Genomic DNA, 57,671 nt, shown 5'->3' on the forward strand with positions numbered 1-57,671 from the left:
TCCAGCTTTTTGCCTGATAGTCCGTTTCTCCGTAGAGCCTGAGTCGCTCAGGCTCTGGCATGTTGTTCAGTTTTGCCAGCCCGGTTTTAACGTCGAGAGCTTTCCGCGCTTCATCCAGCAACTCTTTGGCTTTAGGTCGCAAGGCCGTCTTGTGTCCTGCGCCTTTTCCCAGCACGTAGTCGGAGTGAGGGTCATCCTGAACAACCTGCATTAACTCTGGTTGGGCAAAGTGGCTATCCCCACGAACCAGTAAATGGGTTTTCGGCCATCTTGTACGGATCAGCTTAATGAGGCGCTGGAGAATAGCTGCATTCTCTCGGCCTGTGGGTGTTTTTCCAGGACGCAGGATCGAAGTGATCAGCTTGCCGCTGAGCCCCTCAAAGATCATTAAGGGCAAGTAACAGTAGTCTTGATATTTGGCGTTGAACAGGTTCATCTGCTGGCCGCCATGGGTGATAGCAGGCGTATGATCCAGGTCGATAATGATGGCTAATGGCGGGTATTCATAACTGCTGATGAAGTGATCAGCCAGTGCTTTGGTCATATTATAAATATCCCGTTTGGTCATGGACTGACCAAGCCTTGTATACGTTGGAGCGGAAGCCAGATGGTTATCATCGTCCAGTGGGTTTCTTCCATTGGCAAGCTTAAAGATTGGGTCTTTACGCAGATGGTTGCTGTCGTTTGCATCTTCATAACCACAGGCCATTTGCAAAACTCTTTGGGCAATGAGTTCTTGCAGGGTGTGGTCGATGTAGGATTGATGACGTTTATCGTCAATGCCGTCAGTCAGCCTGGATATGATACCGCTGTGAAGCATTGTTTCACGTAGCATCAGGGCGCCAAAATCAGAGGATAATTCTCCGCCATTGAAGTCTGCCCGGATAGTTTTTCCGTTGGAGGGGTGAAAACGAAGCTGTTCTTGTGTAAATTTGTTCATGGCAAGTTCCGGTTTGCTTCTTCCGAAGCATTTTTTTGGTCGACCCAATTATATCAAGTGATTGGGCGGAACTTGCCTCTTTTTATGAAATATCCGGGTTAATTTATCTAATGCACAACAAGCCTGTTCAATTTATTCAAGCTTAGCGGACTAGCCCGCCCGGCGGGCACACAACCCAGAGTAACTCTTAGCTGCCAACCTCAATTCTTCGTCCTACGATAAGGAAGGAGGCATATCCGAGCCAGAGACCGAACGCACACTGGTGCTCTTGCCCGAAGTTTAGCGTGGTCGGGAGGCTGGCGACCGCATCACTGATGACGCCTGGCGATCTCGTTCAGAAGACTGCATATGATCGACAGCCCCATACCCGGATATGCCTTCGTTCAGTAGTGTAGGAACGCAGTCATGAAACACAACCCAAATCCGGCTAAAGTTCAAAAGCGGATATCTGGCCATCTAAAAACCGTGAACCTCTATGCTGCAGGCATTGATATTGGTTCAGAGTTCCACTTTGTTGCTGTCCCTAAAGAGCTCGATGAACAGTCGGTTCGGTCTTTTGCCTGCTTTACCTCTGATCTCGAAATGATGACTCAATGGCTCGTGAAAATCGGAATTACGACCGTGGTCATGGAGTCTACCGGAATCTATTGGATTCCCGCTTTCGAAATGCTTGAAGAGCACGGCCTTGACGTCAAACTGGTGAATGCTCGTCATGTTAAAAACGTCCCTGGTCGTAAAAGTGATGTGCAGGACTGTCAGTGGTTACAACAACTGCATACTCATGGCCTGCTTGAGGGAGCTTTTCGCCCTGAAGATCAGGTGTGTGCCTTGCGTGCCTATATGCGTCAGCGTGAAACCCTGATCCGTTACCGGGCGTCGCACATACAGCACATGCAGAAAGCTTTACGGCAAATGAACCTGTTGTTGGACAATGTCGTTGCGGATATCACTGGCAAAACGGGGATGGGTATCATTCTCTCCATTCTCGCGGGAGAGCGTGACCCAGAGGTACTGGCCAAACACCGGGACTCTCATTGTAAAAAATCAGAGAAAGTCATTGCTAAGTCACTGCATGGGCATTACCGGGTGGAACACCTATTTGCCTTAAAGCAGTCTGTTGAGCTTTATGATTTTTACGAAAAGCAAATTGAAGCTTGTGACAAGGCATTGGAAGACCAGTTGAACCAGTTTGATGATAAGTCCGAGAGTATCTCTCTGCCTGCAAAACGCAAATCAGCCAGCGCCCCTGCTTTTGATGTAAGAACTCACCTTTACCGGGTGACAGGGGTAGATCTGACATCGATTGAGGGAATAGAGGAAAATACCGCCCTGAAGGTAGTTTCTGAAATTGGTACAGACATGAGTCGCTGGCCGACAGTGAAGCACTTTTGTTCCTGGCTGGGACTGAGCCCGGGAAACAAGATATCAGGAGGCAAAGTGTTGAGCAGCAAGACCAAAAGAATCCCTAACCGGGCCGCTTCTGCTCTGCGTATGGCTGCACTGACTCTGGTGAGTTCGAAAAGTGCGCTGGGAGCCTATTATCGTCGAATGAGAAGTAAGCTGGGGGCACCAAAAGCGATTACAGCGACTGCACATAAACTTGCCCGGCTGATTTACAGCATGCTGAAAAACGGCTCAGAGTACGTAGATAGAGGTCAGGATTACTACGAGGAGCAATACCGTGACCGAGTCATTAAAAACATGAGAAAGCGCGCTGAAGACATGGGTTACAAACTGGTCGAAATTGAAACAGCCTCACCATCTTGACTCTATGCAAATAACTAGTCCCGAAGGAGTTACTCAGAAGTTCCGGTTTGCTTCTTCCGAAGCATTTTTTTGGTCGACCCAATTATATCAAGTGATTGGGCGGAACTTGCCTCTTTTTATGAAATATCCGGGTTAATTTATCTAATGCACAACAAGCCTGTTCAATTTATTCAAGCTTAGCGGACTAGCCCGCCCGGCGGGCACACAACCCAGAGTAACTCTTAGCTGCCAACCTCAATTCTTCGTCCTACGATAAGGAAGGAGGCATATCCGAGCCAGAGACCGAACGCACACTGGTGCTCTTGCCCGAAGTTTAGCGTGGTCGGGAGGCTGGCGACCGCATCACTGATGACGCCTGGCGATCTCGTTCAGAAGACTGCATATGATCGACAGCCCCATACCCGGATATGCCTTCGTTCAGTAGTGTAGGAACGCAGTCATGAAACACAACCCAAATCCGGCTAAAGTTCAAAAGCGGATATCTGGCCATCTAAAAACCGTGAACCTCTATGCTGCAGGCATTGATATTGGTTCAGAGTTCCACTTTGTTGCTGTCCCTAAAGAGCTCGATGAACAGTCGGTTCGGTCTTTTGCCTGCTTTACCTCTGATCTCGAAATGATGACTCAATGGCTCGTGAAAATCGGAATTACGACCGTGGTCATGGAGTCTACCGGAATCTATTGGATTCCCGCTTTCGAAATGCTTGAAGAGCACGGCCTTGACGTCAAACTGGTGAATGCTCGTCATGTTAAAAACGTCCCTGGTCGTAAAAGTGATGTGCAGGACTGTCAGTGGTTACAACAACTGCATACTCATGGCCTGCTTGAGGGAGCTTTTCGCCCTGAAGATCAGGTGTGTGCCTTGCGTGCCTATATGCGTCAGCGTGAAACCCTGATCCGTTACCGGGCGTCGCACATACAGCACATGCAGAAAGCTTTACGGCAAATGAACCTGTTGTTGGACAATGTCGTTGCGGATATCACTGGCAAAACGGGGATGGGTATCATTCTCTCCATTCTCGCGGGAGAGCGTGACCCAGAGGTACTGGCCAAACACCGGGACTCTCATTGTAAAAAATCAGAGAAAGTCATTGCTAAGTCACTGCATGGGCATTACCGGGTGGAACACCTATTTGCCTTAAAGCAGTCTGTTGAGCTTTATGATTTTTACGAAAAGCAAATTGAAGCTTGTGACAAGGCATTGGAAGACCAGTTGAACCAGTTTGATGATAAGTCCGAGAGTATCTCTCTGCCTGCAAAACGCAAATCAGCCAGCGCCCCTGCTTTTGATGTAAGAACTCACCTTTACCGGGTGACAGGGGTAGATCTGACATCGATTGAGGGAATAGAGGAAAATACCGCCCTGAAGGTAGTTTCTGAAATTGGTACAGACATGAGTCGCTGGCCGACAGTGAAGCACTTTTGTTCCTGGCTGGGACTGAGCCCGGGAAACAAGATATCAGGAGGCAAAGTGTTGAGCAGCAAGACCAAAAGAATCCCTAACCGGGCCGCTTCTGCTCTGCGTATGGCTGCACTGACTCTGGTGAGTTCGAAAAGTGCGCTGGGAGCCTATTATCGTCGAATGAGAAGTAAGCTGGGGGCACCAAAAGCGATTACAGCGACTGCACATAAACTTGCCCGGCTGATTTACAGCATGCTGAAAAACGGCTCAGAGTACGTAGATAGAGGTCAGGATTACTACGAGGAGCAATACCGTGACCGAGTCATTAAAAACATGAGAAAGCGCGCTGAAGACATGGGTTACAAACTGGTCGAAATTGAAACAGCCTCACCATCTTGACTCTATGCAAATAACTAGTCCCGAAGGAGTTACTCAGAAGAAAGTTAATTGAGCTCCGGCATAGCCGGCGGCTTACCTGTGTTAATTATTCCGCAGTTTCGAATTCGTGGCTGCAGGAACCGATATGAGCAAAAATTAGAACTGAAATTGCCAGATTAAAACGAACGTTTGGATAGTTTATTGGCAAAAGCGGCATAATTGAATTCAAAACAAATGACTTAACGGGTTCAGACAGGTATGAGTTGTGAGCCCGACGGGGTTGGCTACGCCGACGCTAAATATTTTAACCGTCATTCACCACCCTATTCAGGAATAAATTTCTTGGTACGTTGAGCCCAAAATAAAAATGATCGTCGATTGCCTCTCCGATATTCCAACCATGTGTTTCTCCGTCCCGTTAACCGACAGCACATGAATCCCATCAAAGCACAGGAAAACCCATCTGCCCGTTGGGTTCTGGGCTGGTTTCTTCTTCATGTCCGGGAACGTTCGGCTCTGCCTTTTCAGTTCATAGCGGATTCGATGCTGAATTGCAGCATAGACCATAAGGCAGAGTGTCATCACCATTAACAGGGCCTCAATACGCTCAGGTTTTTTGAGATACAGTGAAGACACCAGAAAATCAGGGCTCTTCAGGAAGCGAAAACCTCTCTCAACCTGCTGCTGGGATTTATACGTCCTCAGTAGTTCGCCAGCGTCAAGCCGGGCTGTATCTGTATCGTTGGTTGCCAGAACAAAACAACCCAACGATGCTTCTGCATCACGACGAGTCTGTACAGCAACCGCGCAGGAGCCTGTCACATAATATTCATAGTGGTCGGGAACTGTCCCATCAGCAGGACGGCCTTTGGTTTTATAGCAGGGACTCTCGATGATCTCAGGTTCAGCCTGGCAGTATACGGACTGTTTTTGCCATAGCTTGAAAGCTTCCATGGCATCCGATTCGCAACAGAATGGCTTCTTGCCCAATTTCTCAAGTTCCTTGAATTCCTTCAGGGACTTTTTCTGCATACGCCTTGTCAGTGTCTTCTGTTCTGTTTTCTGGCTTTGATTATTTCGAAACAGTACCCAACGTTGTACGACACCTGCATAGTCAGACAGAGTTTCTACAGATTCGTAATGCTCAAACCCTTCAACCTCAACCATTGAGCGCAATGGCGCACTTTGAACCAGTTCTTTGGCTGCACCAATGTTGAGAGGAACTCTGGAGATAAACAACTGATCCTGCTGACTCAGTTCCTGAACGGTTTCAGCCACATACAATGCGGCATCACCGATGAAGTAACGGGCATTAAGTGCCGCTTTGAAGCTCTTTATATGCTCAGAAACCACTTGTTTGAAACTGGTCTTGTCCGTCACATTACCGCTGGCTGCTTTCATAAACATCGGAATGCCTGCCCGGTTTTCGGTCAGCAGGAGCAATATGGCCTGGTTCAGATCAGGACGATGATCTCGGCTGTAGCCCTTGCAAAGCCTGATGCAATTGAGGTCTTCGTCACTGACTTCCTCCTCGCTGTTATAACGGCCATCGACGTGAAATCCTGTGCCATCAAGGTTGAGTGCATCACATGGCAATTTGAGATGCGTAGCCACCTTGATAGCCAGCTCAAAATAGACTTTACTGACACCCAGTTCAAACAGTTCATCCAGTGTTCTTCCAAGAACTTTGTCGTTTATGTGCTCGGGCTCAATCCCCTCTCTGATCAGTTTATCGAGGGGTTTATTGGAGAAGAACTGAGGGAACATGTGGAGAGACTGCCCCGTAAAGCCGAGGCCATTGATAATCATCGCGACAACGGCCTCACCGTGGGAGATGTTCCATTCGTCAGATACTTTGGGCGCGCGCCTGTCGATATGGTCGGCAATGCCCAGCTCTTTGCACATTCCAGCCACTAGACCGAGATGATCCATGACCTGAGAGCGGTATTGAATAGGAGGCATAACAAGGCTTCTTGATATTTGCTTATCTGATAATAGATAGCAGGTATTAGGAAAATGTCATGCTGGGTGGTGAATGTCGGTTTTAACGAACGTTTGTTTTAAGTCCGCTTCTGAGTAACTCCTTCGGGACTAGTTATTTGCATAGAGTCAAGATGGTGAGGCTGTTTCAATTTCGACCAGTTTGTAACCCATGTCTTCAGCGCGCTTTCTCATGTTTTTAATGACTCGGTCACGGTATTGCTCCTCGTAGTAATCCTGACCTCTATCTACGTACTCTGAGCCGTTTTTCAGCATGCTGTAAATCAGCCGGGCAAGTTTATGTGCAGTCGCTGTAATCGCTTTTGGTGCCCCCAGCTTACTTCTCATTCGACGATAATAGGCTCCCAGCGCACTTTTCGAACTCACCAGAGTCAGTGCAGCCATACGCAGAGCAGAAGCGGCCCGGTTAGGGATTCTTTTGGTCTTGCTGCTCAACACTTTGCCTCCTGATATCTTGTTTCCCGGGCTCAGTCCCAGCCAGGAACAAAAGTGCTTCACTGTCGGCCAGCGACTCATGTCTGTACCAATTTCAGAAACTACCTTCAGGGCGGTATTTTCCTCTATTCCCTCAATCGATGTCAGATCTACCCCTGTCACCCGGTAAAGGTGAGTTCTTACATCAAAAGCAGGGGCGCTGGCTGATTTGCGTTTTGCAGGCAGAGAGATACTCTCGGACTTATCATCAAACTGGTTCAACTGGTCTTCCAATGCCTTGTCACAAGCTTCAATTTGCTTTTCGTAAAAATCATAAAGCTCAACAGACTGCTTTAAGGCAAATAGGTGTTCCACCCGGTAATGCCCATGCAGTGACTTAGCAATGACTTTCTCTGATTTTTTACAATGAGAGTCCCGGTGTTTGGCCAGTACCTCTGGGTCACGCTCTCCCGCGAGAATGGAGAGAATGATACCCATCCCCGTTTTGCCAGTGATATCCGCAACGACATTGTCCAACAACAGGTTCATTTGCCGTAAAGCTTTCTGCATGTGCTGTATGTGCGACGCCCGGTAACGGATCAGGGTTTCACGCTGACGCATATAGGCACGCAAGGCACACACCTGATCTTCAGGGCGAAAAGCTCCCTCAAGCAGGCCATGAGTATGCAGTTGTTGTAACCACTGACAGTCCTGCACATCACTTTTACGACCAGGGACGTTTTTAACATGACGAGCATTCACCAGTTTGACGTCAAGGCCGTGCTCTTCAAGCATTTCGAAAGCGGGAATCCAATAGATTCCGGTAGACTCCATGACCACGGTCGTAATTCCGATTTTCACGAGCCATTGAGTCATCATTTCGAGATCAGAGGTAAAGCAGGCAAAAGACCGAACCGACTGTTCATCGAGCTCTTTAGGGACAGCAACAAAGTGGAACTCTGAACCAATATCAATGCCTGCAGCATAGAGGTTCACGGTTTTTAGATGGCCAGATATCCGCTTTTGAACTTTAGCCGGATTTGGGTTGTGTTTCATGACTGCGTTCCTACACTACTGAACGAAGGCATATCCGGGTATGGGGCTGTCGATCATATGCAGTCTTCTGAACGAGATCGCCAGGCGTCATCAGTGATGCGGTCGCCAGCCTCCCGACCACGCTAAACTTCGGGCAAGAGCACCAGTGTGCGTTCGGTCTCTGGCTCGGATATGCCTCCTTCCTTATCGTAGGACGAAGAATTGAGGTTGGCAGCTAAGAGTTACTCTGGGTTGTGTGCCCGCCGGGCGGGCTAGTCCGCTAAACCTGAGTTAAATTTACTCGTAACAAATTAATCCATGCAGCTGAGCCAACTTCACCTTAGGTATATAGATGATACGGGCATATAAATAACAGAAGGGATGAAACCAATTGGGTAGGTGAACAAAGCTCAAACGACTGAAGTTTTTTACTTACAATAACATTCTCTTATAAAGCAAATAAGGAATACTTATTATTTTTCTGCCGAGGCTACGCCGTAGTATTTCGCACATCAGCACTAGGAGCCTGACCGAGAATAGGATTTATCTGATATAATAGCGTTCAAAACGCAGCCCTGATGAAGCCTGATGTCGCCACCACCAAAATTCAAGGATAGCCCTGTTGAGTTCGACCAGCACCTGCTGTTTCCAACCAACATCTTTGATCTTCTTCCCAAAGATCATGACTGCTACATCTATGAGACCATCTTCCAGAACATTGATACCTCGGAAGTTGAAAAGCAGTACCATCACCTTGGACAGCATGCCTACCCACCCAAGCTGATCGTAGGTATCCTGATCTACGCCTACAGTCATGGTGTATTCAGCTCCCGTGAAATAGAAAAACGGTGTCGGCAGGACTTGGCATTCATGTACATCTCTCAGATGAATTGCCCAAACTTTCGGGTCCTGGGGGACTTCCGCAAAAACAACCTGTCGTTTTTTCATGACTGTTTCAAACAGTCCGTCAAGCTGGCGATGGAGCTGAAACTGGCATCGCTTGGGCATATCAGCCTGGATGGTTCGAAATTCAAAGCCAACAGTTCAAAGCATAAGGCCATGAGCTACGGCCGGCTTAAAGCCAAAGAGGCAGAACTCAGCGCTGAGGTTGATGAACTGATCAAAAAAGCCAGCCAGTGCGATCAGGAAGAAGACGACGCCTACAAAGAAACCAATGGCTACAGTATTCCTGAAGACCTCCAGTTTAAAGAAGAACGGCTGAAGAAAATTAAGGCTGCCAAAAAAGCACTGGAAGAGCGTGAGAAAGCCCTCAATCCGGACGAGCCAATAGACGACAAGAAACAGATTAGCTTTGCAGACCATGATGCCCGGGTGATGAGCAAGAAAGGGTACTGCGAATACAGCTACAATGCCCAAATTAATGTAGATGCGGATCACCAGATCATTGTTGGCCAACACATCAGCCAGCGCGCCAACGACGTACAGGAAGTAGAACCTGCTCTTCAGGCTTTGTCAGAATCTACCGATGGCGCAGCTGTGGATAAATGGAGTATGGACAACGGCTATTTTTCAGGGCCAAATCTGCACACCTTGGATAAACACGGAATAGACGGTTATATCGCTACTGATAAGGAAGAAAAACCGGCTGTCACGAACCTTGAAAATACTGATCGAAAATTTGTCAAAGCGGATTTTACATACAATATTGAAGCTGACGTCTTCATCTGTCCGGCTGGGGAAAAATTGGTTACCAATCCAGCCAGTAAAGCTAAGAGGAAAGGCTACCGGGCAAACAAGGAAGTATGCCGAGAGTGCGCTTACCGCTCCAGATGCAGTGGCTCCAAGAAAAGTGCAGGCAAGGTAATTCGCACAGACAAGTTTGAAACTGCACGACAAGCCATGAATAAAAAAATGGAAACAAGCGAAGCGAAAGCGGTATACGAACGTCGCAAAGTAATAGCGGAACCGCCGTTTGGTCAGATAAAAAACTCTGGATTCAGGAGTTTCAGTCTGCGCGGGAAAGAGAAAGTGGAAGCAGAGTTTTCACTGGTATGCACAGTGCATAATTTCAAAAAAATTGTGAAGAAAGCTTTAACGGGGTCACTCCGTCTTGAGGATTTAAAAAAGGTTGAAAAAGCGGCATAAAGGTAAAGAAAAGCTGTAAATTGGCAAAAATGAGCAAATCAACCTCAAAAAGTGGTTGTTTTTTGCTCATTTTGAATTTTGCGAAACCTTTAGGAGGACTGCCTAAGCTATTCTCGGTCAGGCTCCTAGGAGCCTGACCGAGAATAGACTGCCCATTTGTTATGGGTGCTATTTTTTGATGCTTCTGTAAATCATTTCAGGCCTGATTTGCTAAATTACTTAAAACAAAGATTGTCGAGGTTTTATCATGCACGCCGCTAGCTTGGCTATACCTGTTCTGATTTTATCTGGTCTGCTACTCATTGCCACAAGCTCTGCCATTTTGCTAAAGCGATTGAGATTCCCTTATACGATTGGCCTCGTTGTTATAGGTATGGTTTTGGGCATTGCCGCTCAGTATGCCGACCAGCTGGAATTGGCATTAAAGGTGGATCTTTCTCACGACCTGATAATGTATGTATTGCTACCTATCCTGATTTTTGATGCGGCTATCAACATAAAGCCACCTAGTCTGTTTCGTGAGATGGGCGTCATTCTTAATCTGGCCGTTATCGGCGTTGTCCTTTCTATGCTGGTTGTAGGTGCTCTTCTGAATTGGCTTACTCCATTAAGTCTGGCTTCGGCCATGCTGTTTGGTGCCTTGATTTCCGCAACAGACCCGGTCGCCGTCATAGCCCTTTTCAAAGAAGTGGGCGCACCAGAAAGGCTATCCATGCTAATGGACTCCGAGAGCCTCTTTAACGATGCGTCTGCCATCGTTATTTTCGGCATTGTGCTAGCAGTGGTCCAAAGTGGAAGTGGCGTAAGTGCAGGTGTTTTGCTGGAAGGTATTGGAGCATTCATAAAAGTCTTCTTTGGAGGAATTCTGGTTGGCTCAGCGATGGGAGTAGCTATGCGCTGGCTTATGAAATTAAGCAAAGGTGTACCCTTTGCACAAATAGCCTTCACTACAATTCTCGCCTATGGCAGCTTTATCATCGCAGATCATGTACTCGGAGTATCTGGAGTCATGTCGACGATTGCAGCTGGCATCATTACCCGCTCATCCTCAAGCACCGTACTGTCTGAAGAGGTGCGAGGCTTCTTAAGGCCTTACTGGGAATTATTGTCTTTTATTGTCAACAGTCTGATTTTTCTGCTGCTTGGATTAAAAGAAAATCTACTGTTCCGGAACTTTGACTACCTTCTGACTAATTACCACTTTTTCCTGGTCGCTATCTTTGCTGTTCTGGCGGGACGCCTGGCTGCTGTTTACCTGCTGCTGCCAGCTTCCAACCGGCTAGCATTCTGCCGCTCTGTTGATGGCAAAAGCATGGCTGTTATGTTCTGGGGCGGATTGCGCGGAGTTGTTCCTGTTGCTCTGATGCTTCTTATACCAGACACGCTTCCTGACAAAGAGCTGATTATTGATCTGACTCTTGTGGTGATTCTGTTTTCTCTGCTTATTCAAGGAACGACGGTAAACTGGCTAATGAAAAAACTGAACGTTTGCCAGCAATACCATATTCGCAGGGCAGCTATGAAAAAGCTGGGAGCGTGAAAGTCTCTACCTCTTAACTGAAAGAGCGCTCCCTGCGAACCAGCAGGAAGAGGATGTCAATAACAACTGCATATTCTAAAAATAAAAATTGCCAGTGGATAACGACATTATTCACTGGCAACACGTTTACTTAACTGTATCGTTTGCGTCTTCGTGCAAACCGATACCCTAGTGCAATCAATGTAATCAATGCAGGTACAGCAAGTATATTGATCAGTTTCAGCTGGGTTCCCAGTTTCTCAATATCCTTGCTGAGCTGATGTTGAACATCACGAAGCTGCTTGCGAATTTTTAGCTTCTCCTGCACAAAACGTTCAACTTCAGCCTGCTGTTCAGGACTCAGCACCAGAACATCTTCTCCATCTTTAGTAGCTTGCAACTGTCGCAGTTTGGCATCAGTTTCGGCCAATTGCTGTTTCAGTTCTTCTTCTTTCTGGTAGAAGCTTTCCTCTGCCTGACGCTCCAGCTCACTGACCTTATCAAAAGGACGGGAGAACTGACCACGGCTACGAATACTGATCAGATCGGCATTCCCCATCAGGTTATCCACCATATTGATCAGCAGGTCGCCATTATTGGCGAAAGGCTGCACAATGTCCTGACCAAAAAAGTTGTTCTTCTGAACCCAGAGCCGATCTGTTAACAGGTCAGTATCCGCCACCACAATAACATTAACGGGCTGCATGGACTCTGCAATGTGGGCTGGCAACTCTTTTACTGGTTTTGTTTCGTCCTCGTTTACCTTCGCCTCTGCTGCCAACTCTTCCTCTTCTTCCTCCTCAGCTTTTAAACCGTCTTCGCCGGTTTCTGCTTTTTCAGGCTCTGGCGGTCTTCCATCTGGAAAAGCGGTTTTGACCATTCCGGTTACTCTGACAGCCATCGGGTATTCAGTACCAGTAGCCTTAAAATCTTTGTATAAAGAGGAAGGATCAAACAGCATGGCAAACAGCGATGCATCCATCAGCATGGCATTTTTAGTGGAGTGAAGCAGTACTTCGATATCGGTAGGAGCATCCTCCAGTTGGATCACTGCGCCTGAAGTAGCCACATTGACACTGTTTAGCATGGAAGTGATGACATCATCACTGTTAAAGCTTTGCTCATTAAGCCCAAGAATGCCCAGATGCCGGACAGGTCGACCGGATGGCGAGCCCACGGAGAGTGCCAGTGTTCCATCAGCAAGCACTTTGCTCTTGTCCATCTCAATACCCCAGGCTTTGAACAGGATTGGCAAAGAGGAAGATTTATCCCCGCCCATACCCATCATCATCCCTCCCATCATGCCACCACCGGCCTGATCGGATTCTGCGTTGGGGTCAACAAAAATGAGGGCATGACCGCCACCCACGACGTATTGGTCGATGGCATAACGAGTGCGGTCTGTCAGCTCTTTGGGATGGATAACCACCAGCAGGTTGATGTCTTCAGGGATAACGTCAAAAGCGGTTCCCAGATCATCAACATCATACATCTGCCTGAGCTGGGAAATACTCATCCACGGCCCGGAAGGCTGGCGACTCATCATATCGTAACCACCGTTAACCTGGAGAGTACTCACCAGGCCGATTTTCGGTCGGGATTTCTGTACCACTGAATAAACCAGCTTGCTGATGTCGTACTCAAGAAAGCGTTCTTTATCCGGGTGCAGGAAGCCGATCACTTCACGTTTACTGTCGTCTTCATCATTAGTGATGACCAGTCCCATATAGGCTTCTTTACCGGGACCACCCAGCGGCACAGCCTGAAGGCCATATTCCGCAGCTTTGTCTTCATTTTCTGAGAAAGGCTCAGGGTCAATCACTTCGAGCCGGAGTTTGCCATTGGATGCCAGCACATACTCTTCCAGCAGTTCGGTTACCCGTCTGGCATAGTTGCGCAGGAAAGGCAGCTCCCGGGTCTGGCCTTCTGAATAGAAGAATTGAAGGGTGGCCTTGCCATCCAGTTTGTCCAGCAGGTTTTTTGTACCGTCAGAGAGGGTATATAACCGGTCTTGAGTAAGGTCGACACGTGCGCCTTTAAACAGCTGACTGACGCCAATGGTCAGCAGCAGGGTGACCAGGGCCAGCACCAGTAAGCCGGCCTTTGAAAACAGTCGTTTTGTCAGGGTCGGTGACATGGACAGCTCCTTAGTCTGCTTTTTTCATATCAATGGTAATGGCTGTTGCAATCAGCCATGCCAACATCATAACGACAAAATACAACACGTCGCGCAAATCCAGAACGCCTTTGCTGATTGCATCAAAATGTGTCAGGAAGCTCAGTGCAGCAATGCCATCCACCAGCCATTGGGGAGCCCAGCCCCTGAAAGCATCAAGGACAAGAGGAAACCCGGCCAGTACAAACAGAAAGCAGACGACAACTGTCATAATAAAAGCGATCACCTGGTTATGGGTCATCGCTGACAGACAGGAACCTATCGCCAGAAATGTACCAGCCATCAGCCAGCTACCAATGTAACCGGCCAGTATCACGCCATTATCAGGCTGCCCAAGGTAGTTCACCGTTAGCCAGATCGGAAAGGTAAGCAGCAGGGCGATGCCACTGAATACCCAGGCTGCAAGAAACTTGCCCAGCACCGCCTGTTTAAGGCTGATGGGCAAAGTCAGCAACAGCTCCAGCGTGCCGGTTTTACGTTCTTCAGCCCACAATCTCATGCTGATGGCTGGTATCAGGAACAGGTAAAGCCAGGGATGAAAGTTAAAAAATGCACTAAGGTCAGCCTGACGCATTTCATAAAAACGTCCCAGATAAAAGGTAAAGGCTCCGGTGAGCATTAGAAAGATGACAATGAACACATAAGCCAGAGGGGTCGCAAAGTAACTCCCCAACTCGCGTTTGAAGATTATGCCGGTGCCTTTCATTCCACCACCTCCGCACTGTCGCCTGTGGTTGTCAGCTCCCTGAACACATCATCCAGACGCCCACTTTCAACATAGAGTTCCTTAACCTCCCAGCCTTTGCTGGTTATCAGGTCGGTCAACGCCTTGAAGACTGAACGGTCATCCGCAGGAATCAGGGTGTAACGACCGGGCATGGAGTCGGATGTTTCTACTGCCTTAACTCCGGGAAGCCCTTGCATAGCCGGCAGAAGACTGTCATCCGTATGCAGCTCAACTGTGACAGCCCGGTGATAGCGGGAACGGGCTTCCAGCTCTGCCGGTGTCGCGTCAGCCAGAACCCGGCCATTGGCAATAATCATTGCCCGGGTACAGACGGCAGTCACTTCTTCCAGAATATGTGTAGAAATGATGACAATTTTTTCCTTCGACAGACTGCGGATTAATTCCCTTACCTGATGCTTTTGGTTTGGATCCAAACCATCCGTTGGTTCATCAAGAATCAACACCTGTGGGTCGTGGATAATCGCCTGGGCTATGCCCACCCGGCGCTTGAAGCCTTTTGACAGGTTATCCACCGGCCGATGCAGGACAGATTGCAGGGCCAGTTGCCTGACGACCTTGCTAACCCGACTTCTGAGGTCATCGCCGGAAAATCCCCGTACCTCTGCAATAAAGGCCAGATACTGGCTGACAGTCATGTCGCCATAGGCGGGTGCACCTTCTGGCAGGTAGCCAATAATGCGCTTGGCCTGCAAAGGGGCCTGCTCAATATCGTGGCCGAAAACAGACACAGTGCCTGCTGATGGTTTAATAAATCCTGTCAGCATTTTCATGGTTGTGGATTTACCGGCACCGTTAGGCCCCAGAAAGCCAAGCACTTCTCCCTGACCTACGGAAAAAGTAATGCCATCAACCGCACAAAAATCGCCAAAGGACTTTTTCAGGTTGTCGATCTTGATCATCGTCGCCCCATCCAGTCTCCAGTTGCTTTGTTAAAACTCTTTAACGCTCCTGCGAATGCAACCTGTCACCAGTATCTGCACATAAAAATACAATTGCCCAGTATCGTTGGACAATCGTATTGAGCTTCACGGAAGTGACTTTTATGATCCTGCTGTGATCCTGCATTTGTGGTTATACATTCGAAATTCAACAGGCTGCTGCTCCGGAATAAGCAATTCCCAAAATTAAGCAGCCTGTTATTATTCTTATTATTTACCGTCAAGGAATATAGAAGCTCCCTGATTAATTTCAAATATTGAGAAGTGCCAGCCTCCATCTACCTGGCCTATTTAGCAGTGACCTGGTTAGCAACGACCTGGTTAACAACTACCTGGTTAACTACTACTTGGCACTTATATCCAATGTTTTACCGGAATCGCCCAGCACTTTCAAAAACGAACGATGAAATGCCTTGATATCCTGTCGAAACGCCCGCATTTCATTGTCTGTGGCGGGCAGAGGCGGCATCAAACCATTTAAAATCACTGCGAATACCAGCGGCCTGCCATTGTCTGGAAAAACGTATCCGGCCATGCTGCGGACACCGCTCATATAGCCTGTTTTAAACCATTGTTCCTTACGCTTGCGCTGATTCAGCCACGGACTCTCCTCGCCCCACTGCTTCCAGCCCAGCATCAGAATATCCACCAGCGTCGCAGCACTGATAAAATTGTATCGGGACAGACCTGAACCATCGACAAGCCGGCTGCTCCCAAAGCCCACACCTTTATTACCCAGCAGTGTCCGTGCCGACTCAATTCCCGTCTCATAAGAACCGGCCTTACCGGATGTCTGACGCCCAACGGTTTTCAGAATGCTGTCCGAGTACAGATTATCGGAATCTTCCAGAACCGGACGTAACAGTTCTGGCAGGGGTTGAGAATGATGTTCCGCAAGGGTGTAGGGCATGTTCAGTTCAGGCCGTCCGGCAATAATCCGCCCTTTGAGAGTGATGCCGTGCTGTTCCAGCAACCCATACATGAAGCGTTCAACGGCACGCTCGACATTGCTGACCGAGAAAGCCATTCGCAAGGGTCTGGATTCAGGTGCAATACACCCCTGCAATTCATACTCATAATCTGCTGACGGGCGAACCTTCTGGGTACAGCGTTCTTCATCCGGTGATTTCTGAGTCACGACCCGATTATCCACTTCTAGATTCCATTCGGGTCTGTCGTATTCCATGATCGCCGGATCACCTTCCTTCTTACCCGGTCTTAACCAACCATAGAAACAGTTACGGTCAAGAATCATTGCCGCTGCCGGAGCCGCAAAACAGATATTCAAATCATCCCAGCTCACACCACCTGCACGATCATACCCTGAATACACTGCACCATCGAGCCAGAGGTCTCCGGCAATGGTGTCAATCTTTTTCTCTTTCAGCTGAACCACTAAATCATTCAGGTGTTCCCGTTTAAGCGATGGGTCGCCACTGAACGACAACATGACCGCACCGTTCACCACCCCTTTTCTGGTGGCTTTGTTTTCTGATATAACGTGTGTGCTATAACGGAACCCCTGTCCTAAAGCATCATAAGCCAGGGTTGCGGTGAGTAGTTTTAAGGTGCTGGCAGGAATCAGGTTAAGATGAGCCCCCTGCTCAAAAAGAACGTTGCCTTTTATCGGGTCCCTGACCTGTATTGAATAAACGCTGCCCTCGGGTAATTCGGACACCAGATTTTCAAGTCTGGTAACCACTGCATCTGCGGCCACCGTTGTATAGGCACATAATAAACCGAGAAAAGTTAAAAGCCTGATCATACGTCTCACCTGTCACCTCCAATCCCTGATACGTCTCAATCACAAAGCACTGCAAACCAAAATGACTACAGAGCTTGGGGTGCTGCATTTTCATACTAAAAAGTACAAGTGTTCCATTTGATGCACCCACAATGATTACTTTATCGGTATCTACTGCAAAAGTCGGTAGTTTTTTTCGGCGAGCCGTAACATCTATCGTTAAAAAGCATTATCCTATTCACACATGATATTGGACGAGTCGACTGGTAACTCGTGCAACGCCTGCAATGTGGACGTTTTTCCCACAAAGGTGTTCGTCATTATTTGGAATCATAGAAAGGTAAGTGGCAGGCTTTAGTGAAAAAACTCAAATTATCAACCAATCAACTTATTGCAAAACAGCCAGTCAAGGAGCTCGGCTTTAAATCAACCGACGAGTTAGAGAACTATGTTGGCATTCTGGGACAAGAGCGTGCTACCAGCGCTATCCAGTTCGGGGTTGCCATGCATCGAACCGGCTATAACATTTATGTTATGGGCGAATCAGGTACAGGACGAATGTCCTATTTGCGTAAATACCTGGAAACTGAAGCCAAGCGTCAGAGTCCACCCGACGACTGGGCTTACATTAATAATTTTGATAACACCCGCGAACCCAAAGCCCTGCAACTACCGGCAGGTCATGGCAACAAACTGCAAAAAGATTTTGACGAGTTCGTCGACAGCCTTCTGCTGACATTCCCGGCAGCCTTTGAGAACCCTACCTATCAGCAGCGGAAAAGTCTGATCGAGAGAGAGTTTAACAGACGCTACGACCAGACTATCGATGTAATTGAGCAGGAAGCTCTGAAACTTGATATTGCCCTCTACAGAGAACAGGGCTCCCTCAGTTTTACCCCGATGCAGAAAGGCAAAGCCATGGACGAAACAGAATTCGCCCAGCTGCCGGATAAAAAGCGCACCAAATTTAACAACGACATCGGTGAGCTGGAAACCATGCTCAATGAGTCATTGGTCGAGTTACCACAATGGAAGCGGGAGTCGAACGAAAAACTGCAGAAGCTGAACCAGAACACCATTGACCAGGCGCTGGAACCGCTGTTGAAACCACTGCGCAAAGAGTACAACAACCAGAAAAACGTTCTGGAATACTTTGAGGCCGTGAAACAGCATCTTCACCGTTCCATTATTGACCTGCTGGCAGACGACAGGGCAATGGAATCCAAAGAAGACTCTACCAAACGGGCGGCGCTGATCGAGCTGTATGCTCCAAACCTTGTGGTGGCACAGGAAGAAAACGGTGCAGCCCCGGTTATTTACGAATCGCACCCAAGCTATAAAAACCTGTTTGGTCGCATTGAATACGCCAGCGAAATGGGCGCTCTGGTCACCAACTACCGTCAGATTTGCCCGGGGTCACTGCATCAGGCTAATGGCGGCTACCTGTTGCTGGATGCCAACAAACTGCTGGAAGAACCTTTTGTCTGGGAAGCCCTGAAACGGGCGCTCAAAGAACAACAGCTGAAAATCGAGTCACCCTATGCCGAACTGGGAATGCTGAATACCATTACCCTGAATCCGGAAGTCATCCCCCTGAATGTTAAAATCATTCTGGTCGGCTCAAGGGACATTTATTATGTTCTGCAGCAGCTCGACCCTGATTTCCATGAAATGTTCAGGGTTCTGGTCGACTTCGACGACCGTATTGTCCGCGATCAGGACTCTGTTCAGGCGTTCTCCCAGCTGTTAAAAAACCGCGCCGACGATGAAGGTTATCCCCCCCTGACTGCTTCCGCAGTGTCTCGCATGGTTGAACAGAGTTCCCGTATGGCTGAGCATCAGCGCGAGATGTCAGCCAAAATCGGTGACCTGTTTGACCTGCTGGCAGAATCCGATTTTATTCGTCGTATGGGACGGGGTCGCAAAATCAATCACGAACACGTTGATCGTGCTATTGCTGCCAAGGCTGAACGTACCGGCAGGGTCAGCAAGCAGATTCTGGACGAAATGCTGGAAGGCAGTATTCTGATCGATTCAGAAGGGGAGAAAGTCGGAAAGATCAACGGTCTTACCGTACTCTCCATTGGCGACACCAGCTTTGGCTCGCCGGCTCGAATCACGGCTGCCGTTTACCCGGGCTCTCAGGGTGTCGTAGACATTGAACGGGAAGTTCAGTTGGGTCAGGCCATTCACTCCAAGGGGGTTATGATTATCTCTGGCTACCTGGGTAACAAGTACGCACAGAAATTCCCTCTGGCCATTTCTGCCAGTCTGGCGATGGAGCAATCTTATGGTTATATCGATGGCGACAGCGCTTCGCTGGCAGAGCTGTGCTGTCTGATTTCCGCTCTGACTGACACGCCCATTAAACAGAGCTTTGCCGTGACCGGCTCCATGAACCAGTACGGCGAGGTACAGGCTATTGGTGGCGCGAACGAGAAGATTGAAGGTTTCTTTGATCTCTGTGCTGCCCGCGGACTGACAGGTGACCAGGGGGTTATCATCCCGGCAGCCAACGTCCGTAACCTGATGCTGCATCAAAAAGTGGTCGATGCTGTGCGGGCAAAACAATTCAGTGTTTATGCCGTCAACCATGCTGAAGAAGCCCTGGAGCTACTGACCGGCTGCAAGCCAGGAAGCCTGAATAGCAAAGGTGAATACACCAAAGGGTCTTTGAATTTCAAAGTGGTAAACCGTCTGAAAGAAATTTCAGAACTTTCTAAAGAAGGTAACTGACGAATTTCTGCGGTACTTAACGACTTGTGAAAGAGACGTTAAGTACCTCTTTGCATCGATTTAGTGAGTGCAAAATTTATCACCACGGACCGGATTTAAAAAAACACTCCACTCATCCATTTATTGCCTAAGATACCTATCTAGTCATTCAGTCAGCGTCAGCTCTCAATGAATTCTGACTGCTGTAAAACCAACTTAAAAAATTGAAATGAATGGATAAGGAAACTATGAATTCAGCGTATTATAAATTACTTAGGGCATATTTATTCTTCTTACTCGCGCTACCTGTAATAACCCTCGCTCACACCTCAGAGGTGTCTCTGTGCATTTCAGATGACAGCAGTAAAGTACACCTCATTACAGATTCTTATGAAATTGCGAAGTGGCCGTCGATTTTTGATTTTCAGGGTGATTTGAAACTAGCCACCAAAATGCCTGAAAGTGAGCGTCATGAATTGCTTCTGAAACTTCCCGACACGATGCCTTCCAATATTAAAGAGTGCTGGAACATTAACGCGGCAGCCCTTACTGACCATTACCCCAGGTTTCAACATCTTATTGCCAACAACACCATTCAACACGGTAATGACTCCAGCATTCGGGTATTTACTCGCGAGCTGAAACATTATGATACCAACCCGGGCAGCCGTCTTGCTATGAGACGAGGATACATTGTGGGGTTTGTCTCACTTGCGCTGATCAATCACCTGCTTCCACAACATGCTTATATTGGCTGGCTGGCTCTGGCGGCTTGTTTTATTTTCCCGGATCATGCAGATCAAGCCTTTGATAAAATTCACAGACTTGCCACTACTCCAGCGATAGATCAGGGACAGCTTAACTGGAACTGGGGGCAAGGAAGATCCCTTAGTGGTTCTGACACGAAACCAGACATAAATTACGGTTCCTCTTCATCAACAGTCTTCCCCGGTCAGAAAGGAGCTAAAGAACAATCAAGTGTTGTCCGTAAAGGGAAGAATGTTTATGGATTTGGTCCGTTGCACTGATGGGTAAAGCCAGACAGGAAAAGACAGGAGCTTTGCCTGCGGCATAGCTCCTGTACTATAGCCCTTTAAGAGTCGTTAATTCTTCCCACGGTTATAGACAACACTGGCAAACAGTAACGTAATCGGAATCGTCATAATCAATCCAATACTCCCGGCCAGACCATGAATCATGGCAAGAGAGATGGCCGGAATATTCATAAACTGAATAACGGGCATCTGGAATCCCCAAACCATCATAATGGTGGTCAGAGAGCTTCCGACAAATGCCAGAATCAGTGTATTGGTCATTGTCCCCATAATGTCACGACCAATATTAATGGTTGCAATCAGTCGTTCACTTTCTGGCTGTTCCGGACTGACTTCCCGCAACTCATGGTAAGAAGAGACCATGGAAATAGCCACATCCATAACAGCCCCAAGGGCAGAGACCATAATGGCAACAAACAAAAGCCAGCGAACCTGAAGCTGGTTGTTACTGCCCAGATAAATCAGGTCTTCACCTTTATCCAGATACAAACCATTCAGCTGTGCCATCTCACCGAAAAACTGTGCTATAACTCCGGCAACAATCACACCGCCCAGGGTTCCCAGCATCGCCACCAGCGATTTGCGGTTATAGCCCGCCACCAACAGAAAGTTGACCACTATTTTTACAGCCATCAGGACAATGGTCAGTAATACAGGGTTCAGCCCGGCAAACAAACCGGGAATTAAAACACCGATCAACAGAGAGCCGGTAAAGTACAGGGAAACAATAGAGTTCAGTCCCTGCATTTTTCCCATAATCAGAATCAGTGCCACCATCAGGCCCAGCATCCAGTACACGGCACCTGCCCGGTCATGGTTGAACGGCCAGTAAATTTTGGCATCACCCCGCTGGCGAATCAGTAATATAAATTCATCCCCCGGCTGAAGATAGACGTTATGCAGACGACTAATGTTGTTCATCACCTCATGTTCTTCACCCGCCTGATCACCTTCAAGAATTTTCACCAGAAGTCGCTGGCGACCTATAACAATGCTGGGAACAGCGAAGTCCGCCCGAACGTCGTCCGTCAGAACTTCAACTACTTCTGCCCGAACCAGCTGCTGGGGATTGTAGGGTTTTGGACGAAAACTGTCGCTTACCAGCGGGGAGTAATAAAGAATGGCGGTTGCCACCAGAAAAACGGTGAAAGGAAAAAGAAGTCGTTTAAGCATGGAAATTACCTAAAAAAACAGGGTGCATTGAATCATGCACCCTGTTTTGTCAAAAGCTTAAATAGCTCATTCGATGTTTAGAGAGAGCAGCCTTCGTTCAGCTCTTCATCCGTAGCGCCTTCACGGAAATTCGGGTTTTCTTTCCAGCTGTTCTTGTCGTGGATGTTTACCGAAACAGCGATGGACGGATTACGCTCACCTTCTACCATCACACAGATTTCCTTGTTCTGCAGTCTTTCCCACAGCGCTTTCCCCTTGCCTTCACGCAAAGTCAGGATATCACCCTTGTTTTCATCAGCCACCACGCCCTTGTCGTCAGCTTTGCCGTACTGGGTAATAAACCAGTTCTGGTTTACAAAGTCATCACGCTTCAGACCGCCCTGCTCCTTCACCAGATCAGTCAGCATGTCTCGCACAGCGTAGGTTTTTTCGTTGGAAGAATCCCAGATTTTGTCCTCTTTGGTGATCCAGCCATTAGGCAGCATGGTCGAGCCATAACGGTAATCATTCATAGCCAGAACGTAAGTGGCATCGGCATCAAAGGGCTTACCCGCAATTTCACGAATAATGACCCGTTGTCCATCATGACCTTCCTTACGAGGTGCTTTGGACAGGTCAACTTCGTACTGAATAGTGCCATCAAACTGATCATAGTTATAAGGCCGGACGTCAGGATTGAATGAGACAGTGATATCCCCTTCTTTCCATGCATTCAGATAGCTATATGACCACTCCATATAATCTTTCAGGTTTTTACCCTGAATTTTCACAGCCACCAGCATATTGTCGTACATATACAGATTCGAGCTGTCTTTCTTGCGATAAACCTGACCATCAAGCAGATTGGACGTGTCGGCAAACAGGGCAGCAGCAGAGACATCAACCTGAGTGTACTTAATATCGGCGTTATGGCTGAATGCTTCTTCCACCTTCTGGATCTGCACCTTGTTGACCAGGTCAACCAGAGGCATGTCAGCTACCTTGCCGTGGTGAATCGTAGTATAGAGACGAGCGCCGTCTTTATCGGTCACGTAATAGTTTTCGCCCGTTGCTTCATCAGCATAGCCGGTTGAAGAGTTGGTAAAGTTACCCTCGACATTACCGATCTTCTGTCTCGCATCCTCAACGGATTTCTCGTGAACCTTGCGAGCTTGTTCCTGAACGCCTGCATCCTCATTCACTTCATTAACGCCAAGGTTTGAGAGGGTTGTATCGACAATCTTCCAACGTCCGTCGTCGTTTTTTTCCAGCTTAATCTCAGCCTTCGCCAACGCCCAGCCCCATTTACCAGGCTCAATGACTTTTACTTTGGTGTGACGGTTAGCGTCATTGTAAACACCGGATTTTGCCTTATCTTCAACTTTTGAGGGTGCGTTTTCGGCAGTAATGTCCTTCATCGGCCCTTCAACCGGACCGCCAAACTCCATCTGCTCGATAAACTGTGCATGCTCATGACCCATGAAGATCACATCAATTTTATCAGCCAGTTCAGACGCGACCTCATAAGTCCCTGTACCCGCTTCCAGTCGGCCCAGGTGCAGTGCAGCAATGACGACATCAGGCTGGTACTTCTTTTCGGCTTCATCAATGGCGTTGCGAATGGACTCCACTTCAGCCTTGAATGCCAGGTTACGGAAGTTATCCGGGTTAGACGCCTGCCAGTTTGGCACCATCGCCGGAGTTACACCGACAAACGCCACCCTGGCACCATTGACATCAAAAATCTGGAATCCGGGCAGGAAAGGGACATTTTCATTATTGGCTGAGCACGCGTCTGAGTTCTGATCCCAGACAATGTTGGAAGAAATCACAGAGCCTTTAAAACCTGACAGGTTACGGTCCAGAAAGCTTCGCTCAAAGTCAAATTCGTGATTGCCCGGCACCCACAGGTCGTATTCCATCAAATTCATGGTCTCAACCACCGGGTGGATTGGCATATCGTTGAACAGTTCAGCAGAGTTACCCTGAACCGAATCACCCAGATCGATCATGATCATATCAGGGTTGTTAGCACGCTCTTCTTTCAGCAGGGTAGCAATTTTGGATAAACCGGCACTGCTGACTTCACGATCCAGTGCATAGTCATAAGCCCGGATACGACCATGCATATCGCCCGTGGCACCAATGGTAATGGTTTGGGCGGTCAGTTTCTGATTATTACCTTTAACAATAATTTCAGGCGCATTGTAAAGGGTTTTACACTCAGCTAAAGGTGGATGATCCTGATCCTCAGCTGACTTATCAGCAGAATTACAGCCAGCCAGTGACATCATCACTGCAGCAGATAACGCGGCAATCTTAAACGGTTTCATTCAGAACAACCTTAACTTATCTTCCATAAACAGAAGTGACCAAAAACAACAATCAGGTCATCAAATTCATAAAAAGAAAGGCTAAGGTTTTTAACTCATGAAAAGTATGCAAACTAATCGACATACTTCCCGACAAAATTACGTAAAAATACCATTCCACTGTACCGACACTATAATTCATCTTCGGCAAGTGGCTACACAGTCAACAAATAACTTAAGCACAAGGGCGATATAAAGAATCCCCCCTGATACTCAGCACCTGTCATCAAAAACGAAATTCCAGCCCGGCAAGAATATGATGGGACAACGATTCTTTCATCCAGACGCCGCCATAGCCCAGACTCATATTTAACCGTTCATTAAGAAAAGTATCGAGCCCAACTGAATAGTAAGCACCGTTCTGGTCATAATAATCGTATTTTTTCTTCTTTCCCTCTACCTCCAGATCATCGGTTTTCAAATCGGAATGCTGCCAGCCCAAAGAGAGTTTAAGCTCAAACGGTTGACTGAATTGCATCCGCTCATAAGTAAGCACCGCCCCCAGTCGTGACACCCAGCCACTGCTCTTGCCTTTTTTCACCATCTGGGTAAACCAGTTGAAATCATCACGTTGCTGATTGACGTACATCAGCTGCACTTCAGGCGTGAGCGTCAGCCCCGTCGACATGTAATTTAAATCAAAGTCATAGCCGCCACGGGCATAAATATCCCATTGTTTGCTTTTATAATCCGCCTTGTAGCTGTGAGCTTTACTGTCAATCGCATTCCAGTTATACGTCACCAGCCCTTCAGCATGCAGGAAACCATGCCGCCAGGCGATGGCGGGACCAAGACGCCAGGTTCCCGATTCAACCTCACCATTAAAATCTTTCAGGTCAGCCGTGAGTTTTTGCCAGGCACCATAAACACCTATCAACCATTCGTTGCCAACCGGGCGGAGCAGCGACATTTGCACCCCATAGCCATTTGATTTAAACCCAGCCATATCTTTAACTTTCTTCTGATCCAGAAAATGACCATAGACCTGCATCAGCCCGAACCATTCTCCATAAATAAAAGCCTTTGTCCCCTCCTTGACCGCCTGTGAATAGGTGTAAAACGTATCGTGATCAGCAGCGGCGTCTTCCTGCCCAAGGTAGTCCACAGCGTTATCAGCATCAGGCTCCTGCTGCGCCAGCCAATGGGAGGAAGGGTGATCGTAAAGCCCGACGTCAGGGTTTCCGGACAGGGCTGCCCCAGGTATCCTGCCACGCAGGATGCTGCTGGTCAGACGGGTAAAGCTGTCATAAGCATGCAGTGAAGCTTCGTGCATCATCCGGTCAGCGATGGCAGGCTGCGATAAAACAGCACTGACCTTTCTGGTACTGACCAGTTGAGATGGAGGAATTTTTTCAATAGGAAGAAAACGCCCACTCGCTATATCACCATTAACATCGATAGCCTTAAAGTAATACACATCCTGCTCAGGCGCTTTCCAGACTTTTGAGGTATCGATTTTTAAATCTAAAACATCGGTGCGGGTTTCAGTGTATTTAAAGCGGGCGGTTTTATTCTGTTGATCAAAGTTGACTTCAGGTTCATCAGCAAGCAATGCCGGTTGAATAAATCCTGATAGTCCTCCAAGGACTGTTAATTTCACAGGCAAAGAAAATAACGCTCTGGATTTCACGACAACTCCCGAATACTTTTATTTGTGAACAGCATTGGTGAACAGCCATCTGCAAAGCAACTGCTACACCCCATGCAAAGGTAGTTGAAGAAAAACTAATTTGAGAAAAAGTAGCCGAAGGTTTCTCATTCCGATAGTCAGAATTTAAGAATGGTAGCAATAAGAAATGTCCGGGCTTTTGGCTTTTGGCGATCCATACAACCATCAAGTATTAACCAATAGCTAACAGCTAACAGCGACATATTCTAAGTCTTCATTATAATGGGAATGCGTTTTCGTCCCCAGTTACCGGGAGCCTGTTCAAACACACCGGCAACAGGTGTTCCGCACTGCTGGCAGGCACCCTGGTGAATATGCCAGGCTCCCAGTTCATACCAGTCGCGCTCAATCAGCAGGGTTCCGCACTGATGGCACCAGGTACTACCGCCCTCACGGTCATGGACATTACCGGTATAGACGTATTTCAACCCATAGGACAGGGCAATGTCTCTGGCTCGGGAGAGTGTGCTGCCCGGTGTGTGGGCGTGATCCATCATTTTCCAGTCAGGGTGAAAAGCTGTGAAATGAAGCGGAATACCTGTTCCCAGATTATCCACAAGCCAGGAAGACATGGCATGTAGCTCGTTATCCGAATCATTTTCCCCTGGAATCAGCAACGTTGTAATCTCAAACCAGACACTGGTCTCCTGCTTCAGATAAACCAGTGTTTCCAGAACCGGTTGCAGAGACCCGCCACAGATTTTTTTATAAAACGATTCAGTGAAAGCTTTCAGGTCAATATTCGCCGCATCAATATATCGGTAAAACTGTTCGCGGGGCTGTTCACAGATATACCCGGCACTGACCGCCACCGATTTAATGTCCAGTTCATGACCGGCCTGAGCAACGTCTATCGCATACTCCATAAAAATGACCGGATCGTTATAGGTAAATGCCATACTGCGACATCCGGACTGTAGTGCAGCCTGGGCAAGAGACTCAGGCATAGCCTGATCAGCCAGTGTATCCATCTCTCTTGATTTGCTCATATCCCAGTTCTGGCAGAACTTACAGGCAAGATTGCAGCCGGCAGTCCCAAAAGAAAGTACTGGCGTTCCAGGCAGGAAATGATTTAACGGTTTTTTTTCAATCGGGTCGATACAAAAGCCACTGGAACGGCCATAGCTGGTCAATACAATCTGATCATTATGACGGGCTCTGACAAAACAAAGCCCCTGCTGCCCTTCTCTCAATTTGCAGGCCCGGGGGCAAACATCACATTGAATACGACTATCGTCCAGTAAGTGCCACCACTGAGTTGGCCAGTACTCAGGGGGATGCCGGATAGTATTCTGACTCATAGTCCCCCTCCCTATTTATTCAACGGTGTCCAAATTATGTACATACTCCCATTGCACGCTATTGTCAAAACATCATTCTGAAAAAGCACTATACTGGCACCATTTGATCCAGCTCAACGGTTAGCCGACTTCCTGAAAAATGACTCGAGCCTTGTTTTAAAACAGGGATAATCTTTTTTCATGTACTGAAAATCAAACAGCCCATTCTGTTAAAGAAATGCAAAAACGCTGGCTATAATTATAAAGCTTACTTCTCCGGGGGATGACTCAATGACTGTTCGCGAACCTGCCGTTGCCGGAACCTTCTATCCTGATGACCCAGCCATACTTCAGAAAGTCGTTTCGAATATGCTTCATGAAGCTGAGCTGCGTGACCTTTCTCCCAAGGCATTGATTGTTCCCCATGCAGGTTATATTTATTCCGGTCCGGTGGCAGCCAGTGCATACCAGTTGCTGGAACCTTTCCGTAACAACATTCGCCGGGTGGTGCTGCTGGGGCCTTCGCATCAGGTAGCCTTTGAAGGTCTGGCACTACCCGATGCCGATCATTTCATAACACCGCTGGGAAGCATTCATCTGGACAAGCCTGCCATGACAGCACTCAGCCGGTTCAGCCAGGTGCAGACGCTTCCCCTGGCCCACTCCAGGGAACACAGCCTTGAAGTGCAACTCCCGTTCTTGCAATCCTGCCTTGAAGATTTCAGCCTGGTTCCTCTGGTGGTTGGTCAGGCTTCAGCCCTGTCGGTGGCAGAAGTCATTGATTTTCTGTGGGGTAAGGAAGACACCCTGATCGTCATCAGTTCTGATCTCAGCCATTACCATGACTACGAAGAAGCCCAGCGTCGGGATGATCTGACAGTAAAAGCCATAGAACATTTAACCACTGATCTGACAGGAGGTCAGGCTTGCGGCTGCTGCCCCATCAATGGCATGCTGAAAGCAGCCCAGAGGCGGGGGATGGAAGTACAGACTCTGGATGTTCGCAACTCCGGTGACACCGCCGGTGATAAAAAACGGGTTGTGGGTTATGGCGCCTTTGCCATTCAGTGATGGAACTTCAGGGATTCACCGCGATGGAACTGAGCTTACCTCAACAAAAAGAACTGCTCCGCATTGCCAGAAAAACCATAGCCGACAGCTGTCGACAAGGGTTGCCTCCGGGAACGTCGGAAGGAAATTTTCCTCCGACCTTTTATGAACACCGGGCAACCTTTGTAACACTGCTGAAACAGGGCGACCTGCGCGGCTGTATTGGATCATTGCAGATCAGACGCCCGCTTATAGAAGACATTATCTATAACGCCTTTGCAGCAGCATTCCGGGATACGCGGTTTCACCCGGTGTCCCAGGCAGAACTCACCGAGATAGACGTCGAAATATCAATACTTAGCCCTCTATCAGAAATGAGTGTCAGCTCTGAGGGCGACTTGCTGAAACAGCTTATTCCCGGTCAGGACGGGCTGGTGATTGAAAATGCGGACTACCTGGCCACCTTTTTGCCGCAGGTCTGGGAAGAGCTTCCTACTGCGAAACAGTTTTTACAGCACTTAAAACAGAAAGCGGGCATGCCGCTGGACTTCTGGCCCGATGATATAAAGTGTTCCCGTTATTCATGCCTTAAATTTAAAGAGCAGTAGCACCTTTGAAAACATCCAGAGCCAAAACAAAAACGCCGCTTTGCCCATTGGGAAAAGCGGCGTTTTCAGGTGGAGCTAAAGTTATACCACTTCAAACAGGAAATGGTTTTTCTTACCCAGCTTAACCAGGAAGAAACGACCAAACAGGGCGTTATCTTTCGCAAAGCATTCAGCCAGGTTCATGTTGTCAGCGGCACCACGGGCTTTACCGTTAAAGAATACCGCATTATTGCCCAGAGCATCTTTTACCTGTTTGCCTGATTTCACCATACCCACTTCAGCAAACAACTGAGTCATCGCCTGACCTTCCAGCTCGTCCAGCTGGATGGTTGCACTTGGCAGGCCATCCTGCTTCAGCTGTTCCAGATCGGTTTCAGACAGATTAGAGATATCACCAGAGAACAGGGATTCCGTTATGCGCCCTGCAGCCTGCAGACCTTCTTCGCCATGTACCAGGCGAGTCACTTCACGAGCCAGAATGCGCTGAGCTTCAGGACGCCCTGCACGCTCTTCATCAGCCTTTCTGATACCATCGATCTCTTCCTGACTCAGGAAGGTGAAGAAGCTCATAAAGCGGTATACGTCAGCGTCCGCAGTGTTCATCCAGAACTGGTAAAACGCATACTGAGACGTTTTAGAAGAATCCAGCCATACGGCTCCACCTTCCGTCTTACCAAACTTGGTACCATCAGACTTGGTAATCAGAGGTACGGTCAGACCAAATGTACGAGCCTGATTCATACGACGGGACAGGTCGATACCGCCAACGATATTACCCCACTGGTCACTGCCGCCTACCTGCAGAGTGCAGTCGTAACGCTTGTTCAGCTCGGCAAAGTCCATTCCCTGCAGCAGAGCGTAGGAAAACTCAGTAAAGGAGATACCAGCCCCTTCACGGTTCAGACGCTGCTGAACAGACTCCTTGTTAATCATGGCATTGACAGAAAAGTGTTTGCCAATATCACGCAGGAAGTCCAGCGCAGTCATCTCACCGGTCCAGTCCAGGTTATTGACGACCATTGCAGAGTTTTCACCACAATCAAAGTCAATAAACTGACTGACCTGACCTTTGATTTTGTCAACCCAGCCAGCAACAACGTCTGGCGTATTCAGCTGACGTTCGGCAGCCTTGAAACTTGGATCACCAATCAAACCTGTTGCACCGCCTACAAGGGCAATAGGCTTATGACCAGCCATCTGAAAGCGCTTCAGTACCAGCAGAGGCACCAGATGGCCCAGATGCAGACTGTCTGCCGTCGGATCAAAGCCACAATAAAGAATCCGAGGCTGTTCGCTCAGATGAGCGTCCAGTTCCTCGACGGCAGTGGTCTGCGCGATGAGCTGGCGGGCCTGCAGATCTTTCAGCAGTGGGTTTTGATTCTCAGACATTTACTGTTTCCTGCACATGCGGGTCTTGATAAAAAATTGGATCGCACAAAATACATGAAAAACCGCTCAAGAACAAAGCCGTATAGTATTTTTCCATACAAAAAGGGTTCAGAAGACAACCCGTTGGGCTTCTGAAAACAAGCACCAAGACTGAAAATGTAGCCTTCGCTGGCCTTTTTTCAAATCGCTTCTAGCTATATATCAACCCATCAGGTAGCTTTTAACGTTATAATTTACTTATATTGCAATAAAATCACTCATGTTACGGATCAAAAGTTAGAGATCAAAATGACAAAGGTTGTTTTAACAGGTGCAACCCGTCTTCGCCGTCAAAACGGTCGCCTGCCCCACTTCCCCAGACGACACCTGATGCTGGTTACAGGTGTAATGATTATTGTGTTCTTATTAATTGGTTTAGTGCCGTCTACAGACGTTGAAGCCAATAAAACCCGTATCCCAGTGAAAATTGATGGGGTTAAGCCCGGCTCTCTCAAAAACGAGTCGCTAAAAGAAGAGTCACCCGGAAAAGAGCTGCTTGAGATAACACAGCCAGCTCAGCCAATGCTTCCAGGAATACCCAAAGCTGACTCAGAGGCTATACGCCGTGCCAAACAAGACGCTGACAGAAAAGCCCGGGAACTGGCGACACTGGGCAGGTGGAAAAGTCTGGTGGTCGAAAGCGGCGATAATCTTTCCAGCCTGTTTGCCAAGCAGGGTTTAGGGGCCAGGGTCGTCTATGACATCAGCAAAACCCCTGACTATGGAAGACTACTCGCAGATATCCGCCCCGGACAAACCCTGAAATTCAGAATCAATTCAAAGAACGAGTTAACCCAGTTCCGCTATGTCCGGGATCGCCTGAATCATCTCCTGTTCCAGAAGACAGATAACGGCTATGTTGCTGAAAAAATCGTATTTAAGCCACAAGTTCGAACTGCCTATGTGGAAGGAAAAATCAACGACTCACTGTTTCTTGCCAGCCAGAAAGCAGGACTGACAGACCGGCTCACCATGGAGCTGGCAGGAATCTTTGGCTGGGACATCGACTTTGCCCTGGATATTCGTGAAGGCGACCACTTTAATGTCGTCTATGAAGAGCGCTACCTTGACGATGAAAAACTGGGCAATGGCAACATCCTTTCTGCCACCTTTGTCAATAAAGGCAAAAGCTATACAGCCATTCGTTACACCGACAGTAAAGGCAGTAGCCGTTATTACACACCAGATGGCAAAAGCATGAGAAAAGCCTTCTTGCGTACCCCTGTTGAATTCACCCGCATTAGTTCCCGGTTCAATCCAAATCGTCTGCACCCTATTTACAAAATCAAACGCCCTCACCGGGGGGTTGACTATGCTGCCCCAACCGGTACACCGATAAAAGCAGCGGGCGATGGCAGAATACAGTTTTCAGGCTGGCAGAACGGTTTCGGCAACGTAGTATTTATTAAACATCCCAATAACATTGTCACCGTTTATGCCCACCAGAGTCGGCTGAATAAACGCTTCAAAAAAGGCTCCAGAGTGAACCAGGGTGACATTATCGGTTATGTTGGCTCCACTGGCTGGGCTACAGGGCCTCATCTTCATTATGAATTCCGTGTCAATGGAGAACACAGAAACCCTGTAACCGTAAAATTACCTGACGCCAAACCCGTTCCAAAAACTGAAATGGCTCGTTTTAAACAACACAAGGCCAGTATCCTGGCGCAGCTGAAACAGCATCAGAAGGCTTATAAGGGAACAATGCTTGCCTCTCAGTAATGCTCCAGATCTCTTAACAGGCTTTCCTATTATGAAACCATTATTTATAGGTTTGATGTCCGGCACCAGCCTTGATGCTGTGGATGCGGTACTGGTGGAATTTGATGGTTTATCCTGCCGGATGCTGGCAGCACTTTCTCACCCGCTGCCAGAACGATTGAAGCAAACATTGGTTGAACTCACCCTTCCGGGTGATAACGAAATCGAAAAGCTTGCTGAAGCCGAGCCAGCGTTTGCCCGGGAGTGTGCTGAAGCCGTCCAGTCCCTTCTTGAAGCCAGCCAGCAGACGCCGAAAAATATTGCCGCCATAGGCAGTCATGGTCAAACCATCAGGCACAGGCCGGAGAAAGGTTACACACTGCAAATTGGCGACCCCAGCCTGATCGCAGAATTGACCAATACAACGGTCGTCGCAGACTTCCGTCGCCGTGATATTGCGGCAGGCGGCCAGGGCGCACCGTTGGTTCCGGCTTTTCACCAGTCAGTTTTTCGCCGGCCTGGTGAACGCAGTGTTATCGTCAATATTGGCGGCATGGCTAACCTGACCATTCTGGATGAACAGCCGGTCAGGGGGTTTGATACGGGCCCTGGAAATATCCTGATGGATCAGTGGTGTCAGCGTCATACGGGACAGCCCTTTGACTACAACGGAAAATGGGCTGATTCTGCCAGCTTTGACCAGCCACTGCTGGAGCATCTGTGCGAAGAAGCCTTTTTTCACCAGCTGCCGCCAAAAAGTACGGGGCGGGAATTGTTTAATATGGAATGGCTGGCTAGCAGACTTGAGCGGTTTACTCACCTTTCACCTGAACAGGTTCAGTCCACATTGTGCCAGCTGACAGCAAACACCATTGCCCACGACATCAGGCACTTCGCTCCTGATTCCCAGACTGTTTACCTGTGCGGCGGCGGCGCCCACAATCAGGCTCTGGGCGAACGTTTACGACAACAGTTGCCTGATCATTCCATATCAACAACAGAAGTCCTGGGCATTCACCCCGACTGGGTAGAAGCGGTTGCTTTTGCCTGGCTTGCCCGACAGACGCTTCAAGGCATACCCGGAAACCTGCCGGAAGTAACCGGTGCTGCTGGTCCGAGAATACTGGGTGCCATCTATCCGGCTTGAAACATTTTTTTAAACAAATATACAGTCTGCCCCACCGTGATGCAGCTATCTGCTGATTGTCTATCCTAAGAATTTGTGCTGGGGGTTACAGAAATGAAAAACAGCTTTATTGCTAACTCAGTGAATAGAACGGTCCAAGGTTTGCTGGGCGAACACAACACATTGGGTACATCATTCAACCTTTATAGTCAGAAACGTTTTTCTCTGGATCAGGTGCATGAAAAAATACAAACGCATGCCGCTTATCCCCGCTTGAAAAGTGCATCTATTTTTTTATACGCGGCCCGACATCACTCTATGATGAGCAATCACAATGATTATGAGGCAGGGCGCAGATTGTATGATCATTGCATGACACCTTACGCTGATAACGGAATAGCTGCCAATGCCCATGAGTGTGCGGCGCTTGTTATTTATTCAGCACTGAGTAGCACAAGTCTGGTTCAGGTTAATCGTGCAATTGTCTTAGGCTCGGGGGACAACCCTTCCAGAAAGATCCTTCATGAGTTTGCCATCATTGGTGAAGTGACAGGCAATGCAACCTGCGTAACGATGCCCATGGATAGAATAGCTGTTTTTTTAAGAAAAAAACTACTGTCCCGATCAGAAACTCCCTGGGCGGTTGATGCTGCTTTCAATGTTGTTTGTCCATTAAAGGTTTATATTAATTGTCTTGGTCAGGCTATTTCTAATGTTGCCACGGCAGAAAAAAGTGGGCAGGCTAAAGGCTACAAAAAACAGCCTCCGCTCCTGATAGGTCCGGAAGTCTCACCAACGGCTTTCTATGCCATGGTTTCTGATGGCGATTTACTGGCTGTCGAAGTGACTCAGGGGTCAGAGCGTCTTAACATTTCCGAGAATGAAGGAAATCTGAACCTCAATGATTTTTTTTAACGTTAGTTCGAACTTTGAATCAGGGTGTGATGCAACTGATGCACGAACCCTTTTACTTGTGATGGCAGCGCCGGCGTACCGGATCAGGCGGGTAACAGGCTGCAAGCAGTTCAAAAGGCTTTGAACTGCTCAGCAACAGATGCGCAACTTAAATGGAAAAAGAGGAGCCACAGCCGCAGGTGGACTTTGCGTTTGGATTTCTTACCAGAAAGCGGGAACCCTGAAGTCCGCTCTCATAATCCACTTCAGCACCTACAAGATATTGATAGCTCAGGGAGTCCACGACCATTTCAGCGCCTTTTTTACACACCAGGGTGTCGTCATCAGCCAGTTTATCGTCAAAGGTAAAACCATACTGAAAACCGGAGCATCCACCACCGGTGACATACACCCGAAGACGTTGAGATTTATTCTCTTCATCTTCCATCAGCTCATTGACCTTGCTGGCAGCATTGTCTGTGAAAATAATTGGATCCGGAACAACCGTTTCAACTACTGCGCTCATTCATCCTCCCGTGTTACCCGCAACGACGTGTAACCCGTTAATACCACTTTACAGGCATTATCCAAGTAACCCAGCGTTTCAGTCAACTATTTGATTCTGTTGTTATTCCCTGAAATACAGGTAATTACCCATGTTCAACAACCGTACCTGCGGTAGCTTTCGCAATCAATGGCTTGATATCAGCCTTGCCATTGGGGTGAGGCTCAAGGCTACCGTTGACCTGCGAACCTTTGAACATCTCAATAATATTGTAATAGACATTGCCACTATGCCACTGCCCGATAATGTCAGGTGCCTTATTTTTGCCCCACATTGGCTGCCAGCTCCTCGTGCCAGTCGAATAATTCTTCCAGGCTTCGAGCCCCGCCACTGCGAATAATGACACTGACGGTGATGCTTTCAGGCTTGAAGTCTTCGGGAAGCTCGAATTCCAGAAGGCCACGATCATCAGGGAAAGACTGAAAATATCGAAAGCCCAGTGTCGGATTATCCCCTACACCGGCCAGTTCAAGCAAAGACAAACTGGTGGGCTGCCCCCCCTGCTCACCCTTTACGCTGGCCCTCAGGGTGCCTTTTAGAAAATTGTTGCTTCGCGACACCTGAGAAACCACCATACGCATCTGATAGCGATTAGGTTTATTACCGGGTATCAGATCGAAGGCATTCAGCCGGACACCCTCGTTCAGGTCTTCAGGGGCTATGACGCTCTGGTAAAATGCCATGGTTTTTGATATCTCAGCCTTTTCCTGCTCCAGCTCACGAACCTGAACCCTGACATTCTCAGCCGCCTGCCGGTCAATCCGGCTGGAGCGTTCAAGCATTGCCACCCGGGATGCCAGTTTTTCATTCTGGTTCTCAAGGCGGGTTACATCTGTCGCCAGCTGCCTGTTTTCCTGCTTCAACCCTTCATTCTCGTCAATCACCCGACTGGCACCAAACCAATAGGCAAAAACACCAAAGCTGATAAACAGAGCCACCAGCAATAGTTGCAGCCGTCGTTCCCGGGCAGGGTCGTGGCGAACAACTCTCATGCCTCCAGCGGAATTCATAGAGTCTTGATCTTGGTCGGGGTTAAAAGCCATTGGCAGAAATCCAAATCATGCAACCAGAAATCAAAATGACTGATTTGCTGCAGTTTGCGAGGGAATACTTCCAGAAGTGGAATAGTAGTACAAAATAGCCACGGAACTATACACAAGCAAAACACCAGAAGCCAACATCGCTTCATTATTGAGCGCTCCCATTCCCTGCATGAAAAATAGACGCTATCAACTTCGCTGGCTAGCCCTGAGTCTTATCGTTACCATCTAAGTTCCGAAACCGACTTGAGGACAGGGAATGAATCTGCTCACCATTCTGATGCTGCTGTTTGCCACGCTTATGGTCATTGTCATGGTCACTGAAAAGTACGGCAGGCCCATGAACAATGAAAAACAGGCGAAGTGGTCAAAGATCATTATGATACTGGTGTTTGCACTGATTTTGGTCCGCATACTAAAAGAGCTGTTCTGAACAACCAGAAGTGACAGGATTATCTCGACAGGAAAGGCGCTGTAGATACCACTCAACTGAATATTGAACTTATCCACAGCCAATCCGCTGCACGAACGTCTACCCACCCTGTTGCGACCACAGGGGGACGGAACCCTGCCAGAATGCTGATCAGGGCATTATAGCCGGAACATCCAATCCCGTTTTTTCATCCAGTCCGAACATGATATTCATATTTTGAATCGCCTGACCTGCTGCTCCTTTCACCAGGTTGTCAATCACAGAGAGAACCACCACCGTACCCCCTCCCTGTGGACGATACACGGCTATACGGCACTGATTGCAGGCTTTTACAGAACGGGTTTCAGGCAAACTGCCAGCAGGCATTACATCCACAAACGGTTCATTTTCATAGGTCTGCTCATACAAGGTCTGCAAGTCTACCGAATGATCTTTCACCGTCGCATAAGCAGTGGCATGAATGCCACGTATCATCGGTGTCAGGTGAGGAACAAACACCAGTTCACCATCGAAGCCGGGAGACATCCTGGACAACCCCTGCCGGATCTCAGGCAGGTGTCGATGCCCTGCTACACCATAAGCCTTGAATGACTCAGACACTTCACACATCAGGCTGGCCACTTTAGCACCACGTCCCGCACCACTGACCCCGGACTTGGCATCCACAATAACAGAACCCTCAACCAGATCGTTCTGAAACAGGGGCAACAGACCCAGCTGGGTCGCCGTTGGATAGCAGCCGGGGTTAGCCACCAGCTGCGCCTGACGAATGGCATCTCTGTTCATTTCCGGCAGCCCATAAACCGCCTCATCCAACAGGTGTGGGCAGGCATGCTCAACACCGTACCACTGCTGCCAGTCAGTGGGGTTGCTCAAGCGAAAATCAGCCGCCAGATCAATGACCTTAACACCCTCATCCAGAAGGGTTGGCACCGACTGCATGGCAATACCATTAGGCGTGGCAAAAAAGACCAGGTCACACCGGGACAGTACTTCGTTGTCCGGCTCAGTAAAGGGAATATCCATCTTCCCACGTAAACCGGGGTATAACTCGCTGACCGCTTTACCACATTCTGAACGTGATGTGATTACCTGCACATCGGCTTCCGGATGAGTCGCCAGCAAACGCAGTAATTCGGCACCGGTATAGCCTGTACCACCTACGATTCCGATTTTCATTGCCGCTCTTCCTATTGTTTTCTGCGATAGAAATCACAACCTTTCAATTGTGACTTTTTATTTATTTTTCAAGAATATTTATTCACTTAGGGTTTTGCAAGTTATTCCCGTTGTTTCAATGGCTGAATAACGTCTGTCAGCCCATTGATATGTATTTCCAGTGCCAGCTGCAGCAGACGCCCCAGCTCGCCTTGAGGAAACCCTTTTTTGGCAAACCAGAGCAGATACTCTTCAGGCAGGTCGATCAACATCCGTCCACTGTACTTGCCAAAAGGCATCGTCATACGTGCCAGCTTCAATAAATCCTGTTTATCAAACATCGTCATGACCTCAAAACAAATAGGTGATCACAAAAGGTAAAACCATTGCGGTAAGGATGGCATTCAGACACATTGCCAGACTCGAATAGACGCCCATGGTCGGATTTATACCAAACGCCATGGCAGTTCCTCCGGCATGAGCATTGATACCCAGGGCAAACCCGGTCGCACGCAGATCATAGACCCCGGTTCTGCGGCAAACCCATGGACCCACCAGACCACCATAAACCCCTGAAATACAGACAACTGCCACCGCAACAGGAACAATCCCGCCCATCTTTTCAGACAACGCCAGGGCAACTGCGGTTGTGACACCTTTGGTTGAAACAGACAGTAGCACATCATTCCCGGCACCGGTTACCCAGGCAACACCAAGCCCCAGTAAAACCACCAGTACAGCACCCAGTAAGAGCGTAGAAAGAATTGGCCCGGCATGCCGGCGAACATGGTGCAGTTGCTGAGACAGAGGAATGGCCAGTGCCACAGTAAACGGCGCAAGCAGTGTTTTCAGGATTGAGCTGTGTTCAGTGTAGGTTTCAATACTCATCGAAGAAAAGCGAATGACCAGAAACACCAGCAGGCTGCCAACAATAACGGGGTGAAACCAGCCCTTGCGCCCACTGCGGATAAACAGCCGTTCTCCGATCAGATAAGCACCCAGTGTCAGCAACAAAACAGTCACAGGATTTGACATAAACGGCTCCAGGCGCACCATTAAATCACTCACGACTGCTGCTCCCTGCTCCGTGACGTCTCCCTATGACGTAACAAGTACTGCATAAAGTGTCCACTGATCACGATACCCACAGGCGTGGCAACAAAAGTCGCCAGCATCAGTGGCAACCATTGCCGTGACAACAGATCTGTCATAAAAAACACCGCAACGGCGGAAGGAATAAACAGAACCGCCATATAGTGAATACAAAACTGGCTGACCTGTTGCAGATTGTCAGACGCACCGCCTTTGATCTGTAACCAGATCAACAGCAGAATAAGCCCCGTTACCGCTCCGGGTACAGGAAGATTAAACAGGGTACTGATTGCCTCACCAATGACGGTGAACAAGAGTAAAGTCACAAAGCCTGAAAGCATGGTATTCGCCTGACCACTAAAAATTCAGAAGAGCCAAAAACTTACTTTTACCACAAACGACATTGACCGATAAGAGAGCTGTTCCTCAAAGACGATTAATTCATTAACTGCCTTCATTAACTATCCATGACCGATCAGATAGAATCTGCCTGTCGTCAAACCACCCAACAGACAGGAGCCACCTTGCCCGACCATCTACCCCCTGAGCCTGACCATTCACTGCACCAGCTGCGAATCAAACTGTCCAGTACCGATGCCCTGCCCCAGCTGACTGCTATTGGCATGCTGATCGGCTTGCTGGCAGGCGGGCTACTGATTCTGTTTCGGGAAATCGTTACCGGTTCAACCGGCTTCTGGCTGCCAAGGGGAGATGAACACTTTGAAACCCTGTCTGAACTGTCACGATTTATTATTCCTGTCATCGGTTCGCTGGCGATTCTCTGCCTGTTTGCCTGCGCACCAGTTAAACGACGTTCTGTTGGTATTTTGCATGTGGTGGAGCGCCTGCAGTTTCATAAAGGCAAAATGTCTTTCACAGGTATGATGCTGCAGTTTTTCGGAGCCATCATTGCCCTGGTCTGTGGTTTTTCAGTCGGGCGCGAAGGGCCAGCGGTTCATGTGGGTGCAGCAACAGGCAGCTTACTGGGACAAAAACTCCAACTGCCACAAAACACCCTGAGCATTCTCGCAGCCTGTGGAGCAGCAGCCGCTATTTCCGCATCGTTTAACACGCCACTGGCAGGCGTCATTTTTGCCACGGAAGTGGTGCTGCGCCAGTACACGCTCAACAGTTTCATTCCTGTTATCGCAGCTGCCGTGATGGCAGCGGTGTTATCCCAGATTATGTACGGCCCTGACCCGGCGTTCGTGGTGCCGGTCATCCCCATGGCATCGTTGCCCGAACTGGGCATTGCCGCCATTTCTGCCTGCCTGACGGGTGTTCTGGCGGCAGGGTTTATAAAACTTCAGTTATGGACGGCCAGCAAACAACAGCAACTGTTTATAAACCCACTGCTTCTGGCGGGGATAGGCATGGGCACTGTCGGTTATTTCCTGCCCGCCGTTATGGGAATTGGTTATGACACCATTGAGTTGATCCTTAATGGCGAGTTGATGAACACCTCTTTTCTGCTGACCCTGCTCGCCGCCAAACTCGTGACCACCGCGCTGGTTACCGGGCTGGGCATTCCCGGCGGCATTATAGGGCCGTCGCTGATGATGGGAGCCTTAGCCGGTGCCGCTTTTGGGCATCTGGGGGATATAGTGCTTAGCCTTCGTGATGTCAGCAGCGCCTTCCATGCACTGCTGGGCATGGTTGCCATGATGGCGGCGGTGTTGCAGGCTCCCATGGCAGCACTGGTCACCGTGCTGGAGTTAACCCGTAATCCACACATCATCATGCCCGCCATGCTTGTGATCGTGATTGCCTGCCTGGTGGCCGGACGGCTCACTGCCCGTGGTGGGTTGATTGAAATGCAGCTGAACGCTAAAGGCTACAACAACCCGCATTCACCGCTTAATCAATTACTCAGCCAGAAAGGCGTTGCCACTATTATGAGCAGGAACTTTGACCTGCTGAACGATACCGATATTGTCCCGGTACCGGTTCATGCCTCACTTCAGGATGCCCTGGAAATTATGGAAGCGCATTCGGTTGAAGTACTGGGTGTTTACACTTCCGGCAAGCACCATCAGGTGCTTTGTGGCGTGATCACCAGACAGGCTATCAATAGCTTCTTTAAATAGCTTCTACCAATAGTTCTTTTACCCCGGAGCAGATCCGGCTAATCTGTTGTGGTCAAGAGGTTGAGACAATAACGATCAGGATAATAAGTCAAACAGGGGTACGTTGCCATGCTCTGGGTAAAAGCTTTTCATTTGATCGCCATGGTTTGCTGGTTTGCAGCCCTGTTCTACCTGCCTCGGCTTTTCGTCTATCACGCCATGAGTGACGACAGCATCAGCCGTGAGCGGTTCAAAGTGATGGAGCGCAAGCTCTACAGAGGCATTGCCATGCCGTCAATGCTGGTCACCCTGATTCTGGGGTTCTGGCTGCTGAGCTATAACCCGTCCTACTACATGAGCAGTGGCTGGATGCACGCCAAACTGGCGTTGGTATTTCTTTTGATTGGCTATCACCACGTATGCGGGGCATTCCTGAAAAAATTTGCCCGGGACGAGAACACCCGGTCTCACACATTTTACCGATGGTTCAATGAAGTTCCGGTGCTGTTTCTGGTTGGTATTATTGTGCTGGCGGTGGTCAAGCCTTTCTGAAACGACGGGTTAATTCGTTAAATAACCGGTCTGTCAGCCGATGGGGACTGGCATGGATGCCAAACATTACAAAGTACTCTTCGAAGGCAAAATCTTGCCCGGCAATGACGAAGACAGCGTGAAAGAGCGCCTGAAAACATTGTTTCATGCGGATGATTCGCGCATAAGCCGTCTGTTCTCCGGCAAGTCATACGCCATACGTAAAAACATCTCGAAAAAAGAAGCCCAAAAATACGAAAAAGCCATTATGCAGGCTGGCGGACAATGCCGGATTGTTGCCATGGACAACAGCTGGGAGCTGGAGCCCATTGAAGAGGAACAGACTAAAGCCGGCACATCCGGGAAGTCTCTGTTAACTCGTATCAATAGTCGCTTTAGAAAAGGCTCATCCGAGCCTTTCCGGCTGATCGGGCGCATGGGGCGATGTCAGTTCAATAGCCTCTGCTGGCTGATTATGGTGATAGAGGCTGTGACTTTCCTGCTGCCCATGTACCTGCCGACCATTCAACAGATATCGACTGTGACGATGGGGCTTCATGCACTGGCCCTCATTGTCTCGGTTTATGCCATGACAGCCCGGCTGCACGATCTGAATCGCAGCGGCTTACAGTGGCTGTTCGTGATCATTCCTATCGTCAACCTGATGTTCATGTCCTGGCTGGCCTTCGCAAAAGGCACGAATGGGGGCAATGCTTATGGTGAGCCGCCTGCCAAACCCGGTCTCTTTGCCAAACTACTGGGACTCTATATTCCAGCAGGTATCGTGCTGGTCGCGGCTGCCGGGATCTATCTGTATCAGGATGAGTTGCTGAACCTGATCCAGCAAGTGCCTGCCAGGCTGTCCAAAGAGATACCCGGAGAGGTCGGGGGCTACCTGCCCTTCCTGTCGCTATAAGTTGCTCAGTCACACTTGAGTATCTGTCATAAACGGCTACATTTGTTTGCAGGCGTACCAAAGCCTTACGACGAAAATAGCGAACAGCCAAGAGAACTGCCAAACTAAACACGATCAATAACCGCTCTCCAATAATTCACACTGGTTAACATTTAACCACCCATATACGCATCAATACGCAGTACATTGATCCAGATCAATGGTTATAATCACGGTTTTTACGACACATGCTCCCTAGTCAGATCGCAAGCAGGTTAAGTCTGATTTTTTCATTACAGACAGTTTGCATCCGGAGTAAGTAATCGCCAGACCAGAAGTTTAAGGATCGGCGTGACGACCTGCTACAGGCATCACAAAGTTCTGAAAACGGACTGATTGTCCTTATTCAGTTAGGTATAATTTTTATGAGCAAAGATAGCATTCTCGTTATTAACTGCGGCAGTTCTTCCCTGAAGTTCTCTGTTATCAACCCGGCTACCGAAGAAGAATACATCAATGGCCTGGCTGAGCGCATGGGTAGCAGCGAAGCTGAGCTGAGCTGGAAAATCAACGGCGAGAAAGGCAACCAGTTCCTGGGTCAGGCGGCTCATGACGAAGCCATTGAAGCCCTGATGGGACTGCTGAGCAAAGAAGGCCTGATCGACAACATCGCTGCTATCGGTCACCGTGTTGTACACGGCGGCGAGAAATTCACTCAGTCTGCCCTGGTGACTGATGAAATTATCACCGCTATCGAAGAGTGCGTACCACTGGCACCTCTGCACAACCCGGCTCACCTGCGCGGCCTCAAGGCGGCACAGAAATTCTTCCCGGGTCTGCCGAACGCTGTTGTATTTGACACGGCCTTCCACCAGACCATGGCTCCGGAAAACTACCTGTACGCCATTCCATACGAGCTGTATGAGAAGCACGGTGTTCGTCGTTACGGTGCGCACGGCACCTCCTACCGCTATGTTGGACAGGCTGCTGCTAACATGCTGGGTCTGGACATCAACAACAGCAACATCATGGTGGCTCACCTGGGTAACGGTGCCTCTGCCTGTGCCATCAAGAACGGCAAGTCCATCGACACCACCATGGGCCTGACCCCCCTGGAAGGTCTGGTTATGGGTACCCGTTCCGGCGATATTGACCCTAACGTCTTCAACTTCCTGAAGAACTCCCTGGGCTACTCCCTGGAGCGCACCACCGAGATGCTGAACAAGGAATCCGGTCTGCTGGGTCTGTCCGGCGTGGACAGCGACTGCCGCAACATTGAAAATGCTGCAGCGGAAGGTAATGAACGTGCACAGCTGACTCTGGACGTATTCTGCCACGTACTGGCTGAGAAGCTGGCGGGCTTCGCAGCTGCCATGGGTAGCATTGATGCCCTGGTATTCACCGGCGGTATCGGCGAAAACTCCAGCACTATCCGTAAGAACGTGATTGAGCGTCTGGGCATCTTCGGCTTCAAGCTGGATGAACAGAAGAACGACGAAACCTTCCGTGGCAAGAGCGGCGTAATCACTAAAGAAGGTTCTACCGTTGCCATGGTTGTCACCACCAACGAAGAACTGATGATTGCTCGTGATACTCAGGCCCTGACTGCCTGATATGAGGATCGTGTAAACGCTGGTTAAGCTCCACAGCTGACTGGCGTTTGCTGTTTTTACCAACAGGAGGCGTATGCCTCCTGTTGTGTATGTCTGAAGTTATTTCCGGAATAGACGAATGCGTACATTCTTCCTTGCTCCAACCCGCTACGGTGTCGGTCTGACCTCCGTCACTCTGGGTCTGGTGCGCGCCCTGGACAAACTGGGTCTGCGCGTTAAATTCTTTAAGCCAATTGCTCAGCTGCATGTATCTGATACCGGCCCTGAACGCTCCACCAAGCTGGTGCAGCGCATCATGGATCACGAGCCACCTGCGCCGATCTCCTCCAACCGTGTTGAAGACCTGCTGGGTGACAACAAAGGTGATGAGCTGATGGAAGAAATCGTCGCACTGTTCGACGACGCTTCCAAAGGTGCTGAGGTGCTGGTCGTGGAAGGTCTGGTACCGACCCGCAGCATGCCGTACGCCAACCGTTTGAACAACGATATGGCACGCACCCTGAACGCTGACATTATTCTGGTGTCCGAGCCGGGTGAAAACACCCTGGAAGACGAAGCGGACAAACTGGAAATTGCCGCTGACAGCTTCGGCGGTATCAAGAACCCGAACATGATTGGCTACATCCTCAATAAACTGGATGAGACAACCATCAACGCCCTGAAAGGCGAAGACGGTTCTTTCAAGCCTCTGCCAGAATTCGCCCGCAAAGCCTTCCTGCCGCTGGGTTACATTCAATGGGACAGTTCCCTGTCTTCCCCACGTACCCTGGACATCAGCAACCATCTGGGTACAACCATTATCAACGAAGGTGAGATCGCGACACGCCGTGTTACCTCTTATACATTAAGTGCGCGTACACCGACCAACATGATTCACCACCTGAAGCCGGGCAATCTGGTCATTGCACCAGGCGACCGTGATGACATCATTCTGGCGACCACCATGGCAGCACTGAACGGTGTACCGCTGGCTGGCCTGCTGCTGACCAGTGACCTGCTCCCTTCCGAGCCAGTCATGGAACTGTGCCAGAAAGCCATTGCGTCTGGCCTTCCGGTTCTGCTGACCGAACACGACTCTTATAACACTGCCAGCAAGCTGGATCGCATGAACAACGAACTGCCGATAGACGACACTGATCGTGTTGAAACGGTAATGAACACCCTGGCTGAGAACCTGAACACCGAATGGTTCAAAGGCCACTGTGATGCTATTGCCGAGCGTCGTCTGTCTCCACCAGCGTTCCGTTACAACCTGGTTCAGCGCGCGATGGGTGCCAAGAAGCGTGTTGTACTGCCTGAAGGTGATGAGCCTCGCACGATCAAAGCGGCTGTGATCTGTCAGGAACGCGGTATTGCTGAATGTATCCTGCTGGGTAACCGTGAAACCATTGAACAGGTGGCTCGTGACAACGGTGTCACTCTGCCAGAAGGCCTGATCATCATGGACCCGGAACACGTTCGCGGTCGTTACGTTGAGCCAATGGTTGAGTTACGCAAACATAAGGGCCTGACAGCACCTATGGCTGAAGCCCAGCTGGAAGACACTGTGGTACTGGGTACCATGATGCTGGCTCAGGGTGAGGTGGACGGACTGGTATCCGGCGCGGTTCACACTACAGCCAACACCATCCGTCCGGCATTCCAGCTGATCAAACCAAGCCGTGAATCCGGCGGACTGGTTTCCTCCGTATTCTTTATGCTGCTGCCTGATCAGGTACTGGTATACGGCGACTGTGCGGTTAACCCGAACCCGGACGCTGAAGCATTGTCCAACATCGCTATCCAGAGTGCTGATTCCGCTCAGGCATTTGGCATTGACCCACGTATCGCCATGATCAGCTACTCAACCGGTGCTTCCGGTATCGGTGCCGATGTTGAACGTGTTCGTGAAGCCACTGAACTGGTTCGCCAGAAACGTCCTGACCTGGTTGTAGACGGCCCGATGCAGTACGACGCAGCAACGGTTGAGTCTGTAGCGCGCAGCAAAGCACCGGATTCTGACGTAGCTGGTCGTGCGACAGTGTTCATCTTCCCAGACCTGAATACCGGTAACACCACTTACAAGGCGGTTCAGCGCAGTGCCGACGTTATTTCTGTTGGTCCTATGCTGCAAGGTCTGAACAAACCTGTAAACGACCTGTCCCGTGGTGCGCTGGTAGACGATATTGTTTACACCATCGCCCTGACCGCGATTCAGGCTGAAGCGGACAAGTAATTGTCTGTTTCATGTGTTGAAAGCAGCGTTGCCTGCTTTCAACACAACGTTGTTCTTTTGCTTTCTGGTTTCTGATCCCTTTCCATTGCATGACTCATAACCTAAACAAAAGCGTCACAATTCCTTTTTAGACTGTTAAATCATGAGTATTAAGAATGATGTGTCAATGTCGATATCCGTTTATTACGTACTTAAGAAAAGCAAGAAAAAGGATAAATTCATGAAGCACCATCTCCATACACGATCCAGCATCACCTGTTCCGACTGCGGCCATACATCGGATGAAACCATGCCACTGGATGCCTGTGTTTACCTGTATGAATGCAAAAACTGCCAGAAACTGATGACTCCCGATTCCGGCGACTGTTGCATTTTCTGCTCCCACGGCACTCACCACTGCCCGACCAGCCAGAGAGAAAGCCGAGCCTATAGTGAGATGCCTTCTGCCTCTTTCATGACCACTTCTACTGTTGATGCTGCTCAAGCTAGCTGAATTTCCACCTGCATTCTAACCAAATATTGCGACTACCTATGCGCCTGTTCAAAGGCAGGCTGGCGCATACCCCCTCATTCGAAAACAAAAGCCATGAGCCTCTTGCAAAACGATCAATGCTGTTCATATCTGCTACCAGGTAAGGGTAGAATGACGACTCGAACTCAATCAGGCAGTAAAAAGGTTCTTCAGTGACTATCGAAAGAATGGAAATCAAACAGCGTATGAGCCGTATCGTTAAACATAACGGCACTATATATCTGTGTGGGCAGGTAGCAGACGATGCCAGTGCAGGCATTAAAGAACAAACACAAACCATGCTCGACAAGGTGGACACGTTGCTGGAGCAGGCTGGCAGCAATCGCAAACACATTCTGTCTGCCACCCTCTACATCAAGGATATGGCCCTGTTTGCGGAAATGAATGAAGTCTGGGATGCCTGGGTGCCAGAAGGTCATGCGCCTGCTCGTGCCTGTGTCCAGGCGAGCATGGCTCGTGAAGCGTTACTGGTTGAGATTTCAGTGATTGCTGCTGAGAAGTAACACAAAACATCCTGTCGTCATCCCTGCGAAAGAGGGAGTCCACTGCTCGTGTTGGATTCCCATCTGCGTGGGAATGGCGGCAAATGAACTTTTCTCCTGTCAGTCCTTTGTTGAAAACAACGATATGATCGGCGTGATGAAATACGCCAAAGAAAATCCCGATATCTACAGGCAACGACCGGATACTCAGCTCAAGCAAGAATGGCAGGACTTTATCCGAACCAAACCTCAAGAGGTTCAAAGATCAATATGCACTTCATGAGGAATCGCTCTTCTTTAAAGGAGTTTCACCCACTGGATAGTTCTTACAAGGTAAAGTGATCTTTGCTTCATTTATCGCTATTGCCAATTCAGAATTTTGATTACCAAGATTCAAAGTGTCTTCTTGCAAAGCTTTTTGATATAATTTTTTATTTTCTCTATTCCTTCGTGCTGCTATTTTATTTAGCTCCGCTTGACGTTTTTGTTTCTGATCAGGCGTTAATCCAGTGACACATCCTCTAGATTTTCGCCTGATTTCTTTTTCATAATTAATCAGAGGGTATCTCTTTTCTATACTAGCTATCGTCAACTGCGCTGTATCTGGACAGTAATCATTAAGTTGTTTTTTTAACTCATTATTTTTTATCTTGATTTGGTCGTAGCATTCTTTCATTTGTTTTAAACGAATTTTTTTAGACTCTCTCGACTTTCTGGCTGACTTCTTGTTGTTCTGTCTTATTTGCTCACGATAATCATACATCTCTTCTTCTGATGATTTTTTAACATTTGTACGTGTTTTCTTTGCAACGACTTCTGTATGTACAGCGACTTCTGTAGAAGGCCCTGAATAAAATTCATCCTGGGTATTGTCAGAAAAAAAACGCGTACCTTCTGACAAAACTGAAGTTTCAATGTTAAGCACATTGCTGTTATCAGACCTTTGAAGACATATTTTCTCATCTTCCTGTACTGCTTGATCCATATTCTCAGGATGTAACTGCTCATCTTTTACTGGGAAAAGTGAAGTTAAGGAATATTTTTCAATGGCTTTACTGGTCTGTAGAGGCGTTGCACCGAAATTTTCCAGTGGATTTTGAGTAGTTACCTCAGGATCTTCTATTTCATTAAAAAACAAGCTTGGTGAATATGCTTCACCCGGCTTCATGATTGACTCGATATCCAGTGGAGTGTATGGACAAGAAGGTAATGCCTCCGTATATTTTGGCTTGAATTGTTCCAAACTGGATAAACCATGCGGATCTGGTTGTTCATTATCAGGCATAAAGCCAGACCCAAGGAGTACAGAAGGTACCTTGTCAACAGTAAATCCTGAGAATGTAGCTACACTCGGAGTTGATAACTCTAATTCTTTATCACCGGAAAAATCAGGATTTGTGGTATATTCTATTGATGAGTTATTTGAAATGGGTTGACTCATAATAGTTTCTCTCTGAATCTAACTTATAACTTCTATTTAGATGTATTTTCCATTTAATTGTTCCCCGAAAAGATCATTATTTATTTTTCAGCCATAAGCGGAAACAACCGGAGTTCCACAACCTGCCTTAATATTTGAGACGTGAATCCCCAGTATAAGGCCAGATAAAACAAGGTTTACACCACTGAATCAGAGTTAAGAGAGACCATCTCCACACCTACATCCATCAACCAGCAGGCAAAGTCCGGATGGTCGCTGGGGCTCTGCCCACAGATTCCGATGTATTTCCCTTGTTTTTTACACGGCTGAGATGCCTGAAGGTCATGCGCCTGCACGCGCCTGTGTCCAGGCGAGCATGGCTCGTGAAGAGTTACTGGTTGAGATTTCAGTGATTGCTGCTGAGAAGTAACATAAAACATCCTGTCGTCATCCCTGCGAAAGAGGCTGTCGCAAAAGGCAGCGAGCGCAGGCAAGACAAGGCAAAAAATGGCGAAAAAGCGCAGTTTACACCGAGTAAATGAGCATTTTGAGCCATTTTTTAACGCGGTATTGGCAAGCGCAGCCCTTTTGCGACAGTCTCGAAAGCGGGAGTCCACTGCTCGTGCTGGATTCCCATCTGCGTGGGTGGGTATTCCGGAGCCATCCGGCCACCGATTCCGCTTACATTCGGCCACCCATTCCGTTAGTATCCGGCCACTGATTCCGTTACATCCGGCCACCCCCTTACCGACCAGTGGCGCAGTCCCATAATTCACCGCTACCCTCAAGCTTGAGACCTCCTCAAGGACGAGTGGATAGCATCATGAAGAGACTGCCCATGCGCAAAATTCGTGAAGTACTCAGGCTCAAATTCGAGCACCAACTCAGCATCCGGAAGATTGCCAGTAGCTGCAATATTTCCAGAGCAACCGTCAGTGATTACCTTAACCGGTTTGCTGCTTCCGGACTGGAATGGCCTTTGTCGTCTAATCTGGATGAGACGACACTGGATCAACAACTGTTTCCCGTTCAGCCGCCTGCCTCAAAACGGCAACTGGCCTTGCCAGACTGGAGCGAAATTCATCAGGAACTTCGCAAGTCCGGTGTCACCCTGATGGTACTCTGGCAGGAATACAAGACCAATCATCCTGACGGCTATCAGTACAGTTGGTTCAGTGACCGCTACAGAGAGTGGCGAACGCATCTTGATGTTGTTATGCGCCAAAATCATATTGCAGGCGACAAGCTGTTCATCGATTACGCTGGACAGACGGTTCCTGTCGTTAATCAGCACACAGGGGAGGTTCAGCAGGCGCAGGTGTTTATTGCGACGCTTGGTGCCTCCAGTTACACCTATGCAGAAGCCACATTATCTCAGTCCTTGCCAGACTGGATAGGCTCTCACGTGCGTACCTTTGAATACCTGGGTGGAGTACCCAATAACCTGGTGCCGGACAACCTGAAAAGTGGCGTGAAGCATCCTCATCGTTATGAGCCTGAGATCAATCCTACTTATCAAGACCTGGCCGAACATTATAATGTCGCTGTCGTACCTGCGCGGGTACGATCCCCCAAAGATAAAGGTAAGGTCGAGTCTGCTGTCCAGATAGTTGAACGGTGGATACTGGCGCGTTTACGTCACCAGACATTCTTCTCTCTGGCTTCACTCAATGAGGCTATTGCAGGGTTACTGACAGAACTGAATAACCAACCGTTCCAGAAACTGTCCGGCAGCCGTCGCTCATTGTTTGATTCTCTTGATAAGCCTGCACTGCGCCCACTGCCTGAAATGCGTTATCAATACGCAGAATGGAAAGAGGCACGAGTACATATTGACTACCACGTAGAGGTCGACAAACACTACTACTCGGTCCCTTATCAGCTGGTCAAAAAGCAATTAAGTATACGCATGACCAGTCAGACGATTGAGTGCTTCCATAAGGGGCAAAGAGTCGCCAGCCACCGGCGTTCGCAGCATAAGGGCAGGCATACTACTCAAGCCAGCCACATGCCGGAAAAGCACCGTAAATATGCCGAGTGGACACCAGAGCGAATGCAAAGCTGGGCGGCAAAAATCGGACCTGAAACCGCAGCCGTCATCCAGCGCGTCCTTGCAACACGGCGTTATCCTGAACAGAGTTACCGAAGTTGTCAGGGCATCATCCGTTTAGCCAAAGGCTACGGTAATGACCGACTTGAAAACGCCTGTCGTCGTGCACTTTATGCAGACACCTGCACTTACCGGAGCATAGAGTCAATCCTGAAGCACAATCTCGATCAGCAACCGCTTCCGGAACTGGAGACAGAGACGTTGTTGCCTGATGAGCACGAGAACCTTCGGGGTTCAGACTACTTTAACTAACGACGACAGGAGAATAAAAATGTTAATGAACCCTACGATGGAAAAGCTTCAGGCTCTGAAGCTTACCGGTATGCTCGAAGCATTGGATGAGCAGCTTAAAAGTCCGGATATAGAGCAGCTGTCCTTTGATGAGCGGCTCGGCTTAATGATTGACCGTGAAGTGACCGCAAGGGATAACCGGCGTTTAAAAACAAGGCTTAAAAAAGCACGACTACGTCATGATGCCTGCATGGAAGACATAGACTATCGTCACCCCCGTGGTCTTAAACGAGACCAGATACAGCAGTTGTTATCCAGCCACTGGATACGGGAGCATCAGAACGTGATCATTACAGGGCCGACAGGTGTGGGAAAAACCTGGCTAGCCTGTGCAATGGCACAAAAGGCCTGCCGGGATGGGTACACAGTGCAGTACCTCAGGCTGCCGAGATTACTGCAAGATCTGAACTTGGCAAGGGCTGACGGTCGCTATGTGAAACTGATGACAGCACTGGCAAAAACTGACCTTCTTCTTTTAGACGACTGGGGTCTATCAACTCTGACAGAAAGCCAACGACGTGACCTGTTAGAAATAGTAGAAGACCGGCACAATGTAAAAAGCACCCTGGTCACCAGTCAGATGCCGGTAGATCACTGGCATGAATTGATCGGCGATCCAACACTGGCAGATGCCATTCTGGACAGGCTGATTCACAACGCTCACCGGGTGCCACTGAAGGGCGACTCCCTGCGCAAGAAACAGTCAAAACTGGCAAATTCAGAACTTACGTCCTAAGCTGCTATCCGATGCGTCGCTACGCTCCGAAGAGGGGTGGCCGGATACACTGGAACAGGTGGCCGGATGTTACCGGAATTGGTGGCCGAATGCGCTGGAATACCCACGTGGGAATGGCGGCAAATGAACTTTTCTCCTGTCAGTCGCTCTAACTGTTTGAAAAGTAACCAATGTCTTCTATTATCCCTGCGAAAGAGCGCTCTACAGCAGCCTGGCAGGAAAAAATCCAACGCCACCAGGTATTTCTTTCAGACTGTCAGTCCTTTGTTGAAGACAACGATATGCACTTCATGAGGGATCGCTCTTCTTTAAAAAAGTTTCGCCCACTGGATAGTTTTTACAAGGTAAAGTGGTCTTTACTTCATTTATTACTATTTCCAATTCAGAATTTTTATTACCAAGATTCAAAGTGTCTTCTTGCAAAGCTTTTTGATATAATTTTTCATTGTCTCTTCTCCTTTGTGCAGCTATTTTATTTTGCTCCACTTTACGTTTTTGTTTCTGATCAGGCGTTAATCCAGTGAGACATTCTCTAGATATTTGCTTGATTTCTTTTTCATAATTAATCAGAGGGTATCTCTTTTCTATACTAGCTATCGTCAACTGCGCTGTATCTGGACAGTAATCATTAAGTTGTTTTTTTAACTCATTATTTTTTATCTTGATTTGGTCGTAGCATTCTTTTATTTGTTTTAAACGAATTTTTTTAGAATCTCTCGACTTTTGGGCTGACTTCCTGTTGTTCTGTTTTCTTTGCTCAAGATAATCATACATCTCTTCTTCTGATGATTTTTTAACATTTGTACGTGTTTTCTTTGCAACGACTTCTGTATGTACAGCGACTTCTGTAGAAGGCCCTGAATAAAATTCATCCTGGGTATTGTCAGAAAAAAAAACGCGTACCTTCTGACAAAACTGAAGTTTCAATGTTAAGCACATTGCTGTTATCAGACCTTTGAAGACATATTTTCTCATCTTCCTGTACTGCTTGATCCATATTCTCAGGATGTAACTGCTCATCTTTTACTGGGAAAAGTGAAGTTAAGGAATATTTTTCAATGGCTTTACTGGTCTGTAGAGGCGTTGCACCGAAATTTTCCAGTGGATTTTGAGTAGTTACCTCAGGATCTTCTATTTCATTAAAAAACAAGCTTGGTGAATATGCTTCACCCGGCTTCATGATTGACTCGATATCCAGTGGAGTGTATGGACAAGAAGGTAATGCCTCCGTATATTTTGGCTTGAATTGTTCCAAACTGGATAAACCATGCGGATCTGGTTGTTCATTATCAGGCATAAAGCCAGACCCAAGGAGTACAGAAGGTACCTTGTCAACAGTAAATCCTGAGAATGTAGCTACACCCGGAGTTGATAACTCTAATTCTTTATCACCGGAAAAATCAGGATTTGTGGTATATTCTATTGATGAGTTATTTGAAATGGGTTGGCTCATAATAGTTTCTCTCTGAATCTAACTTATAACTTCTATTTAGATGTATTTTCCATTTAATTGTTCCCCGAAAAGATCATTATTTATTTTTCAGCCATAAGCGGAAACAACCGGAGTTCCACAACCTGCCTTAATATTTGAGACGTGAATCCCCAGCATAAGGCCAGATAAAACAAGGTTTACACCACTGAATCAGAGTTAAGAGAGACCATCTCCACACCTACATCCATCAACCAGCAGGCAAAGTCCGGATGGTCGCTGGGGCTCTGCCCACTGGTTCCGATGTATTTCCCTTGTTTTTTTACACGGCTGAGATGCCTGAAGGTCATGCGCCTGCACGCGCCTGTGTCCAGGCGAGCATGACTCATGAGGCGTTACTGGTTAAGGTTTGGCACCAGATCAATCTCTACCCGCCTGTTCATTGCCCGGCCTGATGTCGTTGCATTGTCGCCTATAGGGTTGGACGCCCCCATACCGTAAATGCTCATTCGGCCAGCAGGAACTTTCTGGGCGACCAGATATCTGGCCACCGATTCCGCACGGGACTGGGACAGAGGATTGTTGATAATCGGGCCACCGGTACTGTCGGTATAGCCGCGAATCTCAATAAGGTTCTTATCGAATTCATTCATCACTTTGGCAACAGAGCCCAGAACCGGGTAAAAGCTGGACTTAATATCAGCCTGACTACTGTCGAAAGTAATGTTGGAAGGCATGATCAGTTTAAGGTAATCGCCCTGTCTGGACACCTGAACGCCGGTTCCCTGCAGTTCCTGCCTTAACTTCGTTTCCTGACGGTCGGTATAGTAGCCATAGCCGGCTCCTGCCGCACCACCAATAGCTGCTCCTTTCAAAGCACCTTGACTGCCATCAGCAATGCCACCAATGACAGCGCCTGCCAGTGCCCCCAGACCGCCATACTTTGCCGCATTCTGGGTTTTCTGCTCACCGGTATAAGGGTCTGTCGTCTGACACCCCACCATAAAGACAGCAACAAACAACAGTGGCAGTGCATTTCTGAATGATTTGATCATCGATAGTCTCCCGGGAGAAAGCTCTCTCTGAGCGTCAGCCCCTGACAATACTGTTCTCTCGAATCTCTTCACCAATGGTCGTACCGGGTCCATGCCCTGTCACTACGCAGGCTTCTTCGTCGAGAACATATAAACGTTCACGGATAGATTTTTCTATCGCTTTAAAGTCTCCGCCCCAGAGGTCGGTTCTGCCAATAGAGCGACGGAACAGTGTATCACCTGCAATCAGTAGTTTGTGTGATTCAAAGTAAAAGCTCATTGACCCTGGTGTATGACCCGGTGTGTGAAGGGCAACACCACAGCCACAGGGTAGTTCTTCATCATCTTTAAGCCAGTAATCCGGATCAGGGACGGGAGCATAAGGTACACCAAACATACGACACTGCCCTTCAAGGTTATCCCACAGGAACTTGTCTTCCTCATGTAGATAGATGGGAGCACCAGTCAGTTTTTTCAGTTCACCACTGGCCAGGAAATGATCCAGGTGAGCATGGGTATGAATCAGGGCAACCACCTTAAGTCCCAGCTCATTCAGTTTGGCGAGAATAGTGTCAGCATCGCCACCCGGGTCAACAACAATAGCTTTACCGGTAGCTTTGTCACCAATGATGGTACAGTTGCACTGCAGCGGACCCACCGGAAAGGTAGTCCTGATAAAATCGGTCTGTTTTGTCATGCTGAATTCATCCTGAAGCCGATGTAGACAGGCCTGAATTCGTATCATAAGTGCATAACCTCTGTAACCAGAGGATTGTTTCAGAACCTTTGAAGTGAATCAGAACTCAGGGGTATTCTGTAAAGCAACCAAACCATACAGAGGAAGCCAAGGATGGCCTATACACACCTGAGCTCTGAAGAGAGATATTATATCGAAACTGAACTCAAAAATGGGACTTCACAAAACAAAATTGCTAAAAAGCTTGGCCGTTCACAGCCTACCGTGTCGCGAGAAGTAAACCGCAATAAAGGGCAAAGAGGGTACAGGCACCAACAGGCTAATCGCACAGCTCGGCAGCGGCACAAAGATAAGCCAAAAGCTATTAAGCTGACAGACGACATTAAACAACGTATTTCAAACGATATCCGTTCAGATTGGAGTCCTGAACAAGTGGCTGGAAGGCTTGAAAAGGACGGTGTAATCAAGCTGCATCATGAGACGATTTATCAATTTGTAGCGGATGATAAACGGCGCGGAGGCTCGCTCTATAAGCACTTGAGGCACCAGAAAAAAACTTATCGAAAGCGATACGGTTCAGCTCATAACCGAACCGGTATACCAAATCGGGTTGGCATTGAAGAACGCCCCGAAGTGGTCAACAACAGAGAGCGAGTTGGTGACTGGGAAGCTGATACTGTAATAGGTAAAAATCATAAAGGAGCCATCGCTACATTAGATGAACGAAAAACCAAGCTTCGCCTTGCTGTCCCTCTACCAGGCAAGAAGGCAAAAGCGGTTAAACAGGGAATAATTGACGTACTCAAGCCTCTGAAAAGGTTTGTAAAGACAATAACATACGACAATGGAAAGGAGTTTGTTCAGCATGAATCAATTGCCAAAGCTTTAAAATGTGACAGCTACTTTGCTGCCCCCTACCATTCTTGGGAAAGAGGCCAGAATGAGAATGCTAATGGTTTGCTAAGGCAGTATTTCCCCAAGTCGATGGAGCTTAATGGCGTGACAGAAAAAGATGTCATCATTGCAGTGGATAAGCTGAACAACAGGCCAAGAAAGTGCCTGGGCTACAAGACTCCTTATGAGGCATTTAAAGAGTCAACTGGAATAGATGCAAGAAAAGTCATGGGTTATGCACTTATGACTTGAATTCAGGAGGTTTAATAAACCGCAGGGCTTGTAAAATAAAGGCCATTCCGGGAAGCGTCCGGAGTAAAGACTTTTCGAAAGACTTCTGAGCCTCTGCGGGCGCAAATTTGCAGGTCATTTTAGAGCAGTGTTTCAGGAATACCCAGTGTTATGTTGCTATTATCCAGTACTGTTTATATCAGACTTTTATTACGGCGCATGATGAAAAAATATTACTTATCCCTTCTACTCTTATTTTCTATTGCGGTAATGGGTAGTGAGTATATGCTTGTGAATGGTGAGTCAAGAGTTAGATTAACTCATAATCAAGTTAACGGAAGATGGACTGTTTTCTGGTATAACACTCAAGAATTATCTGATGTCTGCAATGTTGTGATATCTGAAAATACCGCGACTTTCGTGCATAATGGTGACTACCATTCATATCAAATATTAAGGTTAGGCTTCCCTGATAATTTTGTTCGCTCTCTTTCACCGTTAAGCTCGTCGCCGGAACGATAGGCTTAATCCAGCCTGCGGAGCCACCCTCTGGAATATTAAAGCATTGCCGGAGTCACTGTCAGTCGTTTGCAGCCACCAGTAGGCAGGCGTTCACCGGTGCCGGTCAGTCTTTCCAGCAGCAGATAAACAGGCGCGCCGTGGCTGAACAACAGCACATAACCACTCTGGTGACGGCATTTATGATAGATGGCTGTGACTGCATCAAACATTCTGGTTTTTATTGCTTCCCGGGTTTCACCATTAAATGATTCCGGATTCGCCGGAAACCAGAAATCCTTGTCATTGTATTGCGCAACCTGCTGGCTCTCCCTGTCCCCAACCTGCGACTCGATCAGTTTTGGCTCAATAATCAGTGTATGTTCGGGAACAGAAAGAACATCCATAACGTTTCTGGCTGACTCACAGGTTCTGGGCAGCGGTGATGCAACCACCTGGCAAATGTTATCAGCCGTCAAACCTGTGGACTTAAGGTCGCTGCCCAGTTGGCGAACCTGCCTGATCCCCCTGCTTGTCAAATGCGCCTCGATATAACTGGGGTGACGAGGATTTGAGCTATACCAGCCCCCCGTATTCTGTTCCGCTTCACCGTGTCGACAGATAATCAGTTCCAACGCATTCACCACCACTGATAGAGTAAGTATCACCATCAATAGCATGGCCAGAAATATTCTGCCAACTGCCCCCTTCGCATCGGTTATATGCATTAGCCAACAGATGTTTATATTAACGCCTGACTGGCTGGCAGTTTATCCAGATGATCAAAGCTGACAACCTCCTCTCGAGTAATCTGCAACAGGATTTTACGACCATTGTGGCGAGCGTTTCCGGGTGAAACCTGCTGTGCAGGAAGCGGTTCCAAACCTTTGAGATTGAGTTGTATAAGGCGCTTTGCGGTCACAGATACCCAAAAATTAATACCTCCCGGACGCTTTTCATAACCTGGGTAGGGAAAACAGGGCTGTTCCAGCGACTCTTCCTGATCGTCGCACTCTTCCTGTGATTCAGGCAGACCAAAACGAATTGCCATGCTTCACCTCCAGACACTGATCTACATATGAAACATTCGTACAAAAACGCCCGACAAGAGCGCAACAGGAATCAAAGACAGGCTTCTAGTGTAGACAAGCTTTTTGCCCTATAAGCAAATATCAAATTTGCATTAGAGAAATCGGAACCTGAAGCTAATCTTTCTGTCTATGAATACAGAAAGCATTTATTTGGCACAGGTTTCCAGCAGGAGAAGCAGGCGCTTCATGCACTTCTGGAATCAGGAGAAAACTCTCTTAACGAGATCTGGCTCAGAAAAACCTCACACTCGTTGTTGCTGCTCGCACACAGTCTGATCACACAGTTTTCAAAGCGTTTGAGGATGTAAGGAGATGAATCATGTGCGACCGATGCAACAGGCACTATAGAATCGGCTCAACGGCCTTGCTGCTGCTGGCTGCTGCCCTCGGGCTGGTGACT

At 48.3% G+C, this 57,671-nt stretch carries 50 protein-coding genes and 2 pseudogenes (2 of these 52 only partly in view); 24 read left to right on the top strand and 28 right to left on the bottom strand.

Annotated elements, in window-relative coordinates; genetic code table 11:
- Positions 1-940: the 5' portion of an IS1380 family transposase gene (locus NX722_RS16890; protein WP_262563762.1), read on the bottom strand. The gene continues 461 nt to the left of window position 1, outside the view; 940 of the gene's 1,401 nt are visible here — the first part of the coding sequence; its start codon is at positions 938-940; its stop codon lies beyond the left edge, outside the window.
- Positions 941-1,345: 405 nt separating this feature from the next.
- On the opposite strand from NX722_RS16890, the gene NX722_RS16895 reads away from it, so the two are divergent.
- Positions 1,346-2,707: an IS110 family RNA-guided transposase gene (locus NX722_RS16895; protein ID WP_262563664.1), complete on the top strand. Its 1,362-nt coding sequence runs from the start codon at positions 1,346-1,348 to the stop codon at positions 2,705-2,707.
- Positions 2,708-3,146: 439 nt separating this feature from the next.
- Positions 3,147-4,508, top strand: a complete 1,362-nt coding sequence (locus tag NX722_RS16900) for an IS110 family RNA-guided transposase (protein ID WP_262563664.1) — start codon at positions 3,147-3,149, stop codon at positions 4,506-4,508.
- Positions 4,509-4,814: 306 nt separating this feature from the next.
- On the opposite strand, the gene NX722_RS16905 is transcribed toward NX722_RS16900, so the two are convergent.
- Together NX722_RS16905 and NX722_RS16910 are read right to left on the bottom strand one after the other, a co-directional pair.
- Complete coding sequence (locus tag NX722_RS16905) at positions 4,815-6,449, bottom strand: IS1634 family transposase (protein WP_262563869.1); 1,635 nt, start codon at positions 6,447-6,449, stop codon at positions 4,815-4,817.
- Positions 6,450-6,596: 147 nt separating this feature from the next.
- Positions 6,597-7,958, bottom strand: a complete 1,362-nt coding sequence (locus NX722_RS16910; protein WP_262563664.1) for an IS110 family RNA-guided transposase — start codon at positions 7,956-7,958, stop codon at positions 6,597-6,599.
- A 567-nt stretch (positions 7,959-8,525) separates the two neighbouring features.
- Between NX722_RS16910 and NX722_RS16915 the strand changes: the two genes are divergently transcribed.
- Together NX722_RS16915 and NX722_RS16920 are read left to right on the top strand one after the other, a co-directional pair.
- Positions 8,526-10,043: an IS1182 family transposase gene (locus NX722_RS16915; RefSeq protein WP_262563606.1), complete on the top strand. Its 1,518-nt coding sequence runs from the start codon at positions 8,526-8,528 to the stop codon at positions 10,041-10,043.
- Positions 10,044-10,290: 247 nt separating this feature from the next.
- Positions 10,291-11,583 (top strand): cation:proton antiporter, encoded by a 1,293-nt coding sequence (locus tag NX722_RS16920; protein ID WP_262564002.1) that lies wholly within the window; start codon positions 10,291-10,293, stop codon positions 11,581-11,583.
- A 130-nt stretch (positions 11,584-11,713) separates the two neighbouring features.
- Here NX722_RS16920 and NX722_RS16925 read toward each other — a convergent pair whose 3' ends face one another.
- The 4 genes from NX722_RS16925 to dacB form a co-directional block, all read right to left on the bottom strand.
- Positions 11,714-13,699, bottom strand: coding sequence for a GldG family protein (locus tag NX722_RS16925; protein ID WP_262564004.1), 1,986 nt, complete (start codon positions 13,697-13,699; stop codon positions 11,714-11,716).
- A gap of 10 nt (positions 13,700-13,709) precedes the next feature.
- Positions 13,710-14,444 carry an ABC transporter permease subunit gene (locus tag NX722_RS16930; RefSeq protein ID WP_262564005.1) on the bottom strand — a complete coding sequence of 245 codons (735 nt, stop codon included), beginning with the start codon at positions 14,442-14,444 and terminating at the stop codon, positions 13,710-13,712.
- Positions 14,441-15,385, bottom strand: a complete 945-nt coding sequence (locus tag NX722_RS16935) for an ABC transporter ATP-binding protein (protein WP_262564006.1) — start codon at positions 15,383-15,385, stop codon at positions 14,441-14,443. Before NX722_RS16935 ends, NX722_RS16930 begins: the two co-directional genes overlap by 4 nt.
- A 382-nt stretch (positions 15,386-15,767) precedes the next feature.
- Positions 15,768-17,189, bottom strand: coding sequence for a D-alanyl-D-alanine carboxypeptidase/D-alanyl-D-alanine endopeptidase (dacB, locus tag NX722_RS16940; protein ID WP_262564007.1), 1,422 nt, complete (start codon positions 17,187-17,189; stop codon positions 15,768-15,770).
- Between the two features lie 336 nt (positions 17,190-17,525).
- Between dacB and NX722_RS16945 the strand changes: the two genes are divergently transcribed.
- Both NX722_RS16945 and NX722_RS16950 read left to right on the top strand, forming a co-directional pair.
- The gene (locus NX722_RS16945) at positions 17,526-19,904 is read left to right on the top strand and encodes a Lon protease family protein (RefSeq protein ID WP_262564008.1); all 2,379 of its coding nucleotides are present in this window, start codon (positions 17,526-17,528) and stop codon (positions 19,902-19,904) included.
- A 212-nt stretch (positions 19,905-20,116) separates the two neighbouring features.
- The gene (locus tag NX722_RS16950; protein WP_262564009.1) at positions 20,117-20,911 is read left to right on the top strand and encodes a hypothetical protein; all 795 of its coding nucleotides are present in this window, start codon (positions 20,117-20,119) and stop codon (positions 20,909-20,911) included.
- A 75-nt stretch (positions 20,912-20,986) separates the two neighbouring features.
- On the opposite strand, the gene NX722_RS16955 is transcribed toward NX722_RS16950, so the two are convergent.
- The 4 genes from NX722_RS16955 to amrS all read right to left on the bottom strand — a co-directional run bounded on the left by NX722_RS16955 (position 20,987) and on the right by amrS (position 27,432).
- Entirely contained in the window at positions 20,987-22,111 is a 1,125-nt protein-coding gene (locus NX722_RS16955) for a YibE/F family protein (RefSeq protein ID WP_262564010.1), read from the bottom strand.
- A gap of 77 nt (positions 22,112-22,188) precedes the next feature.
- On the bottom strand, positions 22,189-24,423 hold the full coding sequence (locus tag NX722_RS16960; protein WP_262564011.1) for a bifunctional metallophosphatase/5'-nucleotidase: 2,235 nt from the start codon (positions 24,421-24,423) through the stop codon (positions 22,189-22,191).
- A 265-nt stretch (positions 24,424-24,688) separates the two neighbouring features.
- On the bottom strand, positions 24,689-26,092 hold the full coding sequence (locus NX722_RS16965) for an autotransporter outer membrane beta-barrel domain-containing protein (RefSeq protein ID WP_262564012.1): 1,404 nt from the start codon (positions 26,090-26,092) through the stop codon (positions 24,689-24,691).
- Between the two features lie 245 nt (positions 26,093-26,337).
- Positions 26,338-27,432: an AmmeMemoRadiSam system radical SAM enzyme gene (gene amrS, locus NX722_RS16970; RefSeq protein WP_262564013.1), complete on the bottom strand. Its 1,095-nt coding sequence runs from the start codon at positions 27,430-27,432 to the stop codon at positions 26,338-26,340.
- A gap of 270 nt (positions 27,433-27,702) precedes the next feature.
- On the opposite strand from amrS, the gene amrB reads away from it, so the two are divergent.
- Positions 27,703-28,482, top strand: a complete 780-nt coding sequence (amrB, locus tag NX722_RS16975) for an AmmeMemoRadiSam system protein B (RefSeq protein ID WP_262564014.1) — start codon at positions 27,703-27,705, stop codon at positions 28,480-28,482.
- Positions 28,483-28,505: 23 nt separating this feature from the next.
- Positions 28,506-29,069, top strand: a complete 564-nt coding sequence (gene amrA / locus NX722_RS16980; RefSeq protein WP_262564015.1) for an AmmeMemoRadiSam system protein A — start codon at positions 28,506-28,508, stop codon at positions 29,067-29,069.
- Between the two features lie 81 nt (positions 29,070-29,150).
- Here the strand turns inward: amrA and tyrS are convergent, their stop codons facing one another.
- Entirely contained in the window at positions 29,151-30,458 is a 1,308-nt protein-coding gene (tyrS, locus tag NX722_RS16985) for a tyrosine--tRNA ligase (protein WP_262564016.1), read from the bottom strand.
- A 288-nt stretch (positions 30,459-30,746) separates the two neighbouring features.
- Here tyrS and NX722_RS16990 point away from each other — a divergent pair, with 288 nt between their 5' ends.
- The 3 genes from NX722_RS16990 to NX722_RS17000 all read left to right on the top strand — a co-directional run bounded on the left by NX722_RS16990 (position 30,747) and on the right by NX722_RS17000 (position 34,239).
- A complete protein-coding gene (locus NX722_RS16990; protein WP_262564017.1) occupies positions 30,747-32,219 on the top strand; it encodes an OapA family protein in 1,473 nt (490 codons plus the stop codon).
- A gap of 31 nt (positions 32,220-32,250) precedes the next feature.
- The gene (locus NX722_RS16995) at positions 32,251-33,345 is read left to right on the top strand and encodes an anhydro-N-acetylmuramic acid kinase (protein WP_262564018.1); all 1,095 of its coding nucleotides are present in this window, start codon (positions 32,251-32,253) and stop codon (positions 33,343-33,345) included.
- 93 nt (positions 33,346-33,438) lie between these two features.
- The gene (locus NX722_RS17000; protein ID WP_262564019.1) at positions 33,439-34,239 is read left to right on the top strand and encodes a hypothetical protein; all 801 of its coding nucleotides are present in this window, start codon (positions 33,439-33,441) and stop codon (positions 34,237-34,239) included.
- A gap of 148 nt (positions 34,240-34,387) precedes the next feature.
- Here the strand turns inward: NX722_RS17000 and erpA are convergent, their stop codons facing one another.
- From erpA to NX722_RS17015, 3 genes are all read right to left on the bottom strand, one after another.
- The gene (gene erpA / locus NX722_RS17005; protein ID WP_262564020.1) at positions 34,388-34,744 is read right to left on the bottom strand and encodes an iron-sulfur cluster insertion protein ErpA; all 357 of its coding nucleotides are present in this window, start codon (positions 34,742-34,744) and stop codon (positions 34,388-34,390) included.
- 124 nt (positions 34,745-34,868) lie between these two features.
- Positions 34,869-35,057 (bottom strand): hypothetical protein, encoded by a 189-nt coding sequence (locus NX722_RS17010; RefSeq protein WP_262564021.1) that lies wholly within the window; start codon positions 35,055-35,057, stop codon positions 34,869-34,871.
- A complete protein-coding gene (locus tag NX722_RS17015) occupies positions 35,041-35,775 on the bottom strand; it encodes a DUF6776 family protein (RefSeq protein ID WP_265442366.1) in 735 nt (244 codons plus the stop codon). The genes NX722_RS17010 and NX722_RS17015 overlap by 17 nt, the downstream gene beginning before the upstream one ends.
- Before the next feature lie 307 nt (positions 35,776-36,082).
- Between NX722_RS17015 and NX722_RS17020 the strand changes: the two genes are divergently transcribed.
- Entirely contained in the window at positions 36,083-36,256 is a 174-nt protein-coding gene (locus NX722_RS17020; RefSeq protein ID WP_262564024.1) for a hypothetical protein, read from the top strand.
- Positions 36,257-36,406: 150 nt separating this feature from the next.
- Here NX722_RS17020 and argC read toward each other — a convergent pair whose 3' ends face one another.
- The 4 genes from argC to NX722_RS17040 form a co-directional block, all read right to left on the bottom strand.
- Positions 36,407-37,435 carry an N-acetyl-gamma-glutamyl-phosphate reductase gene (gene argC, locus NX722_RS17025; protein ID WP_262564026.1) on the bottom strand — a complete coding sequence of 343 codons (1,029 nt, stop codon included), beginning with the start codon at positions 37,433-37,435 and terminating at the stop codon, positions 36,407-36,409.
- A 101-nt stretch (positions 37,436-37,536) separates the two neighbouring features.
- Positions 37,537-37,755 (bottom strand): DUF3820 family protein, encoded by a 219-nt coding sequence (locus tag NX722_RS17030; RefSeq protein ID WP_262564027.1) that lies wholly within the window; start codon positions 37,753-37,755, stop codon positions 37,537-37,539.
- Positions 37,756-37,765: 10 nt separating this feature from the next.
- Positions 37,766-38,449, bottom strand: a complete 684-nt coding sequence (locus NX722_RS17035) for an LrgB family protein (RefSeq protein WP_262564028.1) — start codon at positions 38,447-38,449, stop codon at positions 37,766-37,768.
- Between the two features lie 29 nt (positions 38,450-38,478).
- On the bottom strand, positions 38,479-38,847 hold the full coding sequence (locus tag NX722_RS17040) for a CidA/LrgA family protein (protein ID WP_262564029.1): 369 nt from the start codon (positions 38,845-38,847) through the stop codon (positions 38,479-38,481).
- A gap of 126 nt (positions 38,848-38,973) precedes the next feature.
- On the opposite strand from NX722_RS17040, the gene NX722_RS17045 reads away from it, so the two are divergent.
- The 7 genes from NX722_RS17045 to NX722_RS17075 all read left to right on the top strand — a co-directional run bounded on the left by NX722_RS17045 (position 38,974) and on the right by NX722_RS17075 (position 46,861).
- Complete coding sequence (locus NX722_RS17045; RefSeq protein ID WP_262564030.1) at positions 38,974-40,593, top strand: chloride channel protein; 1,620 nt, start codon at positions 38,974-38,976, stop codon at positions 40,591-40,593.
- A 108-nt stretch (positions 40,594-40,701) separates the two neighbouring features.
- The gene (hemJ, locus tag NX722_RS17050) at positions 40,702-41,124 is read left to right on the top strand and encodes a protoporphyrinogen oxidase HemJ (protein ID WP_262564031.1); all 423 of its coding nucleotides are present in this window, start codon (positions 40,702-40,704) and stop codon (positions 41,122-41,124) included.
- Between the two features lie 52 nt (positions 41,125-41,176).
- The gene (locus NX722_RS17055; RefSeq protein ID WP_262564032.1) at positions 41,177-42,019 is read left to right on the top strand and encodes a DUF805 domain-containing protein; all 843 of its coding nucleotides are present in this window, start codon (positions 41,177-41,179) and stop codon (positions 42,017-42,019) included.
- A 404-nt stretch (positions 42,020-42,423) separates the two neighbouring features.
- Positions 42,424-43,611, top strand: a complete 1,188-nt coding sequence (locus NX722_RS17060; protein WP_262564033.1) for an acetate/propionate family kinase — start codon at positions 42,424-42,426, stop codon at positions 43,609-43,611.
- A 118-nt stretch (positions 43,612-43,729) separates the two neighbouring features.
- On the top strand, positions 43,730-45,826 hold the full coding sequence (gene pta, locus NX722_RS17065; RefSeq protein WP_262564034.1) for a phosphate acetyltransferase: 2,097 nt from the start codon (positions 43,730-43,732) through the stop codon (positions 45,824-45,826).
- A 220-nt stretch (positions 45,827-46,046) separates the two neighbouring features.
- Positions 46,047-46,319 carry a GDCCVxC domain-containing (seleno)protein gene (locus tag NX722_RS17070; RefSeq protein WP_262564035.1) on the top strand — a complete coding sequence of 91 codons (273 nt, stop codon included), beginning with the start codon at positions 46,047-46,049 and terminating at the stop codon, positions 46,317-46,319.
- Between the two features lie 191 nt (positions 46,320-46,510).
- Entirely contained in the window at positions 46,511-46,861 is a 351-nt protein-coding gene (locus NX722_RS17075; protein WP_262564036.1) for a RidA family protein, read from the top strand.
- A 256-nt stretch (positions 46,862-47,117) separates the two neighbouring features.
- Here NX722_RS17075 and NX722_RS17080 read toward each other — a convergent pair whose 3' ends face one another.
- Together NX722_RS17080 and NX722_RS17085 are read right to left on the bottom strand one after the other, a co-directional pair.
- Positions 47,118-48,281 carry a hypothetical protein gene (locus NX722_RS17080; RefSeq protein WP_262564037.1) on the bottom strand — a complete coding sequence of 388 codons (1,164 nt, stop codon included), beginning with the start codon at positions 48,279-48,281 and terminating at the stop codon, positions 47,118-47,120.
- A gap of 176 nt (positions 48,282-48,457) precedes the next feature.
- Positions 48,458-48,595 (bottom strand): annotated as a pseudogene (locus NX722_RS17085) (putative PEP-binding protein); the annotation flags it as partial.
- On the opposite strand from NX722_RS17085, the pseudogene NX722_RS28920 reads away from it, so the two are divergent.
- From NX722_RS28920 to istB, 3 genes and pseudogenes are all read left to right on the top strand, one after another.
- Positions 48,592-48,690: pseudogene (locus NX722_RS28920) on the top strand (RidA family protein); the annotation flags it as partial. The pseudogenes NX722_RS17085 and NX722_RS28920 overlap by 4 nt on opposite strands.
- 393 nt (positions 48,691-49,083) lie before the next feature.
- Complete coding sequence (istA, locus tag NX722_RS17095) at positions 49,084-50,622, top strand: IS21 family transposase (protein ID WP_262564039.1); 1,539 nt, start codon at positions 49,084-49,086, stop codon at positions 50,620-50,622.
- Positions 50,623-50,641: 19 nt separating this feature from the next.
- Positions 50,642-51,397, top strand: coding sequence for an IS21-like element helper ATPase IstB (istB, locus tag NX722_RS17100; protein ID WP_262564040.1), 756 nt, complete (start codon positions 50,642-50,644; stop codon positions 51,395-51,397).
- 288 nt (positions 51,398-51,685) lie between these two features.
- On the opposite strand, the gene NX722_RS17105 is transcribed toward istB, so the two are convergent.
- The 5 genes from NX722_RS17105 to NX722_RS17125 all read right to left on the bottom strand — a co-directional run bounded on the left by NX722_RS17105 (position 51,686) and on the right by NX722_RS17125 (position 54,557).
- A complete protein-coding gene (locus NX722_RS17105; protein WP_262564041.1) occupies positions 51,686-52,324 on the bottom strand; it encodes a hypothetical protein in 639 nt (212 codons plus the stop codon).
- Positions 52,281-52,850, bottom strand: a complete 570-nt coding sequence (locus tag NX722_RS17110) for a hypothetical protein (protein WP_262564042.1) — start codon at positions 52,848-52,850, stop codon at positions 52,281-52,283. Before NX722_RS17110 ends, NX722_RS17105 begins: the two co-directional genes overlap by 44 nt.
- Before the next feature lie 176 nt (positions 52,851-53,026).
- Positions 53,027-53,215 (bottom strand): hypothetical protein, encoded by a 189-nt coding sequence (locus tag NX722_RS17115; RefSeq protein WP_262564043.1) that lies wholly within the window; start codon positions 53,213-53,215, stop codon positions 53,027-53,029.
- A 6-nt stretch (positions 53,216-53,221) separates the two neighbouring features.
- Positions 53,222-53,881 (bottom strand): OmpA family protein, encoded by a 660-nt coding sequence (locus NX722_RS17120; protein ID WP_262564044.1) that lies wholly within the window; start codon positions 53,879-53,881, stop codon positions 53,222-53,224.
- A gap of 34 nt (positions 53,882-53,915) precedes the next feature.
- Complete coding sequence (locus tag NX722_RS17125; protein ID WP_262564045.1) at positions 53,916-54,557, bottom strand: MBL fold metallo-hydrolase; 642 nt, start codon at positions 54,555-54,557, stop codon at positions 53,916-53,918.
- A 153-nt stretch (positions 54,558-54,710) separates the two neighbouring features.
- Between NX722_RS17125 and NX722_RS17130 the strand changes: the two genes are divergently transcribed.
- Positions 54,711-55,703: an IS30 family transposase gene (locus tag NX722_RS17130; protein WP_262563592.1), complete on the top strand. Its 993-nt coding sequence runs from the start codon at positions 54,711-54,713 to the stop codon at positions 55,701-55,703.
- A 536-nt stretch (positions 55,704-56,239) separates the two neighbouring features.
- On the opposite strand, the gene NX722_RS17135 is transcribed toward NX722_RS17130, so the two are convergent.
- Together NX722_RS17135 and NX722_RS17140 are read right to left on the bottom strand one after the other, a co-directional pair.
- Positions 56,240-56,908, bottom strand: coding sequence for a histidine phosphatase family protein (locus tag NX722_RS17135; RefSeq protein ID WP_262564046.1), 669 nt, complete (start codon positions 56,906-56,908; stop codon positions 56,240-56,242).
- A 14-nt stretch (positions 56,909-56,922) separates the two neighbouring features.
- Complete coding sequence (locus tag NX722_RS17140) at positions 56,923-57,231, bottom strand: hypothetical protein (RefSeq protein WP_262564047.1); 309 nt, start codon at positions 57,229-57,231, stop codon at positions 56,923-56,925.
- A 359-nt stretch (positions 57,232-57,590) separates the two neighbouring features.
- Here NX722_RS17140 and NX722_RS17145 point away from each other — a divergent pair, with 359 nt between their 5' ends.
- Positions 57,591-57,671, top strand: the 5' portion of a protein-coding gene (locus tag NX722_RS17145) for a dicarboxylate/amino acid:cation symporter (RefSeq protein WP_262564048.1). Its footprint extends 1,164 nt past the window's final position; only the first 81 of its 1,245 coding nucleotides appear in the window; the start codon lies at positions 57,591-57,593; its stop codon lies beyond the right edge, outside the window.

The sequence above is a fragment of the Endozoicomonas gorgoniicola genome (genome assembly GCF_025562715.2).
Lineage (GTDB): Bacteria > Pseudomonadota > Gammaproteobacteria > Pseudomonadales > Endozoicomonadaceae > Endozoicomonas_A > Endozoicomonas_A gorgoniicola.

Coding starts and splice junctions, on each gene's coding strand:
- NX722_RS16935 (WP_262564006.1), bottom strand. CDS start 15,385: ATGATCAAGATCGACAACCTGAAAAAGTCCTTTGGCGATTTTTGTGCG.
- argC (WP_262564026.1), bottom strand. CDS start 37,435: ATGAAAATCGGAATCGTAGGTGGTACAGGCTATACCGGTGCCGAATTA.
- NX722_RS17055 (WP_262564032.1), top strand. CDS start 41,177: ATGGATGCCAAACATTACAAAGTACTCTTCGAAGGCAAAATCTTGCCC.
- hemJ (WP_262564031.1), top strand. CDS start 40,702: ATGCTCTGGGTAAAAGCTTTTCATTTGATCGCCATGGTTTGCTGGTTT.
- erpA (WP_262564020.1), bottom strand. CDS start 34,744: ATGAGCGCAGTAGTTGAAACGGTTGTTCCGGATCCAATTATTTTCACA.
- NX722_RS16900 (WP_262563664.1), top strand. CDS start 3,147: ATGAAACACAACCCAAATCCGGCTAAAGTTCAAAAGCGGATATCTGGC.
- NX722_RS17130 (WP_262563592.1), top strand. CDS start 54,711: ATGGCCTATACACACCTGAGCTCTGAAGAGAGATATTATATCGAAACT.
- istA (WP_262564039.1), top strand. CDS start 49,084: ATGAAGAGACTGCCCATGCGCAAAATTCGTGAAGTACTCAGGCTCAAA.
- NX722_RS16920 (WP_262564002.1), top strand. CDS start 10,291: ATGCACGCCGCTAGCTTGGCTATACCTGTTCTGATTTTATCTGGTCTG.
- NX722_RS16995 (WP_262564018.1), top strand. CDS start 32,251: ATGAAACCATTATTTATAGGTTTGATGTCCGGCACCAGCCTTGATGCT.
- NX722_RS16910 (WP_262563664.1), bottom strand. CDS start 7,958: ATGAAACACAACCCAAATCCGGCTAAAGTTCAAAAGCGGATATCTGGC.
- NX722_RS17015 (WP_265442366.1), bottom strand. CDS start 35,775: ATGAGAGTTGTTCGCCACGACCCTGCCCGGGAACGACGGCTGCAACTA.
- NX722_RS17060 (WP_262564033.1), top strand. CDS start 42,424: ATGAGCAAAGATAGCATTCTCGTTATTAACTGCGGCAGTTCTTCCCTG.
- NX722_RS17020 (WP_262564024.1), top strand. CDS start 36,083: ATGAATCTGCTCACCATTCTGATGCTGCTGTTTGCCACGCTTATGGTC.
- NX722_RS16990 (WP_262564017.1), top strand. CDS start 30,747: ATGACAAAGGTTGTTTTAACAGGTGCAACCCGTCTTCGCCGTCAAAAC.
- NX722_RS17115 (WP_262564043.1), bottom strand. CDS start 53,215: ATGAGTCATGCTCGCCTGGACACAGGCGCGTGCAGGCGCATGACCTTC.
- NX722_RS17040 (WP_262564029.1), bottom strand. CDS start 38,847: ATGCTTTCAGGCTTTGTGACTTTACTCTTGTTCACCGTCATTGGTGAG.
- NX722_RS17000 (WP_262564019.1), top strand. CDS start 33,439: ATGAAAAACAGCTTTATTGCTAACTCAGTGAATAGAACGGTCCAAGGT.
- NX722_RS17140 (WP_262564047.1), bottom strand. CDS start 57,231: ATGGCAATTCGTTTTGGTCTGCCTGAATCACAGGAAGAGTGCGACGAT.
- NX722_RS17070 (WP_262564035.1), top strand. CDS start 46,047: ATGAAGCACCATCTCCATACACGATCCAGCATCACCTGTTCCGACTGC.
- tyrS (WP_262564016.1), bottom strand. CDS start 30,458: ATGTCTGAGAATCAAAACCCACTGCTGAAAGATCTGCAGGCCCGCCAG.
- dacB (WP_262564007.1), bottom strand. CDS start 17,189: ATGATCAGGCTTTTAACTTTTCTCGGTTTATTATGTGCCTATACAACG.
- NX722_RS17045 (WP_262564030.1), top strand. CDS start 38,974: ATGACCGATCAGATAGAATCTGCCTGTCGTCAAACCACCCAACAGACA.
- amrA (WP_262564015.1), top strand. CDS start 28,506: ATGGAACTGAGCTTACCTCAACAAAAAGAACTGCTCCGCATTGCCAGA.
- istB (WP_262564040.1), top strand. CDS start 50,642: ATGTTAATGAACCCTACGATGGAAAAGCTTCAGGCTCTGAAGCTTACC.
- NX722_RS16895 (WP_262563664.1), top strand. CDS start 1,346: ATGAAACACAACCCAAATCCGGCTAAAGTTCAAAAGCGGATATCTGGC.
- amrB (WP_262564014.1), top strand. CDS start 27,703: ATGACTGTTCGCGAACCTGCCGTTGCCGGAACCTTCTATCCTGATGAC.
- NX722_RS16960 (WP_262564011.1), bottom strand. CDS start 24,423: ATGAAACCGTTTAAGATTGCCGCGTTATCTGCTGCAGTGATGATGTCA.
- NX722_RS17080 (WP_262564037.1), bottom strand. CDS start 48,281: ATGAGTCAACCCATTTCAAATAACTCATCAATAGAATATACCACAAAT.
- NX722_RS17125 (WP_262564045.1), bottom strand. CDS start 54,557: ATGACAAAACAGACCGATTTTATCAGGACTACCTTTCCGGTGGGTCCG.
- NX722_RS16950 (WP_262564009.1), top strand. CDS start 20,117: ATGGATAAGGAAACTATGAATTCAGCGTATTATAAATTACTTAGGGCA.
- NX722_RS16915 (WP_262563606.1), top strand. CDS start 8,526: ATGTCGCCACCACCAAAATTCAAGGATAGCCCTGTTGAGTTCGACCAG.
- NX722_RS16905 (WP_262563869.1), bottom strand. CDS start 6,449: ATGCCTCCTATTCAATACCGCTCTCAGGTCATGGATCATCTCGGTCTA.
- NX722_RS17135 (WP_262564046.1), bottom strand. CDS start 56,908: ATGCATATAACCGATGCGAAGGGGGCAGTTGGCAGAATATTTCTGGCC.
- NX722_RS17030 (WP_262564027.1), bottom strand. CDS start 37,755: ATGTTTGATAAACAGGATTTATTGAAGCTGGCACGTATGACGATGCCT.
- amrS (WP_262564013.1), bottom strand. CDS start 27,432: ATGAGTCAGAATACTATCCGGCATCCCCCTGAGTACTGGCCAACTCAG.
- NX722_RS16955 (WP_262564010.1), bottom strand. CDS start 22,111: ATGCTTAAACGACTTCTTTTTCCTTTCACCGTTTTTCTGGTGGCAACC.
- NX722_RS17035 (WP_262564028.1), bottom strand. CDS start 38,449: ATGTCAAATCCTGTGACTGTTTTGTTGCTGACACTGGGTGCTTATCTG.
- pta (WP_262564034.1), top strand. CDS start 43,730: ATGCGTACATTCTTCCTTGCTCCAACCCGCTACGGTGTCGGTCTGACC.
- NX722_RS17110 (WP_262564042.1), bottom strand. CDS start 52,850: ATGAGCCAACCCATTTCAAATAACTCATCAATAGAATATACCACAAAT.
- NX722_RS16925 (WP_262564004.1), bottom strand. CDS start 13,699: ATGTCACCGACCCTGACAAAACGACTGTTTTCAAAGGCCGGCTTACTG.
- NX722_RS17120 (WP_262564044.1), bottom strand. CDS start 53,881: ATGATCAAATCATTCAGAAATGCACTGCCACTGTTGTTTGTTGCTGTC.
- NX722_RS16930 (WP_262564005.1), bottom strand. CDS start 14,444: ATGAAAGGCACCGGCATAATCTTCAAACGCGAGTTGGGGAGTTACTTT.
- NX722_RS17010 (WP_262564021.1), bottom strand. CDS start 35,057: ATGTGGGGCAAAAATAAGGCACCTGACATTATCGGGCAGTGGCATAGT.